57 protein-coding genes, 1 pseudogene and 1 riboswitch (2 of these 59 running past the window's edge) are annotated in these 55873 nt (G+C 72.4%); of the genes and pseudogenes, 32 read left to right on the top strand and 26 right to left on the bottom strand.

All coding sequences use genetic code 11. The features are described from left to right. Both AB0O36_RS16205 and AB0O36_RS16210 read right to left on the bottom strand, forming a co-directional pair. Positions 1–180 carry the beginning of a YhgE/Pip domain-containing protein gene (locus AB0O36_RS16205; RefSeq protein ID WP_365109957.1) on the bottom strand. Its footprint begins 1905 nt before the window's first position, so 180 of the gene's 2085 nt are visible here — the first part of the coding sequence; it begins with the start codon at positions 178–180; the stop codon falls past the left edge of the window. Positions 181–715: 535 nt separating this feature from the next. Then, positions 716–1405: pseudogene (locus AB0O36_RS16210) on the bottom strand (ATP-binding cassette domain-containing protein); the annotation flags it as partial. A gap of 211 nt (positions 1406–1616) precedes the next feature. On the opposite strand from AB0O36_RS16210, the gene AB0O36_RS16215 reads away from it, so the two are divergent. The 5 genes from AB0O36_RS16215 (at position 1617) to AB0O36_RS16235 (ending at position 6200) form a co-directional block, all read left to right on the top strand. Further along, entirely contained in the window at positions 1617–2081 is a 465-nt protein-coding gene (locus AB0O36_RS16215; protein WP_365109960.1) for an SAV_6107 family HEPN domain-containing protein, read from the top strand. A 75-nt stretch (positions 2082–2156) separates the two neighbouring features. Then, positions 2157–2915, top strand: a complete 759-nt coding sequence (locus tag AB0O36_RS16220; RefSeq protein ID WP_365109963.1) for a methyltransferase domain-containing protein — start codon at positions 2157–2159, stop codon at positions 2913–2915. A gap of 447 nt (positions 2916–3362) precedes the next feature. Continuing rightward, the gene (locus AB0O36_RS16225) at positions 3363–3770 is read left to right on the top strand and encodes a DUF3040 domain-containing protein (RefSeq protein ID WP_365109966.1); all 408 of its coding nucleotides are present in this window, start codon (positions 3363–3365) and stop codon (positions 3768–3770) included. Positions 3771–3943: 173 nt separating this feature from the next. Then, positions 3944–4618: a DUF4126 domain-containing protein gene (locus tag AB0O36_RS16230; RefSeq protein ID WP_365109969.1), complete on the top strand. Its 675-nt coding sequence runs from the start codon at positions 3944–3946 to the stop codon at positions 4616–4618. Positions 4619–4628: 10 nt separating this feature from the next. Then, a complete protein-coding gene (locus AB0O36_RS16235) occupies positions 4629–6200 on the top strand; it encodes an NAD(P)/FAD-dependent oxidoreductase (protein WP_365109972.1) in 1572 nt (523 codons plus the stop codon). A gap of 85 nt (positions 6201–6285) precedes the next feature. Here AB0O36_RS16235 and AB0O36_RS16240 read toward each other — a convergent pair whose 3' ends face one another. The 5 genes from AB0O36_RS16240 to AB0O36_RS16260 form a co-directional block, all read right to left on the bottom strand. Further along, positions 6286–7308 (bottom strand): hypothetical protein, encoded by a 1023-nt coding sequence (locus AB0O36_RS16240; protein ID WP_365109975.1) that lies wholly within the window; start codon positions 7306–7308, stop codon positions 6286–6288. Between the two features lie 42 nt (positions 7309–7350). Further along, complete coding sequence (gene metF, locus AB0O36_RS16245) at positions 7351–8268, bottom strand: methylenetetrahydrofolate reductase [NAD(P)H] (RefSeq protein ID WP_365109978.1); 918 nt, start codon at positions 8266–8268, stop codon at positions 7351–7353. A gap of 142 nt (positions 8269–8410) precedes the next feature. Further along, the gene (gene thiE / locus AB0O36_RS16250) at positions 8411–9046 is read right to left on the bottom strand and encodes a thiamine phosphate synthase (RefSeq protein WP_365109981.1); all 636 of its coding nucleotides are present in this window, start codon (positions 9044–9046) and stop codon (positions 8411–8413) included. A 91-nt stretch (positions 9047–9137) separates the two neighbouring features. Then, a complete protein-coding gene (locus tag AB0O36_RS16255) occupies positions 9138–9503 on the bottom strand; it encodes an Rv2175c family DNA-binding protein (protein WP_365109984.1) in 366 nt (121 codons plus the stop codon). Positions 9504–9580: 77 nt separating this feature from the next. Next, positions 9581–10741 carry an FAD-dependent oxidoreductase gene (locus AB0O36_RS16260; RefSeq protein ID WP_365110141.1) on the bottom strand — a complete coding sequence of 387 codons (1161 nt, stop codon included), beginning with the start codon at positions 10739–10741 and terminating at the stop codon, positions 9581–9583. Between the two features lie 176 nt (positions 10742–10917). Further along, a riboswitch (TPP riboswitch) is annotated at positions 10918–11030 on the top strand. On the opposite strand from AB0O36_RS16260, the gene thiO reads away from it, so the two are divergent. From thiO to AB0O36_RS16285, 5 genes are all read left to right on the top strand, one after another. Then, positions 11028–12239, top strand: coding sequence for a glycine oxidase ThiO (gene thiO / locus AB0O36_RS16265; RefSeq protein ID WP_365109986.1), 1212 nt, complete (start codon positions 11028–11030; stop codon positions 12237–12239). (Overlaps the previous riboswitch by 3 nt.) After that, positions 12236–12436 (top strand): sulfur carrier protein ThiS, encoded by a 201-nt coding sequence (gene thiS, locus AB0O36_RS16270; protein WP_365109989.1) that lies wholly within the window; start codon positions 12236–12238, stop codon positions 12434–12436. Before thiO ends, thiS begins: the two co-directional genes overlap by 4 nt. 7 nt (positions 12437–12443) lie before the next feature. Beyond that, positions 12444–13238 (top strand): thiazole synthase, encoded by a 795-nt coding sequence (locus AB0O36_RS16275; RefSeq protein WP_365109992.1) that lies wholly within the window; start codon positions 12444–12446, stop codon positions 13236–13238. A gap of 268 nt (positions 13239–13506) precedes the next feature. After that, complete coding sequence (gene pknB, locus AB0O36_RS16280; RefSeq protein WP_365109995.1) at positions 13507–15423, top strand: Stk1 family PASTA domain-containing Ser/Thr kinase; 1917 nt, start codon at positions 13507–13509, stop codon at positions 15421–15423. 18 nt (positions 15424–15441) lie between these two features. Next, a complete protein-coding gene (locus tag AB0O36_RS16285; protein WP_365110144.1) occupies positions 15442–16290 on the top strand; it encodes a deoxyribonuclease IV in 849 nt (282 codons plus the stop codon). A 71-nt stretch (positions 16291–16361) separates the two neighbouring features. Here AB0O36_RS16285 and AB0O36_RS16290 read toward each other — a convergent pair whose 3' ends face one another. After that, positions 16362–16607 carry a hypothetical protein gene (locus tag AB0O36_RS16290; RefSeq protein ID WP_365109998.1) on the bottom strand — a complete coding sequence of 82 codons (246 nt, stop codon included), beginning with the start codon at positions 16605–16607 and terminating at the stop codon, positions 16362–16364. 45 nt (positions 16608–16652) lie between these two features. Here AB0O36_RS16290 and AB0O36_RS16295 point away from each other — a divergent pair, with 45 nt between their 5' ends. Beyond that, positions 16653–17075 carry a DUF4396 domain-containing protein gene (locus AB0O36_RS16295; protein WP_365110000.1) on the top strand — a complete coding sequence of 141 codons (423 nt, stop codon included), beginning with the start codon at positions 16653–16655 and terminating at the stop codon, positions 17073–17075. A 5-nt stretch (positions 17076–17080) separates the two neighbouring features. Here AB0O36_RS16295 and AB0O36_RS16300 read toward each other — a convergent pair whose 3' ends face one another. Then, positions 17081–17713, bottom strand: a complete 633-nt coding sequence (locus AB0O36_RS16300) for a sulfite oxidase-like oxidoreductase (RefSeq protein WP_365110003.1) — start codon at positions 17711–17713, stop codon at positions 17081–17083. A 154-nt stretch (positions 17714–17867) separates the two neighbouring features. Between AB0O36_RS16300 and bfr the strand changes: the two genes are divergently transcribed. Further along, a complete protein-coding gene (bfr, locus tag AB0O36_RS16305; RefSeq protein WP_365110005.1) occupies positions 17868–18347 on the top strand; it encodes a bacterioferritin in 480 nt (159 codons plus the stop codon). A gap of 15 nt (positions 18348–18362) precedes the next feature. Here the strand turns inward: bfr and AB0O36_RS16310 are convergent, their stop codons facing one another. Together AB0O36_RS16310 and AB0O36_RS16315 are read right to left on the bottom strand one after the other, a co-directional pair. Then, a complete protein-coding gene (locus AB0O36_RS16310; RefSeq protein WP_365110008.1) occupies positions 18363–18614 on the bottom strand; it encodes a (2Fe-2S)-binding protein in 252 nt (83 codons plus the stop codon). Positions 18615–18774: 160 nt separating this feature from the next. Continuing rightward, the gene (locus AB0O36_RS16315; protein ID WP_365110011.1) at positions 18775–20130 is read right to left on the bottom strand and encodes a class II 3-deoxy-7-phosphoheptulonate synthase; all 1356 of its coding nucleotides are present in this window, start codon (positions 20128–20130) and stop codon (positions 18775–18777) included. Between the two features lie 101 nt (positions 20131–20231). On the opposite strand from AB0O36_RS16315, the gene AB0O36_RS16320 reads away from it, so the two are divergent. The 3 genes from AB0O36_RS16320 (at position 20232) to AB0O36_RS16330 (ending at position 23341) form a co-directional block, all read left to right on the top strand. Beyond that, positions 20232–20288, top strand: coding sequence for a trp operon leader peptide (locus AB0O36_RS16320; RefSeq protein ID WP_101392327.1), 57 nt, complete (start codon positions 20232–20234; stop codon positions 20286–20288). Positions 20289–20393: 105 nt separating this feature from the next. Then, positions 20394–22352 (top strand): anthranilate synthase family protein, encoded by a 1959-nt coding sequence (locus tag AB0O36_RS16325; protein ID WP_365110013.1) that lies wholly within the window; start codon positions 20394–20396, stop codon positions 22350–22352. Between the two features lie 92 nt (positions 22353–22444). Then, positions 22445–23341, top strand: coding sequence for a sigma-70 family RNA polymerase sigma factor (locus AB0O36_RS16330; RefSeq protein WP_365110016.1), 897 nt, complete (start codon positions 22445–22447; stop codon positions 23339–23341). Between the two features lie 69 nt (positions 23342–23410). Here the strand turns inward: AB0O36_RS16330 and AB0O36_RS16335 are convergent, their stop codons facing one another. Then, positions 23411–24439: a 6-phosphofructokinase gene (locus AB0O36_RS16335; protein ID WP_365110019.1), complete on the bottom strand. Its 1029-nt coding sequence runs from the start codon at positions 24437–24439 to the stop codon at positions 23411–23413. A gap of 445 nt (positions 24440–24884) precedes the next feature. Here AB0O36_RS16335 and AB0O36_RS16340 point away from each other — a divergent pair, with 445 nt between their 5' ends. Further along, complete coding sequence (locus tag AB0O36_RS16340) at positions 24885–26393, top strand: MFS transporter (protein WP_365110022.1); 1509 nt, start codon at positions 24885–24887, stop codon at positions 26391–26393. On the opposite strand, the gene AB0O36_RS16345 is transcribed toward AB0O36_RS16340, so the two are convergent. Genes AB0O36_RS16345 through AB0O36_RS16355 form a run of 3 tightly spaced genes read right to left on the bottom strand, consistent with a single transcriptional unit; the run spans position 26360 to position 29154 of the window. Further along, a complete protein-coding gene (locus tag AB0O36_RS16345; protein WP_365110147.1) occupies positions 26360–27055 on the bottom strand; it encodes a response regulator transcription factor in 696 nt (231 codons plus the stop codon). The genes AB0O36_RS16340 and AB0O36_RS16345 overlap by 34 nt on opposite strands. Positions 27056–27084: 29 nt before the next feature. Further along, positions 27085–28338 carry a DUF5931 domain-containing protein gene (locus tag AB0O36_RS16350; RefSeq protein ID WP_365110025.1) on the bottom strand — a complete coding sequence of 418 codons (1254 nt, stop codon included), beginning with the start codon at positions 28336–28338 and terminating at the stop codon, positions 27085–27087. A gap of 45 nt (positions 28339–28383) precedes the next feature. Then, positions 28384–29154 carry a lysophospholipid acyltransferase family protein gene (locus tag AB0O36_RS16355; RefSeq protein ID WP_365110149.1) on the bottom strand — a complete coding sequence of 257 codons (771 nt, stop codon included), beginning with the start codon at positions 29152–29154 and terminating at the stop codon, positions 28384–28386. A 317-nt stretch (positions 29155–29471) separates the two neighbouring features. Between AB0O36_RS16355 and AB0O36_RS16360 the strand changes: the two genes are divergently transcribed. From AB0O36_RS16360 to pstB, 8 genes are all read left to right on the top strand, one after another. Beyond that, a complete protein-coding gene (locus AB0O36_RS16360) occupies positions 29472–30251 on the top strand; it encodes an alpha/beta fold hydrolase (protein ID WP_365110028.1) in 780 nt (259 codons plus the stop codon). Continuing rightward, the gene (locus AB0O36_RS16365) at positions 30244–30873 is read left to right on the top strand and encodes a hypothetical protein (RefSeq protein WP_365110031.1); all 630 of its coding nucleotides are present in this window, start codon (positions 30244–30246) and stop codon (positions 30871–30873) included. Before AB0O36_RS16360 ends, AB0O36_RS16365 begins: the two co-directional genes overlap by 8 nt. A 1933-nt stretch (positions 30874–32806) precedes the next feature. Next, complete coding sequence (locus AB0O36_RS16370; protein WP_365110034.1) at positions 32807–35236, top strand: RNA degradosome polyphosphate kinase; 2430 nt, start codon at positions 32807–32809, stop codon at positions 35234–35236. Beyond that, a complete protein-coding gene (locus AB0O36_RS16375) occupies positions 35217–36314 on the top strand; it encodes a CHAD domain-containing protein (protein WP_365110037.1) in 1098 nt (365 codons plus the stop codon). The genes AB0O36_RS16370 and AB0O36_RS16375 overlap by 20 nt, the downstream gene beginning before the upstream one ends. 534 nt (positions 36315–36848) lie before the next feature. Next, on the top strand, positions 36849–37982 hold the full coding sequence (gene pstS, locus AB0O36_RS16380) for a phosphate ABC transporter substrate-binding protein PstS (RefSeq protein WP_365110039.1): 1134 nt from the start codon (positions 36849–36851) through the stop codon (positions 37980–37982). Between the two features lie 148 nt (positions 37983–38130). Next, a complete protein-coding gene (gene pstC / locus AB0O36_RS16385; RefSeq protein ID WP_365110042.1) occupies positions 38131–39123 on the top strand; it encodes a phosphate ABC transporter permease subunit PstC in 993 nt (330 codons plus the stop codon). Beyond that, positions 39123–40199: a phosphate ABC transporter permease PstA gene (gene pstA / locus AB0O36_RS16390; RefSeq protein ID WP_365110044.1), complete on the top strand. Its 1077-nt coding sequence runs from the start codon at positions 39123–39125 to the stop codon at positions 40197–40199. The genes pstC and pstA overlap by 1 nt, the downstream gene beginning before the upstream one ends. Positions 40200–40227: 28 nt before the next feature. Then, complete coding sequence (gene pstB, locus AB0O36_RS16395; protein WP_365110047.1) at positions 40228–41004, top strand: phosphate ABC transporter ATP-binding protein PstB; 777 nt, start codon at positions 40228–40230, stop codon at positions 41002–41004. Positions 41005–41132: 128 nt separating this feature from the next. Here the strand turns inward: pstB and AB0O36_RS16400 are convergent, their stop codons facing one another. After that, positions 41133–42131 carry an inorganic phosphate transporter gene (locus AB0O36_RS16400; protein ID WP_365110049.1) on the bottom strand — a complete coding sequence of 333 codons (999 nt, stop codon included), beginning with the start codon at positions 42129–42131 and terminating at the stop codon, positions 41133–41135. 5 nt (positions 42132–42136) lie between these two features. Further along, entirely contained in the window at positions 42137–42757 is a 621-nt protein-coding gene (locus AB0O36_RS16405; protein WP_046778610.1) for a DUF47 family protein, read from the bottom strand. A 213-nt stretch (positions 42758–42970) separates the two neighbouring features. Between AB0O36_RS16405 and AB0O36_RS16410 the strand changes: the two genes are divergently transcribed. Further along, positions 42971–43399 carry a metal-sensitive transcriptional regulator gene (locus AB0O36_RS16410; protein WP_365110052.1) on the top strand — a complete coding sequence of 143 codons (429 nt, stop codon included), beginning with the start codon at positions 42971–42973 and terminating at the stop codon, positions 43397–43399. A gap of 59 nt (positions 43400–43458) precedes the next feature. Here the strand turns inward: AB0O36_RS16410 and AB0O36_RS16415 are convergent, their stop codons facing one another. Together AB0O36_RS16415 and AB0O36_RS16420 are read right to left on the bottom strand one after the other, a co-directional pair. After that, complete coding sequence (locus AB0O36_RS16415) at positions 43459–43614, bottom strand: hypothetical protein (protein WP_365110157.1); 156 nt, start codon at positions 43612–43614, stop codon at positions 43459–43461. Between the two features lie 132 nt (positions 43615–43746). Continuing rightward, positions 43747–44580 carry a hypothetical protein gene (locus AB0O36_RS16420; protein WP_365110055.1) on the bottom strand — a complete coding sequence of 278 codons (834 nt, stop codon included), beginning with the start codon at positions 44578–44580 and terminating at the stop codon, positions 43747–43749. A gap of 145 nt (positions 44581–44725) precedes the next feature. Here AB0O36_RS16420 and AB0O36_RS16425 point away from each other — a divergent pair, with 145 nt between their 5' ends. Together AB0O36_RS16425 and AB0O36_RS16430 are read left to right on the top strand one after the other, a co-directional pair. Continuing rightward, entirely contained in the window at positions 44726–44917 is a 192-nt protein-coding gene (locus AB0O36_RS16425; RefSeq protein ID WP_365110152.1) for a hypothetical protein, read from the top strand. An 85-nt stretch (positions 44918–45002) separates the two neighbouring features. Continuing rightward, positions 45003–45428 (top strand): hypothetical protein, encoded by a 426-nt coding sequence (locus tag AB0O36_RS16430; RefSeq protein ID WP_365110058.1) that lies wholly within the window; start codon positions 45003–45005, stop codon positions 45426–45428. Between the two features lie 53 nt (positions 45429–45481). On the opposite strand, the gene AB0O36_RS16435 is transcribed toward AB0O36_RS16430, so the two are convergent. The 5 genes from AB0O36_RS16435 to AB0O36_RS16455 all read right to left on the bottom strand — a co-directional run bounded on the left by AB0O36_RS16435 (position 45482) and on the right by AB0O36_RS16455 (position 50487). Next, the gene (locus AB0O36_RS16435) at positions 45482–46177 is read right to left on the bottom strand and encodes a phosphatase PAP2 family protein (RefSeq protein ID WP_365110060.1); all 696 of its coding nucleotides are present in this window, start codon (positions 46175–46177) and stop codon (positions 45482–45484) included. A gap of 213 nt (positions 46178–46390) precedes the next feature. Then, the gene (locus AB0O36_RS16440; protein WP_365110063.1) at positions 46391–47416 is read right to left on the bottom strand and encodes a bifunctional lytic transglycosylase/C40 family peptidase; all 1026 of its coding nucleotides are present in this window, start codon (positions 47414–47416) and stop codon (positions 46391–46393) included. A 59-nt stretch (positions 47417–47475) separates the two neighbouring features. Next, on the bottom strand, positions 47476–49230 hold the full coding sequence (locus AB0O36_RS16445; RefSeq protein WP_365110066.1) for a serine/threonine-protein kinase: 1755 nt from the start codon (positions 49228–49230) through the stop codon (positions 47476–47478). 49 nt (positions 49231–49279) lie between these two features. Beyond that, positions 49280–49858, bottom strand: a complete 579-nt coding sequence (locus tag AB0O36_RS16450; protein WP_365110069.1) for a Uma2 family endonuclease — start codon at positions 49856–49858, stop codon at positions 49280–49282. Between the two features lie 191 nt (positions 49859–50049). Further along, positions 50050–50487, bottom strand: a complete 438-nt coding sequence (locus AB0O36_RS16455; protein WP_365110072.1) for an ATP-binding protein — start codon at positions 50485–50487, stop codon at positions 50050–50052. Positions 50488–50683: 196 nt separating this feature from the next. Here AB0O36_RS16455 and AB0O36_RS16460 point away from each other — a divergent pair, with 196 nt between their 5' ends. The 3 genes from AB0O36_RS16460 (at position 50684) to AB0O36_RS16470 (ending at position 52831) form a co-directional block, all read left to right on the top strand. Next, positions 50684–51535 (top strand): helix-turn-helix transcriptional regulator, encoded by an 852-nt coding sequence (locus AB0O36_RS16460; protein WP_365110074.1) that lies wholly within the window; start codon positions 50684–50686, stop codon positions 51533–51535. 14 nt (positions 51536–51549) lie between these two features. Next, positions 51550–51771, top strand: a complete 222-nt coding sequence (locus AB0O36_RS16465; protein ID WP_365110077.1) for a DUF397 domain-containing protein — start codon at positions 51550–51552, stop codon at positions 51769–51771. A 157-nt stretch (positions 51772–51928) separates the two neighbouring features. Then, positions 51929–52831, top strand: a complete 903-nt coding sequence (locus tag AB0O36_RS16470) for a DUF4190 domain-containing protein (protein ID WP_365110080.1) — start codon at positions 51929–51931, stop codon at positions 52829–52831. Between the two features lie 25 nt (positions 52832–52856). On the opposite strand, the gene AB0O36_RS16475 is transcribed toward AB0O36_RS16470, so the two are convergent. Beyond that, entirely contained in the window at positions 52857–53654 is a 798-nt protein-coding gene (locus AB0O36_RS16475; protein ID WP_365110083.1) for a thioesterase family protein, read from the bottom strand. A 39-nt stretch (positions 53655–53693) separates the two neighbouring features. Beyond that, positions 53694–54302, bottom strand: a complete 609-nt coding sequence (locus AB0O36_RS16480) for a LysE family transporter (protein ID WP_365110085.1) — start codon at positions 54300–54302, stop codon at positions 53694–53696. Between the two features lie 135 nt (positions 54303–54437). Here AB0O36_RS16480 and AB0O36_RS16485 point away from each other — a divergent pair, with 135 nt between their 5' ends. Next, on the top strand, positions 54438–55268 hold the full coding sequence (locus AB0O36_RS16485) for a pentapeptide repeat-containing protein (protein WP_365110154.1): 831 nt from the start codon (positions 54438–54440) through the stop codon (positions 55266–55268). A 471-nt stretch (positions 55269–55739) separates the two neighbouring features. Further along, positions 55740–55873, top strand: the beginning of a protein-coding gene (locus AB0O36_RS16490; RefSeq protein WP_008742356.1) for a hypothetical protein. 175 nt of this gene lie beyond the right edge of the window; 134 of the gene's 309 nt are visible here — the first part of the coding sequence; the start codon lies at positions 55740–55742; the stop codon falls past the right edge of the window.

Consider the following 55873-nt stretch of genomic DNA (forward strand, 5'->3'; position numbering starts at 1 on the left):
GTCGGCGTTGACCAGGGCGACCGGGACCTTGTCGAGCCTGCTGTACGGGTCCCAGAAGGAGCAGAGGTAGAGGGCGCCGTAGAGGAGCGGGAGCAGCAGCAGCGAGACCAGCGCGGCGATCGGCAGCTTGCCCCGGCCGAAGCGCTTGAGCTCAAGCGCGGCGAGCTTCGGCGTGCGCATCGGCTGCCTCCTTCGTGTCGTCGGTGCGGGTCGGGGTGGTGGGGGTGGTGGCGTCGGCGGGCGCGGTTCCTTCGGTGCGACTCGCGTCGGCCGGCGCGACGCCCGAGTCGGCGGTCTCGGCGGAGGCCTCTGCGGCCCCGGGGTCGGCGGCCGGGGTGACGGCTCCGGGGGCGACCTCCCCGGACGGTTCCGGGTGGGCCGGGGCGGTGGAGCCCCCCGGCTCCACCGCCCCGGCCGCGGGAGCGGGAGCCGGGGTGGACTGCTGCCGAGGCTCCGGTGCACCGCCCGCGGCCGGTACGGCGGCCGTGGCGCCCGCGGCAGGTGTGGCAGGTGTGGCGCCCGCGTCGGGCGCTCCGCCCCCGGCGGGCGGCAGGCCGGTGGTGTCCCCCGACTCCGCCGGCGCCTTCGGGTTCCCGCCGGCCGCCGGCCGGGGCCGGGAGCGCCGGCGGGAGCGGGCGGGCCCGGAACCGGCCGGGGCGAAGGCAGCCGAGGCGGGCTTGCCGGAGGCGGACCCGCCGGGTGCCCGGTCCGTGGTGCCCGTCCGGAGGACGAGCGCGTCGGCCGGGGCCTGGCTGCAGACCGCCAGGACGGTGGTGCCCGCCGCGGCCAGGCCGCGCAGCAGCGCCCACGCCTCGGCGCGTTCGGCGTCGGAGAGCTTGAGGTCGGCGTCGTCCACGGCGATCAGGCCGGGGTCGCCCAGCAGCGCGATGGCCAGGGAGAGGCGGAGCTCCTCCAGCCGCTCCAGGTCGCGCACCGAGGTGCGCATGCCCTTCGGCAGACCGTCGACGTCCAGCCCGGCGGCCGCGACCGCCGCGTCGATCCGGGCGGCGGTGGCGGCGGCGCGTGCCCGCGGCGAGCGGAGCAGTGCCCGGACCGGGCCGCCGTAGCGGCGCCGCAGCAGTGCGCCCTCGCGCAGCTGCTCGGCGACGGTCAGGGACGGGTCGAGCTCGTTGACGCCGGTCACCGGCCCGAGCGCGGTGGTTGCGCGGACCGCCGTCATCCGCTTGGGCAGGTCATGGCCGCCGACCCGGGCACGGCCCTCCGTCGCCTTCATCCGGCCGGTGAGTGCGAGCAGCAGACAGGTGCGGCCGCTGCCGGAGGGGCCCTCCACGGCGATGAGCGAACCGGGCGCGGCGTCGATGCCGATGCCGCGGAACACCCAGCCCCGTGGCCCCTTGAGTCCGAAGTCCTCGGCCTTGACGGCCGCGCCCCGCGGGCTGTCCACGCCCTCCCCCTTCATTTGAACTGACTGGTCAGTTCAAAAACTAGCATCCTTCGTAGTGGAGCTCCGACCAGGGGGCCGACCAAGGGGGGCGATCAAGGGACGAACACGGGAAAACCGCAGGTCAAGGCGATTGTCAGTGGGGGGCCTCACGATGGTCTGAGAAAGAGCCGGCAGTACCCGTTGAGCAGCACGCATTGACAGGAGGTTCGTCATGGCCACACCGTCCCCGTCCCCTGTCCACCCCGTCCTGCGAAGGTCGGCCGCCCCGCCGGCCGCCCTCGACCTGCTCGAAAAGGCCCGCCGCGGCCTGGACGAAGCCGCCCTGCTCCCCCGGGCCAACGAGCGCTACGCCACCGCCCACCTCGCCGCGCTGCGCACCGCCGCCGCCGTCCTGGCCGCCCGCGGCCGGCCGGAGCCGGTCAACCCGCGCCGCCGGCCCCGGATCCGCAGCGCCTGGGAGGTGCTGCCGGAAATAGCACCGGAGCTGACCGAGTGGAGCGCGCTGTTCGCCTCCGGCGCCGCCCGCCGGGCCCGGGCCGAGGCGGGCATACGGGACGCGGCCAGCAACCGGGACGCGGACGACCTGCTGCGCGCGGCAGGGATGTTCCTGCGCCTGGTCGAACGCATGCTGGCGCTCCACCCGACACTGCCCCAGCCACGCCCCGACGCGGGATGACCTGCGCGGCGACGGAAGGCAATAGGGTGTGGTGAAACCGCACACCGACCCTTCCGCGCCGAGGAGCAACACGTCGTGTCCGACAATTCCCGTCCCCGCGCCTCCCTCCGTACCGCCGTGGTGTGGGAGGTCCTCAAGGACGCCCTCGACCGCCGGGTCAAGGCGACCGGGCGGGACGTGCTGGACGTGCTCGACACCGGCGGCGGCACCGGGAAGTTCGCCGTCCCGGTGGCGCACCTCGGCCACCGGGTCACCGTGGTCGACCCCAGCCCGAACGCCCTGTTCGGGCTGGAGCGCCGGGTCGCCGAGGCCGGCGTCTCCGACCTGGTGCGCGGGGTCCAGGGCGACGCCCAGGGCCTGCTGGACGTCGTCGAGCAGGGCTCGTACGACGTGGTGCTGTGCCACGGCGTGCTGGAGTACGTGGACGACCCGGCCGAGGGCGTGGCCAACGCCGTCGCCGCGCTGCGCCCCGGCGGCACCCTGAGCCTGCTCGCCGCCGGGCTCGGCGGAGCGGTGCTCGCCCGGGCCCTGGCCGGGCACTTCACCGAGGCCCGGACCGCGCTCACCGACCCGGCCGGACGCTGGGGTGCCGGTGACCCCGTGCCGCGCCGGTTCACCACGGAGCAGCTCACCGAGCTGGTCGGCGGGGCCGGGCTGGAGGTCGGCGCGGTGCACGGCGTCCGCGTCTTCGCGGACCTGGTGCCCGGGGTCCTCGTCGACACCGAGCCGGGTGCCGTCGAAGCCCTGCTCAAGCTGGAGGAGGCCGCCGCCGAGCTGCCCGCCTTCCACGCCGTCGCCACCCAGCTGCACGTCCTGGGCGAGAAGCAGGGCTGAGCCCCGGCACCCCCGCCGCGCCGGCATGTCCGGCCCGCTCCGCACGACGGGCCCGCGGCCGGTGGCGCGGCAGGTCACGGGGCCGGTCACGCCGCTGGTCATGCGGTACGCCGCCCCCTGACCGGGCGGATGCGGGCGGAGGTGATGCAGTCCTGCGCAAGCCCTCCGATCCGGCCACCGGACCCGTATGATCGGGTGCAACGCCGTCCGGTGTGGTGGGGTTGCCGTTGGGGAACAATGGCCTCACCGGCCCTCCCGCCAGGCGGCACGGTTGGCCACATCGCCGATATCGGCAATGCTGGCCATGGAACTGTAGTTGTCTTGAAGCTGTACTTGTCTTGAAAGCGTGTGGCGTAGAGGGGCGGGTTTCACGGGGGCGATTCCCTGCCTATCCTGAAGGGGACCCCCGGTCGCTCCCCCCGCGACCGACGGATGAGGAGGACTCCCGTGCCGCTCTCGGAGCACGAGCAGCGAATGCTCGAGCAGATGGAGCGAGCGCTGTACGCCGAAGATCCCAAGTTCGCGACAGCGCTTGAGGGAAGCGGGCTGCGTACGTACACCCGGCGACGGGTCTACCAGGCGGTCGCAGGCTTCCTGGTGGGTATCGCGCTCCTCATGACCGGAATGGTCGCGCAGGGAAATCTGATCTGGATCAGCGTGGTGGGCTTCCTCGTCATGCTGGGCTGCGCGGTCCTCGCGGTCACCGGATGGCGCAAGGCACCCAAACCCGGCGAGCAGCCCGTCTCCGGCAGTGCCGGCGGCTCGGGCCGCGGCCACAACCGGCAGCGCCGGTCGATGATGAACCGCATCGAACAGCGGTGGCAGCGTCGCCGCGACGAACAGCAAGGACACTGAGACACCCGCGCACCTGCGCACCTGTGACGAGGGGGTGGCCGCCCGTGGCGGCCACCCCCTCGCGCACCGCCCACGGGCCGAGCCCGCCGTGCGGCCCCCGCCTGGCCTGAGCCCTCGGCTCGGCCTGAGCCCTCCGCCCGGCCGCACCCGCTCTCCTGGGGCATGCTGGGCGGATGAGTGTGCTCCCTCTGGTGTTCACCAGCGGCTGGGCCAGCGGGATCAACGCGTACGCCGTGGTCCTCCTGCTCGGCCTGTTCGGCCGGGCCGGGCTCACCGACGAGGTGCCCGCGTCCCTGCAGCGCACCGATGTCCTCGTCGCCGCCGGCGTGCTCTTCCTCTGCGAGGCCGTCGCCGACAAGATCCCCTACGTGGACTCCCTCTGGGACACCGTCCACACCGTGATCCGGCCCGCCGCGGGCGCGGCGATCGGCGCCCTGCTCGCCGGACAGAGCGGGTCGCTCCCCGAACTCGCGGCCGGAGCCCTCGGCGGGACCACCGCACTGGCCAGCCACGTGGTCAAGGCCGGCACCAGAATGGCGATCAACACCTCCCCCGAGCCCTTCAGCAACATCGCCATGAGCACCACCGAGGACCTCGGGGTCGCCGGGATCGTCACCTTCGCCATGTTCAACCCCGAGGCGGCCGCCGTGATCGCCGGCGTACTGCTGCTGGCCGGCCTGATCGTGCTGGTCTACCTGTGGACCCGGATCCGCCGCTTCCTGCGCCGCCGCGCCCAGCGCCGCGAGGAACGCCGGCTGGCCCGGCCGGAGCACCGGCAGCCGCCGGAGGGGCAAGGAGGGCAAGGGGGGCAGGACCCGCCGCGCCGCCCCGCCGAACAGGGCCGATAGGGTCGGCCGCATGGCACGAATTGCGGTGATCGGCGCCGGCATGGGCGCGATGGCGACGGCGGCCCGGCTGGCCGTGGCGGGCCACCGGGTGACGGTGTACGAGCGCTCTGCGACCTACGGCGGAGCGGTCGGGCAGTACACCCGCGACGGCTTCTCCTTCGACACCGGCCCGGGCCTGCTGCACCTGCCCGCCGTCTACCGCGACCTGTTCGTGAAGACCGGCAAGCGCAGCCTGGAACAGTGCGTGGACACCGTCCAGATCGACCCGCAGGTCTGCCACGTGCTGCCCGACGGCACCCGGGTCACCTTGCCCGGCGCCTCCCGCGGCGGCGTCGCCGCAGCCCTCGACGGGGCGTTCGGAGCGGGCGCCGGAGAACGCTGGAACGCCGTCCTCGGCCGTGCCCGGGACGCCTGGGACCGCACCCGCCGGCCCCTCCTGGAGGAACCCCTGCAGGCCGACCGGGAGGCACTCGCCCAGGACCCCTACCCCGCCCTCCGCAAGTCGGGCCTGCTCCGCCGCCGGCCGCCCACCCTCGCCGAAGCCGCCGAGCGGGAACTCGGCGGCGGCCTGGCCGCCCTGCCCGAGAGCGCGGTGCTCGCGCACGGCCTCCTCCCGCACACCGCCCCAGCGTCCGCGACGGTGATCCCGTACATGGAGCAGACCTTCGGCAGCTGGTACGTGCGCGGCGGCATGCGGGCCCTGGCCACCGCCGTGTACGAGCGCTGCCTGGAGCGGCAGGTGGAGTTCGTCTTCGGGACCGAGGTCCGGGAGGTACCGGCCCGGGACGGCCGGGCGTGCGGGCTGCTGCTCGCCGACGGCACCCGGACCGAGCACGACTCCGTGGTCAGCGGCGTCGACCCGCGCCGGTTCGCCGAGCCCGCCCCGCCGGGCGGCGGGAACGGCCCCGGTGGCGGGAACGGCCCCGGTGGCGGGAACGGCCCCGGTGGCGGGAACGGCCCCCGGGACGCGGACGGCGACGGCACGCCCGCGCCGCAGGCCGGGCTGCCCAGCCGCTTCACCCTGTTCCTGGCCCTGCGCGGGGGGCGTCCGGACGGCACCCCGCACCGGACCGTGGTCCACTCCCCCTCGGCCACCGCCGAGGGCCGCGCCGTGGCCGCCGGGGCCCACACCGAGCGGCCCACCGTCACGGTGCTGCGCCCCGGCGACCCGGCGCAGGTGCCCGACGACGGGCACGAGGCCGTCACGCTGACCGCCGTGTGCGCCCCGCAGGGCGTACTGGACTGGGCGGACGCAGCCCTGGTCGCCCGCTACACCGAGGAACTGCTGGAGGCCGCCGGGCGGGCCGTACCGGACCTCCGCGAGCGGCTGCTGTGGCACGAGGCCCGTACGCCGCTGGACGTCGAGGCCGCGACCGGGGCGTACGGCGGCTCGGTGCCGGCCCCGGCCCTCGCGGGTGCCGGCGGCCGGATGCTGTACCCCTCCAACACCACCGCCCTGCCCGGCCTCTACCGGGCGGGCGGGTGGGCGCACCCCGGGGGCGGACTGGCCCACGCCGGGATGACCGGCGCACTGGTGGCCGGGCTGATCGTGGAGGGCGCGGACTTCCGCGGCTCGCAGTGAGCCGCGGCGGGCACCGCCGGCCGGCCGCCGGTCTCCGGCGGCCGGGTGCGGTACCCGGGCCTGGGCCCGTGCCCGGGCCGGGGCGTCAGTAGCGGTACTGCTCGTACTCGCCGCTGCCCCGGTACGGGTACTGCTGCGGGTCGTACTGCTCCTGGCCGGGCCACTGCTGGGGGTGGGCGTCGGGCTGCGCGGCGTCCGTGGACCGCTGCTGCGGCACCCACACCCCGCCGGGCGGGGTGTCCATGGAGTACTGCCCGTACTGCTGGTAGGGGTCGCCGTAGCCGTACTGCTGCGACCCGTCGACGCCCGCGGTGCCGATGTACGGGTCCGAGTACGCCGCGTACACCTGCTGCTCGCCGCCGGTCTGGAAGCCGCCCGCGTAGTCGTAGCCGCCCTGGGTCTGCGGGTCGTAGTAGGCCGCGTACTGGTGGGCGTCCTGCTCGGCGGTGGTGAAGGGCGAGGCGAAGGGGGCCGTCTGCGCGGGGTCGGCAGCGGGCGCGAAGCCTCCGGAGTCCGGCGCGAAGCCACCGGAGTCAGGGGCGAAGCCACCGGAGTCAGGCGCGAAGCCGCCGGGGCCGGGGGCGAACCCGCCGGAGTCCGGTGTGTAGCCGGGACCGGGCGCGAAGCCCTGGCCGGGGCGCGGCGCCTCCCCCTGGTCCGCGCCCTGGGACAGCGGTTCCGGGCGGAGGAACGCCGGCTCGGACCGCTCGCCGGAGTCGTCCCCCCGGCCGCCGGGGCGGCCCGCCGGGTCCTGGTCGCCGTACGCGAGGTCGGATACACGGAGTCCGGCCGCGGGGGTGTCGGTCCCGCCGCGGCGGCGTTTGGCGGCGGGCGCCGGGGTCTTCCCGGCCGCGCCCCTGCGCAGTGCCCAGCCGGCCACGAACCCCTTGCGGAAGGAGAGCGTCACCAGGGTCTGGCCGACGGCGAAGGCGGTGGCACCGGCCCCGATGACGGGTACGGAGGGGAGTATCACGCCGGCGACCACGCCGAGGAAGCCCGAGAAGGCCAGCAGGCGCCAGCGCAGCCGGGCCTTGTACTGGAGGAGCACCTCGGCGAGCAGCCACAGTGCGACCAAGCCGAACGCGCCGTAGAGCACGTACATCCCCATGCCTGGCCCCTCTCGCTGCGGCCGCCCACGGGTGCGGCCGGTCTAGGCCCGCTGGTGCAGACCGAGGTTCTCGTAGATTTCGAGAGTCGCCGTGGAATTGTTCAGCGTGATGAAGTGCAGACCCGGGACACCCTCGGACAGCAGCCTCGCGCAGAACTCCGTGGCGAACTCGATGCCAATGGAGCGTACAGCGGCTGCGTCGTCCTTGACGGCGAGCATGCGCTCTTTCACGTCCGCAGGGAAGACCGCGTTGGTGAGCTGGGGCAGCCGGTCGAACTGCTTGATGCCCACAACAGGCATGACCTCGGGGATGATCGGGGTCTCGCAGCCCGCCTTTTCGACGCTGTCGCGCAGCCGCAGATAATTTTCCGGGTCGAAGAACATCTGCGTGATGGCGTAGTCGGCACCGGCGCGGCACTTGTCCACGAAGTGCCGGATGTCCGTGTCCCAGTCGCTGGACCGCGGGTGCATCTCGGGGAAGGCGGCGACGCCGACGCAGAAGTCGCCGGACTCCTTGAGCAGCCGGACCAGGTCGGCGGCGTAGTGGACGCCCTCCGGGTGCGCGACCCACCGGCCCATCGGGTCGCCCGGCGGGTCGCCGCGCAGGGCGAGCATGTTGCGGATCCCGGCGTCCGCGAACTGGCCGATGACGTGGCGCAGCTCGGCGATGGAGTGGTCGACGGCGGTGAGGTGCGCGACCGGGGTGAGGGTGGTGTCGGCCGCGATCTCCTGGGTGGCCTTGACCGTGCCGTCTCGGTTGGAGCCGCCGGCGCCGTAGGTCACGGACACGAAGCTCGGGGCCACGGCCTCGACCCGGCGGAGCGCGTTCCAGAGGTTCCGCTCGCCCTTCTCCGTCCGGGGGGCCCAGAACTCGAACGAATACGAGGGGGCACCGGACGAGAGCAGCTCATGGACCGTGCGTGCACGGTCCGTCCAGGTCGAAGCGGTTCCAAGGGCCATACCGGCAGGTTAGACGGGCAGCACTGCAGGCCGAAGCGATGTCCACGTATTGGACGCGTTTTTGGACACCTTGCCCGGGGTCCCGCGCGGGACCCGGCGATTCGGACAAGCTGATCCAGAGGGGACGTTTGAGGCGGGAGCCTCAGGAGAGGCGTTCGCGGACCCGCTTGGCCAGGTCCGCGGCGGCGGCGCCGGGGTCGGATGCCTCGGTGAGCGCGCGGACGACCACGATCCGGGTGGCGCCGGCGTCCAGCACCTCGTCCAGGTTCCCGGCGTCGATGCCGCCGATGGCGAACCAGGGGCGCGACGGGCCGAGGGAGGCGGCGTAGCGCACCAGGTCCAGGCCGGGCGCGTACCGGCCGGGCTTGGTCGGGGTGGGCCAGCAGGGGCCGGTGCAGAAGTAGTCGACGCCGGGCTCGGCCACGGCGGCGTCGACCTCCGCCTCGGCGTGGCAGGAGCGGCCGATCAGCACGGACTCGGGCAGGATCGCCCGGGCCGCCGGCACGGGGATGTCGCCCTGGCCGAGGTGCAGGACGTCGGAGCCGATGGCGTGGGCGACGTCGGCGCGGTCGTTGACCGCGAGGAGCTTGCCGTGGCGGCGGGCCGCCTCCGCGAAGACCCGGAGGTGCTCCAGCTCCTCGCCGGCTTCCATGCCCTTGTCGCGGAGCTGGACGATGTCCACGCCGCCCGCGAGGACCGCGTCGAGGAACTCGGGCAGGTCGCCCTGGCGCTTGCGGGCGTCGGTGCAGAGGTACAGCCGGGCATCGGCCAGGGACATGGGAAACCCCCCGGATGGGCGGGGTACGGGCCCGCGCGTCGCGCGGGCCCGTACGCCCGTCAGTGGATCGGTTGCGGTCGTGCGGAACGGATCAGACGGCGAGCGCCTGTGCGCGGCGCTTCACCTCCGTGCCGCGATTCTCGCTCAGGGCCTGTGCGGGGGTCCCGGGCAGGGTCGGGTCGGGAGTGAAGAGCCACTCCAGCATCTCTTCGTCGGTGAAGCCGTCGTCCCGGAGCAGGGTCAGGGTCCCGGCGAGGCCCTTGACCACCTTGTCGCCGTCGATGAAGGCGGCGGGCACCTGGAGCGCCCGGTTCTCGCCCCGCCGTACGGCGATGAGCTGGCCCTCCTTGACCAGCTGGCGGATCCGGGTCACCTCGACGTCGAGCATTTCGGCGATGTCGGGGAGGTAGAGCCACTCGGGGACGAGAGCGTCGGTTTTTGCGTCAATCTCGGTCACGCGGTCAAGCCTGCCATCCCCCGGCGGCGCCCGGTACCCGAGCCGCCCGTCCGGGGGCGCCGAGCCCCGTGGACGGGTCAGGCCGCGGCGGACTTGAGGGGGACCGCCGGGTCGGTGAGCTTCGCGGGGTCGACGGGGGTCGCGGACTCGATGAGGCGGCGGCCCTGGGCGATGTCCCGGGGGCGGCCGACCGACAGGAGGGCGACCAGGGCGCCGTCACGGAGCCAGCAGACCGACCAGGCGGCGTCCGCCGGGTTCCCGCGGAGCAGCTGCGTGTCGGCACCAGCGTGGTGGCCTGCGTACTGGACGAAGCGCCCGAACTGCTCCGACCAGAAGTACGGCACCGGGTCGTACGCCCGGTCCCCGCCCATGATGTTCAGGGCGACCGTGCGCGGCCCCTGCAGCGCGTTGTCCCAGTGGTGGACCAGCAGCCGCTTGCCGTAGCGCGCGGACGGGAAGGAGGCGCAGTCGCCGACCGCGTACACCCCGGGCACCGAGGTGCGCAGCCGGTCGTCGGTGGTGACCGAGCCGTCCGGGCCGAGTTCCACGCCGGTGCCGGCCAGCCAGCCGGTGGCGGGGCGGGCGCCGATGCCGACCACCACCGCGCCGGCCGGCAGCTCGCGGCCGTCCGCCAGCCGGACCAGGCCGGGCTCGACCGAGGCGACCTTGACGCCGGTGAGCAGGCGGACCCCGGCTTCGGCGTACCAGTCGGCCATGGGGCCGGTGACCTCGTCGGGCAGTGCCCCCGCCAGGACCCGGTCGGCGGCCTCGACGACGGTGACCGCGCAGCCGGCCGCGCGGGCGGCCGTGGCGAACTCGGCGCCGATCCAGCCCGCGCCGACGACCACCAGGTCACGGGCTGCGGCGAGTACGGGCCGGAGCCGTTCCGCGTCGTCCAGGGTGCGCAGCAGGTGCACTCCGGGTACGCCCTCGGAGCCCGGCAGGGTCAGGGGTTCGGCGCCGGTGGCGAGGACCAGGCTGCCGTACGGGACCGGGCCCGCGGCGGTGTCGAGCTCCCGCGCCTCCGGGCGCAGGCCGGTGACCTCCAGGCCGAGCCGGAGCTCGATGCCGAGGTCCTCGAAGTCCACGTCGAAGGCGGAGCCCTCCGACTCGCCGAGCAGGACCGCCTTGGAGAGCGGGGGCCGGTCGTAGGGCTGGTGCGGCTCGGCGCCGATCAGGGTGACGGGGCCGGTGTACCCCGCTTCGCGCAGGGCGACGGCCGTCTGGACCCCGGCCATTCCGGCTCCGACGATCACCGCTCCGCCCGCGGCGGGCGCGTCCGCGGGGGCCTTCTGGTCCGTCTGTTCGATCTGATTGCTCACGTCCGACACCCTAACTATCTGACGCCACGTCAGGAAGTGGCGACGGCCGGGCGACCTTACCCGGGCCTTGCGGCGGGGGTAGGGTGGCCACCGTATCCAACCGCGGGAGTCCGGGCGCACCGGACTGAGAGGGAGGCTGGCCGGCCTCCGACCGTACGAACCTGATCCGGGTCATGCCGGCGAAGGGAGGGGCTCGACGCCCATGCGTTCATTCACCCACGGATCCGGTGGCCCGGCCGCCGGCTCGGACGTCCTCGTCATCGGGGGCGGCATCATCGGCCTGGTCACCGCCTGGCGGGCGGCCCGGCGCGGCATGTCCGTCGCGCTCGCCGACCCGGCGCCCGGCGGCGGCGCCGCCCGCGTCGCGGCCGGCATGCTCGCCGCCGTCACCGAACTGCACTACGGCGAGGAGACCCTGCTGGGCCTCAACCTCGCCTCCGCCGCCCGGTACGAGGAGTTCGCCGCGGAACTCGGCGAGGCGAGCGGCGGACTGGACATCGGCTACCGCGCCTGCGGCACCCTCGCCGTGGCCCTGGACTCCGACGACCGCCTCCACCTGCGCGAACTGCACGCCCTGCAGCGGCGCTGCGGCCTCGCCTCGGAGTGGCTGACCGGACGCGAGTGCCGCCGCCTGGAGCCGATGCTGGCGCCCGGCGTACGCGGCGGGCTGCGCGTGGACGGCGACCACCAGGTCGACCCGCGCCGGCTGGCCGCCGCCCTGGTGGCCGCCTGCGAGCGGGCGGGCGTGGTCTTCCACCGGGCCGCCGCCCAGCGGCTGGCGGTCACCGCCGGCCGGGCGTCCGGCGCCCTCCTCGACGACGGCACGGAACCGGCCGCCGACCAGGTGGTGCTGGCCGCCGGCAGCCTCAGCGGCCGGCTCGACGGGGTCCCCGCCGAGGTCGTGCCGCCGGTGCGCCCGGTGAAGGGGCAGGTGCTCCGGCTCACGGTGCCGCCGGCGTACGCGCCGTTCCTGTCCCGGACGGTCCGCGCGGTGGTGCGCGGCAGCCACGTCTACCTGGTGCCCCGGGAGAACGGCGAACTCGTCGTCGGCGCGACCAGCGAGGAACTCGGCTGGGACACCACGGTCACCGCGGGCGGGGTCTACGAACTCCTGCGGGACGCCCACGAGCTGGTGCCCGGCATCACCGAACTCCCGCTGACCGAGACCCTGGCCGGGCTGCGGCCGGGCTCCCCGGACAACGCCCCGCTGCTGGGACCCACCGAACTGCCCGGACTGCACCTGGCCACCGGCCACTACCGCAACGGGGTGCTGCTCACCCCGGTCACCGGCGACGTCATGGCCGAGGTCCTGGCCACCGGGGAAGTCCCGGACGTGGCACGCCCGTTCACCCCCCGCCGGTTCTCCCCCGGCCCCGTCGGGGCGGCGGCCGCCCGAGAGGAGTCCTACGCATGACCATCTCCGTCAACGGCGAGCCCCGCGAGGTCGCCGCGGGCACCACGCTGGACCTGGTGGTGGCGACCCTCACCACGGCCCCGTCCGGGGTCGCGGCCGCGCTCAACGAGACCGTCGTACCGCGCGGGCAGTGGCCGGCCACGCCGGTGGGCGAGGGTGACCGGGTCGAGATCCTCACCGCGGTCCAGGGAGGCTGAGGCGATCATGGCTGATGACCTGTTCTCCCTCGGCGGGCGGACCTTCTCCTCCCGTCTGATCATGGGCACCGGCGGCGCGCCGAGCCTGGAGGTCCTGGAGCGGGCGCTGGTCGCCTCCGGGACGGAGCTGACCACCGTCGCCATGCGCCGCCTGGACCCCACGGTCCAGGGATCGGTGCTGTCGGTCCTGTCCAAGCTCGGCATCGGCGTGCTGCCGAATACCGCGGGCTGCTTCACCGCGGGCGAGGCGGTGCTGACCGCGCGGCTCGCGCGGGAGGCGCTGGGCACGGACTGGATCAAGCTGGAGGTCGTCGCGGACGAGCGGACGCTGCTGCCGGACGGGGAGGAACTCCTCGCCGCGGCCGAGACGCTGGTCGACGACGGCTTCACGGTACTGCCGTACACCAACGACGACCCGGTGCTGGCCCGGAAGCTGGAGGACGCGGGCTGCGCGGCGATCATGCCGCTGGGCTCGCCGATCGGGTCGGGGCTGGGGATCCGGAACCCGCACAACTTCGAGCTGATCGTGGAGCGGGCGGGGGTGCCGGTGATCCTCGACGCGGGGGCGGGCACCGCGTCGGACGTCACGCTGGCGATGGAGCTGGGTTGTGCGGCGGTGATGCTGGCCTCGGCGGTCACGCGGGCGCAGGAGCCGGTGCTCATGGCCGCGGCGATGCGGGACGCGGTCTCGGCCGGGCGCCTGGCGTACCGGGCCGGGCGGATCCCGGTCCGCCGCTTCGCCCACGCCTCGTCCCCGACCGAGGGCGTCGCCGCCCTCGACCCCGAACGCCCGGCGTTCTGACCCCGGTGCCGCTGCGCGGTGCCGGGGCTCCGGACCCGTCAGGGGCGCGGGGGAACCGCGCGCCCAGCCCCCACCGGCCGGCAGGTACAAGGGGGGCTGGGGCACCGCCCCAGTTTCGGGAAGGGGCGGGGAGGGGAGCGCCCCGCGCAGCGGCGACCCCGCAGACAGGCACCGCGCAGCGGGACGCGCAGCCATGGCCACGTCACAGCTCTGCCGCAAGCATGACCACCCCGGCCGGACGCAGCCGACGCGCTCGTAGAATCGCCGGGTGGATACGACCCTGGATGACCCCCTCGTCGGGCGCGTGCTCGACGGCCGCTACCGCATCGACGCCCGGATCGCGGCCGGCGGCATGGCCACGGTCTACCGCGCCCTCGACACCCGTCTCGACCGCATCCTCGCGCTGAAGGTCATGCACCCCGCCCTCGCGGCCGAGCCCGGCTTCGTCGAGCGGTTCATCCGGGAGGCCAAGTCGGTGGCCCGGCTCGCCCACCCCAACGTGGTGGCCGTCTTCGACCAGGGCACCGAGGGGCCGTACGTCTACCTCGCCATGGAGTACGTCTCCGGCTGCACCCTGCGCGACGTACTGCGCGAGCGCGGTGCGCTCCAGCCGCGGGCCGCGCTGGACATCCTGGAGCCGGTGCTCGCCGCGCTCGGGGCCGCGCACCGCGCCGGTTTCGTGCACCGGGACATGAAGCCCGAGAACGTGCTGATCGGCGACGACGGCCGGGTGAAGGTCGCCGACTTTGGGCTGGTCCGCAGTGTGGACACCGTCACCAGCACCACCGGAGCCGTCCTCGGCACCGTCTCCTACCTCGCCCCCGAGCAGATCGAGAACGGCACCGCCGACACGCGTGCCGACGTCTACGCCTGCGGCGTGGTGTTCTACGAGATGCTCACCGGAGCCAAGCCGCACACCGGCGGCACCCCCGCCCAGGTGCTCTACCGGCACCTCCACGAGGACGTGCCCGCCCCCTCCGCGGTCGTGCCCGGCCTGCCGGCCGCCCTGGACGGCCTGGTCGCCGCGGCCGCCGCCCGCGCACCCGAGGGCCGCCCGGAGGACGCGGTGGCCCTGCTCGCCCTGGCCCGCGACGCCCGCGCCGGACTGACCGACGCCGAGCTGGACGCCGTACCGCCGCAGGCGCAGGCCGCCGAGCGGTCCTCCGCGGAGGACCGTACCGGGGTGATCCCGCGCCCGATGGGCGTCCCCACGCACAATCCGCACCACACCTCGCGGCTGGAGGTGCCGCCGGTGCCGCCCGCCCCGGCCGCGCCCGCCGCCCCCCGGCTGCGGGCGCCCCGCCGCGGGGTGCTGCTCGCGCTGGCGGGGGTGCTGCTCGCGCTCGGCCTCGGCGCCGGCGTCTGGTACATCAGCTCCGGGCAGTTCACGCAGGTCCCGCACGTGCTCGGGAAGACCGAGCAGGAGGCGCGGGACCGGCTGAAGGAGGCCGGTCTCGGTGTGAAGGGCGTGGACCGCCGGTTCAGCGACACCTTCGAGCGGGGCACCGTCATGGACAGCGCCCCGGCCGCCGGGGAGCAGATCCGCGGCAACGGCTCCGTCACCCTCGTGGTCTCGCGCGGGCCGCAGATCGTGTCCGTGCCCGGCGTCAAGGGCAAGCCGCTCGACGCGGCCAGGGCCGAGCTCACCAAGGCCGGCCTGGCGCCCGGCATGGTCACCCAGGCCTTCAGCGAGGACGTCCCGCAGGGCGCGGTCATCGGCACCGACCCGGCCGCCGGCCAGAAGCGCGCCCCGGACACCGCGGTGGCCCTGGTGGTGAGCAAGGGCCGCCCGGTCCCGGTGCCCGCCACGGTCGGTCTGCCGGTGGACCAGGCCCGGGCGGCCCTGGAGGGCCTCGGGCTGAAGGTCGCGATGGCCCCCGAGCAGGTCAACTCGGCGCAGCCGGCCGGTCTGGTGGCGAACCAGTCGGTGGCCGCGGGCACCCAGGCCGCGGCCGGGGACACCGTGACGCTGACCGTGTCCAAGGGCCCGCGGCAGGTCCCGGTCCCGGACGTGCGCGGCCGGAACGTGGGCGACGCCCGGAAGGCGCTGGAGGCCGTCGGGTTCCAGGTGAAGGTGGACCGCCCGTTCCTGTCGTTCTCCGACACCGTGGACTCCCAGTCGGTGCCGGGCGGCTCGTCCGCCTCCGAGGGCAGCACGATCACCATCCGGACCAAGGGGCTGTAGCGGCACGTGAACGACACCATGCGCAATCCGGTGGGCGGGCACGTGCCCGTGGCGGGCGGTCTCGCCACGGTCGGCCTCTCCTACGCACGGGAGATGGGCGCCGAGGCGGTGCAGGTCTTCGTGGCCAATCCGCGCGGCTGGGCGACCCCGACCGGGAATCCGGCGCAGGACGAGCTGTTCCGCACGCAGTGCGCGGAGCAGGGCATCCCCGCGTACGTGCATGCGCCGTACCTGATCAACTTCGGCTCGCACACCGAGGCCACCGTGGAGAAGTCGGTGGAGTCGCTGCGGCATTCGCTGCGCCGGGGGCGGGAGATCGGCGCGCTGGGCGTGGTGGTGCACACCGGTTCGGCCACCGGAGGCCGGCCGCGGGAGGCCGCCCTGGCGCAGGTCAGGGAGCACATGCTGCCGCTGCTGGACGAGCTGACGCACGACGACGACCCCTTCCTGCTGCTGGAGTCGACGGCCGGGCAGGGCTTCTCGCTCTGCTCGCGGACGTGGGACTTCGGGCCGTACTTCGAGGCGCTGGACTCCCACCCCAAGCTCGGGATCTGCCTGGACACCTGCCACATCTTCGCGGCGGGCCACGACCTGGCCGGTCCGGGCGGGACCAAGGAGACCCTGGACCTGCTGGTGGAGACGGTGGGGGCGGGGCGGCTGAAGCTGATCCACGCCAACGACTCCAAGGAGGGCGTGGGCGCGCACAAGGACCGGCACGCCAACATCGGCGCCGGGCACATCGGCCGCGACGCCTTCGCGGAGCTGTTCACGCACGGGGAGACGGCCGGGGTGCCGCTGATCATCGAGACGCCGGGCGGCAAGGAGGGGCACGCGGCCGACGTGGCACTGCTGAAATCGCTGCGTTGATCGTTTTCCCGATCGTTCCCCGTTGAGGAATACCCCTTGGGGGTATACGGTTCTGTCTGTCGACAGGACCGTTACTCTGACGTTCCCTGGGGGATGCCATGGACCACGCGAAGCACGCACACGCTCACCACGAACAGCACGGGCAGCACGGGCACGACCGGCACGAGCAGCATGCACGGCACGAGCAGCATGCACGGCACGAGCAGCATGCACGGCACGAGCAGCACGGACAGCACGAGCAACACGGGCACGACCAGCACGCAGCGCACTCGCAGCACGGGCAGGATGCGCACGCCCAGCACGCCCAGCACGACCACCAAGCCCACCACGGCCATCACGGCGGCGGCCCGGTCAGCTGGGCGATGGCGGCGAAGGCCACCCTGCACTGCCTGACCGGCTGCGCCATCGGCGAGGTGCTGGGCATGATCATCGGCACCGCCCTGGGCTGGGGGAACATGCCGACCATGATCCTGGCGATCATCCTGGCGTTCTTCTTCGGCTACGCGCTCACCCTGCGCGGGATCCTGGGCGCCGGCGTTGACTTCCGTACCGCCGTCCGGGTGGCTCTGGCCGCCGACACCCTGTCCATCGCCGTCATGGAGCTGATCGACAACGGCGTGATCGCCCTGTGGCCGGGCGCCATGGACGCCCACCTGTCGGACCCGCTGTTCTGGATCGTGCTGGCGATCGCCCTGGCGGCCGCCTTCGTGATCACCACCCCGGTCAACAAGTGGATGATCGGCCGCGGCAAGGGCCACGCCGTGGTCCACCAGTACCACCACTGAGGGGCCTAGATCTCGGGGCCGTCCCCCGGCTCCTCCTGGTAGGAGTAGCGCTGTTCGCGCCAGGGGTCGCCGATGTTGTGGTAGCCGCGCTCCTCCCAGAAGCCGCGGCGGTCGGCGGTCATGTACTCCACGCCGCGGACCCACTTGGGGCCCTTCCACGCGTAGAGGTGCGGGACGACCAGCCGGAGCGGGAACCCGTGCTCGGCGGTGAGCAGTTCACCGCCCTCGTGGGTGGCGAAGACCGTGCGGCCGGAAGCGAAGTCCGACAGCCGCATGTTGGAGCTGAAGCCGTACTCGGCCCACACCATCACATGCGTGACCTGCGGCGACGGCGGCGCCAGTTCGAGCACGGTACGTGCGAGCACCCCGCCCCATTCGGCCCCCCGCATGCTGAACTTCGTCACGCAGTGCAGGTCCGCGACGACCGAGGTGAACGGCAGGGCCGCGAACTCCTCGTGGTTCCAGCAGTGCTTCTCGCCGTCGGCGGTGGCCCCGAAGACCCTGAACTCCCAGCGGTCCGGCTTGAACTTGGGGACGGGTCCGTAGTGCGTCACCGGCCAGCCCCGCTGCAGCCGCTGGCCGGGGGGAAGCTCCAGCTGCTCTGCTCCCGGAGATTCCCGGCTGTCCGGCTGACCCATGTCTCCATGGTGACAGACGGGCAAGGGTGGTCATGACCAGGTGACGTCGATTCGGGCAACTCCTACTAAGGAGGCACTTACTGGACGGTCTTCGGCGGCGGTGCAAGGATGCGCGCATTGCCACGTTCTCCTGCTCTGGAAGGAGCCTGAAGCCATGCAGGGCGACCCCGAGGTCCTCGAGTTTCTGAACGAACAGCTCACCGGCGAGCTCACGGCGATCAACCAGTACTGGCTGCACTACCGCATTCAGGACAACAAGGGCTGGACCAAGCTCGCCAAGTACACGCGTGAAGAGTCCATCGACGAGATGAAGCACGCGGACAAGCTCACCGAGCGAATCCTCATGCTCGACGGCCTGCCGAACTACCAGCGGCTGTTCCATGTCCGGGTGGGCCAGACCATCACCGAGATGTTCCAGGCGGACCGGCAGGTCGAGGTCGAGGCGATCGACCGCCTCAAGCGCGGCATCGAGGTCATGCGCGGCAAGGGGGACATCACCTCGGCACGGCTCTTCGAGGAGATCCTGGAGGACGAGGAGCACCACATCGACTACCTCGACACCCAGCTGGAGCTCATCGAGACCCTGGGTGAGCCGCTCTACATCGCGCAGCTCGTCGAGCAGCCGGAGAGCTAGCCCGCAGGTGGCCGGCTAGGCCGCTTCCACCAGCTCGGACTCCGGCGCCAGGACGGCGGTCGCCGCGCGTCCCTTCTCCAGCAGCTCGCGGCGGGGGCACGCGCCCCGGCCCAGCAGGCCCTGGATCGTACGGACGCAGGATCCGCAGTCGGTGCCGGCCTTGGTGGCCGAGGCGATCTGGCGGGGGGTGCAGGCCCCGGCAGCCGCGTGTTCCTTCACCTGCTTGTCGGTGATGCCGAAGCAAGAGCAGACGTACACGCGGTTCACCTCCCTGAGAGGAATGCTCGGACCAGCCATCCCCTATTCGGTGAGGCTTACCTAACCGTACCCAAACTTAGGGTTCCCTAAAAGGCCTGAAGACGACTGTGGGGCGCGGATCACAGATCCACGCCCCACAGCTCGTACGAAGCTACCTACTGATCACGACTCACTGGTCGCGGTACATCTCCGCCACCAGGAACGCCAGGTCCAGCGACTGACTGCGGTTGAGCCGCGGGTCGCAGGCCGTCTCGTAGCGCTGGTGCAGGTCGTCGACGAAGATCTCGTCGCCGCCGCCCACGCACTCGGTGACGTCGTCGCCGGTGAGCTCCACGTGGATGCCGCCCGGGTGGGTGCCCAGCTCCTTGTGGACCTCGAAGAAGCCCTTGACCTCGTCGAGCACGTCGTCGAAGCGGCGGGTCTTGTGGCCGGAGGCCGCCTCGAAGGTGTTGCCGTGCATCGGGTCGGTGACCCAGGCGACGACCGCACCGGAGGCGGTGACCTTCTCGACCAGCTCGGGGAGCTTGTCGCGGACCTTGTCGGCGCCCATGCGGACGACGAAGGTCAGCCGGCCCGGCTCGCGGTCCGGGTCGAGGCGGTCGACGTAGGTCAGGGCCTCGTCCACGGTGGTGGTCGGGCCGAGCTTGATGCCGACCGGGTTGGCGATCCGCGAGCAGAACTCGATGTGCGCGTGGTCCAGCTGGCGGGTGCGCTCGCCGATCCACACCATGTGGCCGGAGGTGTCGTACAGCTTCCCGGTGCGGGAGTCCGTACGGGTGAGGGCGCCCTCGTAGTCGAGGAGCAGCGCCTCGTGGGAGGCGTAGAACTCCACCGCCTTGAACTCGGCCGGGTCGGTGCCACAGGCCTTCATGAAGTTCAGGGCGTTGTCGATCTCCCGGGCGAGCGCCTCGTAGCGCTGGCCGGACGGGGAGGACTTCACGAAGTCCTGGTTCCAGGCGTGCACCTGGCGCAGGTCGGCGTAGCCACCGGTGGTGAAGGCGCGCACCAGGTTCAGCGTCGAGGCGGACGCGTGGTACATCCGCTTCAGGCGCTCCGGGTCCGGGACGCGGGCCTCTTCGGTGAAGGCGAAGCCGTTGACGGAGTCGCCGCGGTAGGTGGGCAGCGTGATCCCGTCGCGGGTCTCGGTGTCCTTGGAGCGCGGCTTGGAGTACTGTCCGGCGATGCGTCCGACCTTGACCACCGGCACGGAGGCCGCGTAGGTGAGGACGGCCGACATCTGGAGCAGCGTCTTGAGCTTGGCACGGATGTGGTCGGCGGACACGGCGTCGAATGCCTCGGCGCAGTCGCCGCCCTGGAGGAGGAACGCCTCACCCCGGGCGACGGCTCCCAGACGGGCGCGCAGCTGGTCGCATTCGCCCGCGAAAACGAGCGGGGGATACGACTCGAGGTCCGCGACGACAGCGCGCAGAGCCTCGGCATCGGGGTACGAAGGCTGCTGCGCCGCGGGCAGGTCTCGCCAGGTCGCCTTGGCGGCGGGGGCGTGGGTTTCAGCGTTCACGGTCACCTCGTAAACATTACGTCGTGAAGGCCGCTGTCCGGCCCGGTGCCCACAACGTGAGACGGGAATCTCCGGATTCACACGGTGGTGGGTGTAGGGTCACCGGCATGTTCGCGCACAGCAACCAGAACTGGTGGTGGACCGCTCATCCGGCGGCCCACTGACTTGCGCGTACCGTTACTGACGCGAAGGCCGCCCGAGGGGCGGCCTTTTCTGCTTTTCCGGGCCGTTCCCTCCCGCCTCCTGTGACGCCCCCGGAAGGAACCGCAATGAGTCAGGTCATCCCCCTCGACCGACTGCTCGACCGGCTGCTCGACCCCGCCGGCCCGCCCTTCGCCCTGCTGCGGCGGCGCACGCCCGGCCGCGACCACGAGACCGTCGAGGTGCTCACCGGCCCGGTCCGGGAGGTCGCGCGCCTGGCCGACCTGCCGGTCGGCCGGGTGCCCTCGCTGGCCCTGGTCCCGTTCCGGCAGATCCGCGAGCGCGGGTTCGACGTACGGGACGACGGCACTCCCCTGTGCGTCCTGGAGGCGGAGGAGGCGTACGAGGTCCCGCTCGCGGAGGCGCTGGCCGCCCTGCCGGACCGCCCGGTCACCGTCACGGACGGGGGCTTCGACGTCACCGACGAGGAGTACGCCCGGACCGTGCGCCGGGTGATCGAGGACGAGATCGGCCGGGGCGAGGGGGCGAACTTCGTCATCCGCCGCACCTACCGGGGCCGGATCGGCGGCTTCGGGCGGGCCGACGCCCTCGCGCTGTTCCGGCGGCTGCTGGCGGGCGAGCGCGGCGCGTACTGGACGTACGTCGTGCACACCGGCGACCGGACGCTGGTCGGGGCCAGTCCCGAGGTGCACGTCCGGATGACCGGCGGGACGGTCGTGATGAACCCGATCAGCGGCACCTACCGCCATCCGGAGGGCGGGCCCACCGTGGAGTCGCTGCTGTCCTTCCTCGACGACCGCAAGGAGCGCGAGGAGCTCTCCATGGTGGTCGACGAGGAGCTGAAGATGATGTGCACCGTCGGCGACCGCGGCGGGGTGGTGGTCGGGCCGCGCCTGAAGGAGATGGCCCACCTCGCACACACCGAGTACGAGCTGCGCGGCCGCTCCTCGCTGGACGTGCGCGAGGTGCTGCGGGAGACCATGTTCGCCGCCACCGTGACCGGCTCCCCGGTGCAGAACGCCTGCCGGGTGATCGAGCGGTACGAGACCGGCGGCCGGGGCTACTACGCGGGGGCGCTGGCCCTGCTGGGCGAGGACGCGAACGGGGTGCAGACCCTGGACTCCCCCATCCTGATCCGCACCGCCGACATCGCCCCCGACGGCACCGTGCGGGTGCCGGTCGGCGCCACCTTGGTCCGGCACTCCGACCCGGCTTCGGAGGTGGCCGAGACCCACGCGAAGGCGGCCGGGGTGCTGGCGGCACTGGGCGTACGGCCGCCGGCCGGGCCGCGCCCGCGGGGACCGGAGGGTCCCGCCGCGCCGCTGGCGGAGGACCCGCGGGTCCGGGCGGCACTGGCCTCCCGGCGGGCCGGCCTGGCCCCGTTCTGGCTGCGGATGCAGGACCGGCCCGCCGGGCCGGCCGGGCGCGCCCTGGTGGTGGACGGCGAGGACACCTTCACCGCGATGCTGGCGCACCTGCTGCGGGTGTCCGGCCTGGAGGTGTCCGTACGCCGCTACGACGATCCCGGGCTGCGGGCGGCGGCCCTGGCCTGGGAGGGGCCGGTGGTGCTCGGGCCCGGCCCCGGCAACCCGGACGACTCCGCGGACCCGAAGATGTGCATGCTGCGGGCGCTGACGGCGGACCTGCTGGCCGGACACCCGGACGGCGAGGGGTACGGGCAGGGGTACGGGCGGGGGCCCGGTCCGCGGCACGGCCTGCTCGGGGTGTGCCTGGGCCATGAGCTGCTCGCCTCGGAGCTCGGGCTGCCGCTGGTCCGCAAGGCGGAGCCGGCCCAGGGGGCACAGACCCGGATCTCCCTGTTCGGGGTGCCGGAGGTGGTCGGCTTCTACAACACCTACACGGCGGCGTGCGACGCGGAGCTCGCGGCCCGGCTGGCGGAGAGGGGCGTGGAGGTCTCCCGGGACCCCGCCACGGACGAGGTGCACGCACTGCGCGGTCCGGGGTTCGCCGGGGTCCAGTTCCACCCGGAGTCGGTGCTGACGCTGCGCGGGGCGGAGCTGGTGCGGGACCTGCTGGCCCGGATCACCGCACCGGCGCCGGCGTGACGGCGTCCGGGGGGCGTGCGGACGGCCCGGGACCGGCCTGGCATGCTCACGGCGTTGAGTCTTGTCCTGAGCAGGTCTAGGGGGAATCGGGGATGTTGGACGGGCAGTTGGTCCTGGCGGAGCGCTTCGAGGCGGACCGCTCGCACCTGCGGGCGGTGGCCTACCGGATGCTGGGCTCGGTCAGCGAGGCCGAGGACGCGGTACAGGACGCCTGGCTGCGGGCGAGCGCCGCCGACATCGGCGAGGTGCAGAACCTCACCGGGTGGCTGACCACGGTGGTGGGCCGGGTGTGCCTGAACATGCTGCGGACCCGGCGGACCCGCGGCGAGGAGCCGCTGGACGCCCCGGCACCCGGCACGCCCGCGCCCCGGGAGGGCACGGACCCGGAGCAGGAGGCGGTGATGGCCGACTCGGTCGGGGTGGCGCTGCTGGTGGTGCTGGACACGCTGGCGCCGTCCGAGCGGGTCGCGTTCGTCCTGCACGACATGTTCGCCGTGCCCTTCGAGGACATCGCCCGGATGATCGAGAAGACCCCGGCGGCGACCCGCCAGCTGGCCAGCCGGGCCCGGCGCCGGGTCAAGGGCGGCAGCCCGCTGCCCGAGGCCGACCTGAGCCGGCGGCGCCGGGTGGTGGACGCGTTCCTGTCCGCCACCCGCGGCGGCGACTTCGAGGCGCTGCTCGCCCTGCTCGACCCGGACGTGGTGCTGCGCGCCGACCGGTCGGTGATCCCGACCCCGGAGCCGATCCGGGTGGGCGGCGCGCTCGCGGTCGCGCAGGGCGCGATGGCGGCCATGTCCCGGGCCCGGCTCACCGGTCCGGCACTGGTCGACGGCTCGGTCGGACTGGCCATGGCCGTGAACGGGCGGCTGTTCCTCGTCCTGTCGTTCACCTTCGGGGCGGGCGAGGACGCCGACACCATCACGGGCATCGACATCATCGCCGACGAGGACCGGCTGGCCGGGCTGGAACTGGGCGTGCCGGCGGCCTAGACGGGGGTGCGGTGCCGCCGGGCGCGCTCGCGCTCCCGGCGGCACCCGGACCCGGAACGATCAGGGGAATCAGCCGAAGAACACGCCGACTTCCTCGTAGAGGGCCGGGTCCACGGTCTTCAGCTTGGACGTGGCCTCGGCGATGGGCACCCGCACCACGTCGGTGCCCTTCAGCGCCACCATCTTCCCGAAGTCCCCGTCCCGCACCGCCTCGATGGCGTGCAGCCCGAAGCGGGTGGCCAGCCAGCGGTCGTACGCGCTCGGGGTGCCGCCGCGCTGGACGTGCCCGAGAACGGTGGTCCGGGCCTCCTTGCCGGTGCGCGCCTCGATCTCCTTGGCCAGCCACTCGCCGACCCCGGACAGCCGCACGTGCCCGAAGGAGTCCTTGGTCGCGTCCTTCAGCACCATGTCGCCGTCCTTGGGCATGGCGCCCTCGGCGACCACCACGATCGGCGCGTAGCTGGCCTTGAACCGGGAGGTGACCCAGGCGCACACCTGGTCCAGGTCGAAGCGCTGCTCGGGGATGAGGATGACGTTGGCGCCGCCCGCCAGCCCGGAGTGCAGGGCGATCCAGCCGGCGTGACGGCCCATCACCTCGACCACCAGGACCCTCATGTGGGACTCGGCCGTGGTGTGGAGCCGGTCGATGGCCTCGGTGGCGATGCCCACGGCGGTGTCGAAACCGAAGGTGTAGTCGGTGGCCGACAGGTCGTTGTCGATGGTCTTCGGCACGCCCACGCACGGGACGCCGTACTCCCCGTGGAGCCGGGCGGCGACGCCCAGGGTGTCCTCGCCGCCGATCGCGATCAACGCGTCGACCTCGTGCTTGGCGAGGTTGTCCTTGATGTCGCGGACGCCGTTCTCGGTCTTGAAGGGGTTCGTGCGGGAGGAGCCGAGGATGGTTCCGCCGCGCGGCAGGATGCCGCGGACGGCCGGGATGTCCAGCGGGACGGTGGCCCCTTCCAGCGGACCCCGCCAGCCGTCGCGGTAGCCGACGAACTCGTACTGGTATTCCTGGACGCCCTTGCGGACGATGCCGCGGATGACCGCGTTGAGCCCGGGGCAGTCGCCGCCCCCGGTGAGCACTCCGACCTTCATGGAATCTCCTTTCGCCATGGCGGTCACGCTAGTGAGACGCGGTCCGTGCCGTTCCGGCGTACGCGGGCAACTCCGGCGGAACCACGAGGTGTTGCGCGCTCCGGATTCACCCTCATGAGGGATGCCCGAACGGCAGCGAGCGGCCGTTTTGCCATCTCCGCAAACTTCCTGGGCCGCCGGAGCCCTCCGGACGCAGGCTGGCCGGAAAGGTGCTTACGGACGCGAGGGGCGGACCATGGCGGACACGAGGATTCCGACGGAGACGGGACCGGGGAAAGGGACGGGGAAAAGGACAGGGACGGAGGAGGGAACGGAGAAGGGCACGGAGAAGGGCACGGAGAAGGGCACGGGAACGGCGAGCGGGACGGGGAGGACGACGGGTGCGGGACCGGGAACGGGTGGGGCGGACGGCCCGGCGGTCCTGAGCGCCCGACGGAGGTGGACGGTGCTGGCCGTCTGCGCCCTGAGCATGTTCCTGGTGGGCCTGGACACCACCATCGTCAACGTCGGTCTGCCCGCGATCGGGCACGGCCTGGGGGTCGGCACCCGCGGGCTGGAGTGGGCCGTGGACGCGTACACGCTCGTCCTGGCCGGCCTGCTGATCTCCGCCGGCGCACTGGCGGACCGGTACGGCCGCCGCCGGGTCTTCCGGTGCGGGCTGGCCGTGTTCGGCGCGGCCTCGCTGGTCTGCGCGGTCGCCCCGTCCCTGGAGGTGCTCGTCGCCGCCCGTGCCGCACAGGGGATCGGCGCCTCCATGCTCAGTCCCGTGGCCCTGGCGATCGTGGTCAACGCGATGCCGGACCCGAGGGAACGGGCCCAGGCGATCGGCGTCTGGGCGGCGGTCTTCGGACTCAGCATGGCCGCCGGGCCCGTCACGGGCGGCGCGCTGCTCGCCGCCTTCGGCTGGCGCTCGCTGTTCTGGGTCAACCTGCCGGTCGTCGTGGCCGCGCTGGTGCTCACCGCGGTGTTCGTACCCGAGTCCCGGGCCGAGCGGGCCCGGCGGCTCGACCTTCCCGGCCAGGTCCTGCTGACCGTGCTCGTCGCCGTCTCGGTCGGCGTGCTCATCGAAGGCCCGCACATCGGCTGGACCTCGCCGGCGGCGCTGGCCGGCTACGCACTGGCCGCCGCGGCCACGGCCGCGTTCGTACGGGTGGAGTCCCGCAGGCGGGAACCGCTGGTGGACCTGGGGCTGTTCCGGGGTGCGGCGTTCCGTGGGGCGTTCCTGGGTGCGGTGGCGGTGTTCGTCGCCCTGAGCACGGCCCTGCTGCTCAACACCCTCTACCTGCAGCACGTCCGGGGCTGGACGCCGCTCGCCTCGGGGCTGGCGACCCTGCCCATGGCCCTCGGGGCGACTGTGTGCGCGCCCTGGTCCGGGCGGCTGACCGGCCGGACCGGGCCGCGGCTGCCGCTGCTCCTGGCCGGCGGCTTCCTCACCGCGGGCGGACTGTGCCTGGCCCGGCTCGCCGACGACACCGGCGTGGCCCTGCTGCTGTTCGCGTACCTGCTCATCGGCATCGGGTTCGGCTTCGCCAACGCCCCGATCACCAACACCGCGGTCGGCGGGCTGCCGCCGGCCCGGGCCGGGGTGGCCGGGGCGATCACGTCCGCCGCCCGCCAGCTCGGCTCGGCGCTCGGCATCGCGATCGCGGGCGGCCTGGTCGCGGGCACCGGCCCGGACGGCCTCGCGCACGCCGCCCGGCCCGGCTGGATCGTGGTGGCCGCCTGCGGGGTGCTCCTGCTCGGGGTCGCCCGCACGGCCCGCACGGCGGGCGGGGGCACTGCGGCCGGAGGCGCTGCGGGCGGAGGCACTGCGGGCACGACGGATACGACGGATGCGACGGATGCGGGTCGACGGCGCCCGGGCCGGGAGCAGCCGGGCGGCGAGCAGCCGGGCCGGGCCGGCCGGGCGCGCCCGGAGGCTCAGACGTCGTCGAGCCCGCGCTCGATGGCGTAGCGGACGAGCTCCACCCGGTTGTGCAGCTGCAGCTTGCCCAGGGTGTTCTGGACGTGGTTCTGCACGGTGCGGTGCGAGATCACCAGGCGCTCCGCGATCTGCTTGTACGACAGCCCCTTGGCCACCAGCCGCAGCACCTCGGTCTCCCGGTCGGTCAGCTGCGGGGCCTTCGGCTCGTCGGCGGCCGCCGGCGCCGGCTCGGTGGCCAGCCTCCGGTACTCGCCGAGCACCAGCCCGGCCAGGCCCGGCGTGAACACCGGGTCCCCGACCGCGGTCCGGCGCACCGCGTCGATCAGCTCCTGGGCCCCCGCCGACTTCAGCAGGTAGCCGGTGGCCCCCGACTTCACGGCCTCCAGCACGTCGGCGTGCTCACCGCTCGCCGACAGCACCAGCACGCGCAGCGCCGGGTTGGCGCCGACCAGTTCCTTGCAGACCTGGACCCCGGGCATGCCCGGCAGGTTGAGGTCGAGGACCAGCACATCCGGGCCGACGGCCAGGGCGCGGCGGACCGCCTGCGGGCCGTCCCCGGCGGTGGCGACCACGTCGAACCCGGCCGCGCCGAGGTCGCGGGCGACCGCGTCCCGCCACATCGGGTGGTCGTCCACGACCATCACCCTGATACCGCTCACATCGGCACCGCCCGTCACACCGGCACCGCCCATCGCGTCGGCACCGCCACTCACATCTGCCGTCATCGCTTGTCCGTCCTCCCCCTGGGTACCTTCAGTTCCACTTCGGTGCCCTGTCCCGGCACGGACACCAGCTCGGCGGTGCCGCCGAGGTCGCGCAGCCGCCCGCGGATGGACAGGGCCACGCCCATCCGGCCCTCGCCGGCCGCCTGGTCGAGCCGGCCCGGCGGGATCCCGGGCCCGTCGTCCCGGACCGTGACGATCACCTCGTCCCCCCAGTCCTCCAGCAGGATCCAGGCCCTGGCCCCGTCCCCGGCGTGCTTGCGCACGTTGTCGAGGGCGGCGCCGACGGCTGCGGCCAGCTCCCTGGCCGCCGGACCCGGCAGCGGCACCGGGGTGCCCGGCTCCGCGAAGCTCACCTTGGACCCGGCGTGCGGGGCCAGCAGGGTGCGCACGTCGATCCCGGCACCGCCGTCCCCGTCCGCGTATCCGTCCCCGTCCGCGTATCCGTCGGTCCGGGGACCGGACACGTCGACGGTGTCGACCAGGGCGCCGTGCGCGGCGTCCCGGGAGACCCGGGAGGGCGGCACCAGCCCGCCCGCCACCAGGGTGCGCAGGGCGACCTCCTGCTCCCCCGCCATCCGGCCGAGCTCCGCCGCCTCGCCGCCGATCTCGTTGCCGCGCCGCTGGACCATGGCGAGCACCTGCAGCACCCCGTCGTGGATGTCCCGGGCCAGCCGCTCCCGCTCCCGGGTGGCGGCCTCGATCTCCAGGGCCCGGGCCAGCGTGGCCTCACTGGCCCGCGCGACCTCGACGACGTACCCGATGGCGATCGACGCGACCCACACCAGCAGGACGTTGTGCAGGGTGTCCCGGGTGGGCTCGCCGCGCTGGACGATGTTGGCCACGGCCACGAAGGAGGACGCGAAGCCCGCCCAGCGCCAGCCGCCCTTGATGGCGAAGGCGAGGACGGAGCCCGCGGTCCAGATGCCGGGGAGGGTGGGACCGCCGTCCGCTATCCGCGCGGGGTCGTCGGCGAGCGGGGTGAGGAGGATGCCGGTGAGGGCCAGCGCCAGGTCTGCGCCGAGGAACCGCTTGGTGCAGCTGGCGGCGTTGGCCACCTTCGGCGTGGTGGCGAGGGTCCACACGGCGAGCACGCCGAGGTAGCCGACGGCCACCCAGGGCCGGACGAAGTCCCGCTGCGCGGAGAGGAACAGCAACACCGCGTAGACGACCGTGAGCAGACGGTAGACGGTCAGGGCCCGCCACAACGGCTGCTCCACCGACATACGCACCACGCGCTCGCGCTTGACCATCTCCCCCACCCTTCGCGGGCCCCCGTCACGGGCGGCCCCGACGGGTCACTCCCCGCCCTGGTCCTTCTCTCCGGCAGCCTTCTCGGCATCCTTGGCGGCCTTCTCGGCTTCCTTCTCCGCCTTGCCGGCTTCCTTGGCGGCCTTCTCGGCGTCCGCGATCTGCCGCTTGGCGGCCGTCGCGTAGATGTCGACGTACTCCTGGCCGGACAGCTTCATGATCTCGTACATGACCTCGTCGGTCACCGAGCGGAGGATGAAGCGGTCGCCGTCCATCCCCATGTAACGGCTGAAGTCCAGCGGCTTGCCGATCCGGATGCCCGGACGCATCAGCTTCGGGACGACCTTGCCGGGCGGCTGGATCTTCTCCGTGTCGATCATCGCCACGGGGATCACGGGCGCGCCGGTCGCCAGCGCCACCCGGGCCAGACCGCCGGGCTTGCCGCGGTAGAGGCGGCCGTCGGGGGAACGCGTGCCCTCCGGGTAGATACCGAACAGCTCACCGCGCTCGATGACCTCGATGCCGCTCTTGATGGCCGCCTCTCCGGCACCGCGGGCGCCGGAGCGGTCCACCGGGAGCTGGCCCACGCCCTTGAAGAACGCGGCGGTCAGCTTCCCCTTCACACCGGGCGAGGTGAAGTACTCGGCCTTGGCGATGAAGGTGACCTTGCGGTCCAGCACCGCGGGGAGGAAGAAGGAGTCCGAGAACGACAGGTGGTTGCTCGCGAGGATCGCAGGCCCCTCGGCGGGAATGTTCTCCAGGCCTTCCACCCACGGCCTGAAGGCGAGCTTCAGGGAACCCCCGATGGAGAACTTCATGGCGCCGTAGATCAACTGATGAGCCTTCCTGTGTCTGTCGAACAGACCTTAACCCCTGCCTGTGCCCGGAGAGCCCTACGACCCTGGTCGGTGCCTGCGCCGTCGCGTACGGTGAAGTCACACGGCGCACCCGTGCGCCGAGCGCCGCCCCCTCGTCGTCGTTCCCGTCGTCGTTCCCGCGGTTGTTCCCTGGTTTTGTGCCCGTCTGTCCGGCCCGTCTGTCTGCCCGCCGGTCTGCCCGTCCTCCCGGACGCGCAAGCCGTCCCCGTCCACGCCGTCCCCCTTCCGTCGTCCTTCACCCTCCCAAGGAGATCCAGGTGCCCGTCCTCCCCGGTGCCGAGCCGTTCCGCCACGAGGGCGGAGACGTAGGCGTCCTTCTCTGCCACGGCTTCACCGGCTCCCCGCAGTCCATGCGGCCGTGGGCCGAGTACCTGGCCGAGCGCGGTCTGACGGTCTCCCTCCCGCTGCTCCCCGGTCACGGCACCCGCTGGCAGGACATGCAGCTGACCGGCTGGGAGGACTGGTACGCCGAGGTCGACCGCGCCCTGCGCGAGCTGCTCGGCCGGTGCACCAAGGTGTTCGTGTTCGGGCTGTCGATGGGCGGGGCGCTGTCCCTGCGGCTGGCGGCCCGGCACGGTGACGCGATCACGGGCGTGGTCGTCGTCAACCCGGCGAACAAGGTGCACGACCCGCTGGCCGTGACCCTGCCGGTGGTCAAGCACTTCGTACGGTCGACACCCGGCATCGCGAGCGACATCGCCAAGCCGGGCTCCGCGGAGGTCGGCTACGACCGGGTGCCGACCCGGGCCGCGGATTCGCTGCGGAGGTTCCTGCAGCTGGTGGACGGGGAACTGCCGCAGGTGACGCAGCCGCTGCTGGTGCTGCACAGCCCGCAGGACCACGTGGTCCCGCCGGTCGACTCGGCCCGGGTGCTGGCGCGGGTGTCGTCAACCGACGTGACGGAGACCCTCCTGGAACAGAGCTACCACGTCGCGACGTTGGACCATGATGCGGAGCGGATCTTCGAGGACAGCTACGCGTTCATCGGAAGGCTCGCGGGAACGAGCGACAGGGAGGGGGCGGCAACCGGTGGGTGAGCAGGAGGAGCCGTCCGGCGGCGTCCCGCCGCTGGACGAGGAAGCGGCATGGGCGGCGATCGTCGCCGGGTACGGCGAGGAACCGCCGGACCCGCCGGGCGCACGCCCGTTCAAGCCGATCGAGGACCTGCTGCTGCCGGAGGAGGACGTCCTGCCGGAGTCGCCGGCCGCGTCCCCGAAGAAGGACGCGGGAGCGAGCACGGACAAGGACCCGGGGAAGAAGGATCCGGGGAAGGACCAGGGGAAGAAGGACCAGGACACCGGCGGCCCGCTGGGCAGCTCGGTCGTCTTCGCCCCCGGCGTGGGCGGGGCCGGCCCCCGCGACCACTCCCTGGCGACGCCGTCCGACGGCGACCTCGACGCCTCCGACGAGGGCCACTTCGTCCCGCCGGAGCCGCCCCCGCTCCCGGAGGCGGACACCACGGCCAAGTTCGCCTGGCTCGCCGTCATCGGCGGCCCGGTGCTGCTGCTGCTCGCGGTGGTGCTCCAGTGGGACATGACCTGGTGGCTGACCACCCTGGGCGTAGGCGGCTTCCTGGGCGGCTTCGCCACCCTGATCGCCCGCATGTCGCACGACGACGACGAGGACAACGACGACCCGGGCCGCGGCGCGGTGGTCTGAGGCGCGGGGAGGTCTGGGAGGCGGGGGCTACGGCCCCGCCGCCTCCCCGGGGGCCCGGTCCAGCGGGTTCGGGGGTACGCCGCGACTCCGCGGCCCGCTCCACCCCCCGAGCCCGGCCGGGCTCGGGCAGGGGTTGCCCACCCACCCCCCGGCACCGTGTCGCCGGGCCGAACGACGCAGTCGGGCGGGTCGGGGGCAGCAACCGGACTCCGGCCGGGCGGGACCGGTCGGCGGGTGGGCTCGGGGGTGTGCCGGTGCTTCGCCTGGACGGAATCGGGGAGGTGCCCGGGGGCTGCCCGTCAGTCCTCACTGTCCTTCCGTGCCGGCCGTCGGTGTCAAGGGCGCTCCTTCGTCGCGTCGGCAAGCCGATGGCCCGTTGGGCCACCCTTGACCCCGACGACCGTCACGGAACGACAAGGACTGTCGGGCGGCCCCCGGGGGAACGGCATGGAGGGACCCAAGGCCACACCTGCTCTGGCGTTGGCGGGCACGAGCAGCGGCTGCCGCTCGGCCAGCCGCCCTCCGGGCGGAAGCAGGATCACGGTCGTCGGGATGACTGCACGAAAGGGCGGCCTGGGCGCGTCAGATCGCTACGTGCTCCTGCCGGAAGGCGAATTCGGCCGTCAGGGGCCGGACACAGGCCGCCATCGATCGCTACGTGATCCGGGCCGTCTCGGCGGCCGACGGGCTGGTGGGGCTGGTGCCTGCGGATGGCGGCAGGCGCCCTCGTACGCTACGTACTCCCGCTGTCTCGGCGGCCGACAGGCCGTCGTGGCTGGTGTGTGCGGATGGCAGACGGCGCGCCACCGCTACTCGCTTCGGTCCGTCGGTAGTGGGGCACCCGGCGGGCTGGGCAGATGACACACGGGACCGCTGTGTGCTGCTGTCCGGATGGCGGCAGACAAACCGACCCGCGTCCGGTCCTCTGAGGACCGATGCGCGAGGCCCGCACGCAGTGCGGGATACCGGGCAGCCACTTGACCGCCCGTGGCGACGAACAGGCCGTCGTTTCATGCCACCTGCTGCCTCCGGCAGCCGTGGCAGGCGGCCGACGGCGGGTGGCTGCCGACCGGTGGATCAGGCGGCCCGCGTTCGCCGTCCGGCGGAAGCGCGTAGCGATCGATGGCGGCCTGTGTCCGGCCCCTGACGGGCCGAATCCGCTGATCAGCAGGAGCACGTAGCGATCTGACGCGCCCTGGACGCGCTGGCGTGCAGTCATCTGATCCACTTCACCGCTGCATCCGCCCGGAGGGCGGCTGGCCGAGCGCAAGCCGCGGCCCGTGCCCGCCAACGCCAAAGTCGACGGATCCTCGGTCCCTCCATGCCATTCCCCCGGGGGCCGCCCGACAGTCCTTGTCGTTCCGGGGCCGTCAGTCCTGTCAAGGGTGGCCCAACGGGCCATCGCCCTCCGGGCGACGCGACGAAGGAGCGCCCTTGACAGGACTGACGGACCCGGAAGGACAGTGAGGACTGACGGGCAGCCCCCGGGCACCTCCCTGATTCCGTCCAGGCGAAGCACCGGCACACCCCCGACCCCACCCGCCGACCGGTCCCGACCGACAAGAGTCCGGTCCCTGCCCCGGCCCCGCCCGCCATCCGATCGGCCTCCGGCGGAGTCCGCTCGCTGCCCCCGACCCGCCCCACCGCGTCGTCCGGCCCGGCGGCACGGTGCCGGGAAGGTGGGTGGGCAACCCCCGACCGGGCCCGGCAGGGCTCAGGGGGTGGAGCCGGCCGCAACAGCAGCGCCGTACCTCCCACCCCACCTGGAGAATCGCACCGCGTCCGCGCTATGGGCTGGCATCCAGGAAGCCATTAGTTATTAACCGGGCATTCAGACGCGCTTGCGACGCTCCCCCCTATGCAGCCGGAACTTCGACTGATCGCCGATGCCTCCGACGCGCCTGTCCTCCCGCGTGCGCGGAAGAATGGAGTCATGAGCCACCAGCCCAGCGCCCGCCCCACCGAGGTCCCCGCACAGCTCCCCCAGGCCGAGCTCAACGCTGCGCGCAGCGCCGGGACCGGCGATGCCAAGCGGGGCCGTGCCACCCAGCGGCAGCAGAAGCGGGAAAAGTCCCAGGACACCAGCCCCTCCCACGCCGAGCCCCAGACCGATCCCCGGGCCCGGTCCCAGGAGCAGTCCCAGGAGCAGCACGCCCACGCCCACGGCCTGGACACCGCCGCACGCCTCGCTCACCTGGGCTCTATATCCGCGCACCGCCCCGACGTCGAGCGCGCCGACATCGAGCACGAGCTCGACGCCGATCTCGACGCCTACGAGGACAAGGACGCGGGCGAGCTGCCCGCCAACCGGTTCCTCGACCGGGAGCGCAGCTGGCTCGCCTTCAACGAGCGGGTGCTGGAGCTCGCCGAGGATCCGGCCACCCCGCTCCTCGAACGGGCTAACTTCCTCGCGATTTTCGCCAGCAACCTCGACGAGTTCTTCATGGTCCGGGTCGCCGGGCTCAAGCGCCGTATCGCCACGGGTGTGGCCACCCGTTCGGCGTCCGGGCTGCAGCCCCGTGAGGTGCTGGATCTGATCTGGACCCGCTCCCGTGAGCTCATGGCCCGGCACGCGGCGTGCTTCCAGCACGACGTCTCCCCGGCGCTCGCCGACGAGGGCGTGCACCTCATCCGGTGGCCCGACCTCACCGAGAAGGAACAGGCTCGGCTGTTCACGCTCTTCCGGAACCAGATCTTCCCGGTTCTGACCCCCCTGGCCGTCGACCCCGCGCACCCGTTCCCGTACATCTCCGGCCTGTCGCTGAACCTCGCCGTCGTCGTGCGGAACCCGGTCAGCGGGCACCGGCACTTCGCCCGCGTCAAGGTCCCGCCGCTGCTGTCCCGGTTCCTGGAGGCCTCCCCGCAGCGCTACGTCCCGCTGGAGGACGTCATAGCCGCGCACCTGGAGGAGCTCTTCCCCGGCATGGAGGTGCTGGCGCACCACATGTTCCGGGTGACCCGGAACGAGGACCTGGAGGTCGAGGAGGACGACGCCGAGAACCTGCTCCAGGCGCTGGAGAAGGAGCTCATGCGGCGCCGCTTCGGCCCGCCGGTGCGGCTGGAGGTCGAGGAGTCCATCGACCCGGGCGTGCTGGACCTGCTGGTGCAGGAGCTGAAGATCTCCGCGGCCGAGGTGTACCCGCTGCCCGGGCCGCTGGACCTCACCGGGCTCTTCGGGATCGCGTCGCTGGACCGGCCGGAGCTGAAGTACCCCAAGTACATCGCGGGTACGCACCGGGACCTGGCCGAGGTCGAGTCCGCGTCGGCGCCCGACATCTTCGCCGCGCTGCGCGAGCGGGACGTGCTGCTGCACCACCCGTACGACAGCTTCTCCACCTCGGTGCAGGCGTTCCTGGAGCAGGCCGCGGCCGACCCGGACGTCCTCGCCATCAAGCAGACCCTGTACCGGACCTCCGGTGACTCGCCGATCGTCGACGCCCTGATCGACGCCGCCGAGTCGGGCAAGCAGGTGCTGGTGCTGGTCGAGATCAAGGCCCGGTTCGACGAGCAGGCCAACATCAAGTGGGCGCGGAAGCTGGAAGAGTCCGGCTGCCACGTGGTGTACGGGCTCGTCGGGCTGAAGACACACTGCAAGCTGTCGCTGGTGGTGCGGCAGGAGGGCGAGACGCTGCGGCGTTACAGCCACGTGGGTACGGGCAACTACCACCCGAAGACCGCCCGGCTGTACGAGGACCTGGGCCTGCTGACCGCCGATCCGCAGGTCGGTGCCGACCTGTCGGACCTGTTCAACCGGCTGTCCGGGTACTCGCGCCGCGAGACCTACCGCCGGCTGCTGGTCGCCCCGCGCTCGCTGCGCGACGGGCTGGTCGCGCGGATCAACAAGGAGGTGGCCCACCACCGGGCGGGCCGCCCCGCCTACGTCCGCATCAAGGTCAACTCGATCGTGGACGAGGCACTGATCGACGCGCTGTACCGGGCCTCCCAGGCCGGGGTGCCGGTGGAGGTCTGGGTGCGCGGCATCTGCGCCATCCGGCCCGGGGTCACCGGCCTCTCGGAGAACATCCGGGTCAGGTCCGTACTCGGCCGCTTCCTGGAGCACTCCCGGATCTTCGCCTTCGGCAACGGCGGCGAACCCGAGGTGTGGATCGGCAGCGCCGACATGATGCACCGCAACCTCGACCGCCGCATCGAGGCGCTGGTCCGGGTCGCCGACCCGGCCCACCGGGCCGCCCTGGACCGGATGCTGGAGACCGGGATGTCCGACACCACATCCTCCTGGCACCTGGGGCCGGACGGCGAGTGGACCCGGCACAGCACCGACGCCGAGGGCCAGCCGCTGCGGCACGTACAGGAGATGCTCATAGACGCCCGGAGGCGCCGGCGTGGCTCAGCAAAACCATGACCTGACCGCGACGACCGCCGGGGAGGTGCTCGGGGCGTACCTCCGCTCCCAGGCCACCGCGTTCCTGCGCGGCCTGCGCCTGCACGAGGAGCGGGCGCAGGACGCCACGGACGGGACGGAGGCGGCGCGCACCCTGCGGGGTGCGGCCCGCCGGATCAGCGGGTCGCTGGGCACGTTCCGGACGGTCTGCGAGTCGGCGTGGGCGGACGGCCTGCGCACGGAGCTGGTCTGGCTGTCGTCCACGCTGGCGGACGAACACGCCTACGCCGACCGGCTCGCCCGGCTGCTCGGCGCCCTGCACCGGCTCTCGGGTTCCCCGGGAGCCGGCCAGGGCCCGGGCTTCCCGGCGCCGCGCGGTGCGGCGGCCGGCCGTGGCCAGGCCGGCCAGTCGGGCCGGGGCGGGCCGGGGGCCCTCGGGGGCAGGTCGGGAGCTGCCGGTACGGCCGGTGCGGCGGGTACGACCGGCTCGGCCGGGTCGCTCACCGTCGGGTCGGCACGCGCCGGCGCCCTGCTGGAACGCCAGCTGACGCTGGCCCGGACCCGGGCGCATTCGGCGACGCTGCAGGCGCTGGGTTCGTCCCGGTTCCACGCGGTGGCCGACGCGGTGGCGGTGCTGGCCTCGGAGGTGCCGCTGGACCAGATCGCCGCGGCGGGCCGGACGGAGGACGTACTGGTGCCGCTGGCCGCACTGGCGGAGTCCCGGCTGGACACCGCCGTGTCCGCGCTGCCCCTGGTGAGGGCGTCCCGCCCGTACAACGCGGACGCCCTGATCGACGACGGCCACCAGGACGCGCCCTGGCACGACGTACGCCGACTGCTGCGCACGCACCGCTACGCGCAGGAGGCGCTGGGCGCGGACGTGGCCCGGCCGACGGCGGCCGGCGAGGCCCTGGACCGGCACCGTGACGCGGCGGAGGCGGCCGCCGCCTCGGCGACGGCTGCCCGGACCCCGCGGATCGCGCCGGCGACGGCGTACGCGCTGGGCGTGCTGCACGCCGACCAGCGGCACGAGGTGGAGGCGGCCCGCTTCGACTTCCAGCAGATATGGGCGCACGCGGCGAGACCGGCCGGAGTCTGACCCTCCCCCGGGGCGCGTCCGCCCCCGTGGCCCGCTCCCCCGGGGGCGTCCGCCCGTGTAGGCCGATCGGGTGGCCCCCGGCAGCGCCCGGTGGGAGGGTGGACTCGGGGAGGGTCCGGTGAGGAGCCCGTCCCCGAGATCTGTCGGCCCGCGTCCCGGTGGCCGGGCCCGTCGGTGGTCTCGGTGCGCTCGGACACAGGGGGGCGCGGGGGTCCCGACCGACGAGATCCGGCCACTCAAGGGCCCTGGACGGCCTGGCCACCCAGGCCACATCACGAACAGGTAACGGCCAGGGAAACGGGTGCCGACGTCCGCGCATACCGGGGCCGATACGCACCATGCCGTTCGCCACGGTTCACCGTTCGTTCATTTGCGACCGTCGGCCGCTTCACCTGTTCTGCCTAATTTCGGCTGTGCACGGTGAGAGCCGCCCGCGATTCGCGGACCTCTCCGAGCCCAACCGAAGTAGTCCTCTCGCACGCCGCCCCGATACAGAAAGCGGCCGGCGGCTCCTGGAAGGAACACCCCAAAACAGTGAAGCTTCAGCGCAAGAACATGCTTCGTGCCTCTGCCCTCGGCGCGCTGGTCGTGTCCGGCGCCCTGGTCCTCACGGCGTGCGGCTCGGACGACAACACCAAGGCGAACGGCTCGGGCAGCTCCGCCCCGGCCGCCACCGGCGACATCAAGTGCGACGGCGCCACCGGCAAGCTCCTCGCGTCGGGCTCCTCCGCGCAGAAGAACGCCGTGGACGTCTGGATCAAGAACTACATGGCGGCCTGCAAGGGCGTCGAGGTCAACTACAAGTCCTCCTCCTCCGGTGAGGGCATCGTGGCCTTCAACCAGGGCACCGTCGGCTTCGCCGGCTCCGACTCCGCGCTGAAGCCGGAGGCCGTCGAGGAGTCCAAGAAGATCTGCAAGGGCGGCCAGGGCATCAACCTGCCGATGGTCGGCGGCCCGATCGCGCTCGGCTTCAACGTCCCCGGCGTGGACAAGCTGAACCTGGACGCGGCCACCATCGCGAACATCTTCAACGACAAGATCAAGAAGTGGAACGACGAGGCCATCAAGAAGCTCAACCCCGGCGTTGAGCTCCCCGACCTCGCCATCCAGGCCTTCCACCGCTCCGAGGACTCCGGCACCACCGAGAACCTCGGCAAGTACCTGAAGGCCACCGCCGGCGACGCCTGGCCGTACGAGGCCGCGAAGAAGTGGCCGGCCCCGGGTGGCCAGGCCGCCTCCGGCTCCGCCGGTGTCGCCTCCATGGTCAAGCAGAACGCGGGTGCGGTCGGCTACTTCGAGCTGTCCTACGCTTCCGCCCAGGGCATCAAGACGATCGACGTGAACACCGGTGCCGCCGCCCCGGTCGCCGCGACCGCCGACAACGCCTCCAAGGCCATCGCCGCCGCCAAGGTCGCCGGCACCGGCTCCGACCTGGCCCTGAAGCTCGACTACGCCACCAAGGCCGAGGGCGCGTACCCGATCGTCCTGGTGACGTACGAGATCGTCTGCGACAAGGGCAACAAGGCCGAGACCCTGCCCACCGTGAAGTCCTTCCTCACCTACACCTCCTCCGAGGCGGGCCAGAAGGTCCTCTCCGAGAAGGGCTACGCGCCGATCCCGGCCGAGATCAACGCCAAGGTCCGCGAGGTCGTCGCCTCGCTCGGCTAGTCGATACGACCCTGCTGCCGGTCCGTCCTCCGTCCTCCCCCGTCCGGGGGGACCCGGGCGGGCCGGCATCCGGGCCCTCCCCCTCCACCCAGGGGGCTCCGGTGCACCGCCGCCAGGGGGCTCGCCCCCCACACAGACCGGAAAGAACATGGCTTCCACCACACCCACCCAGATAGACACGGCTCCGCCGTCCGTCGGCAAGCGGGGAAGGTCCACCGGCAAGGCCGGTGACCGGATCTTCTCGGGGCTCTCCAAGGGCTCCGGCATCCTGCTGCTGGTGATCATGGCGTCGATCGCCGTCTTCCTCACCTACCGTGCCTCGATCGCGCTGTCGGAGAACGAGGGCAACTTCCTCACCACCTCCGACTGGAACGCCTCGGCCACGCCCCCTGTCTTCGGCATCGCCGTCCTGCTCTTCGGCACCGTCGTCAGCTCGATCGTCGCGATGGCCATCGCCGTCCCGATCGCCGTCGGCATCGCCCTCTTCATCTCGCACTACGCGCCGCGCAAGCTGGCCGCCCCCCTCGCCTACGTGGTCGACCTGCTGGCCGCCGTGCCGTCGATCATCTACGGCATCTGGGGCGCGCTCTTCCTGGTGCCGCAGCTCAACGGCCTGAACCTCTGGCTGGACGAGTTCTTCGGCTGGACCTACGTCTTCGACAAGACCCAGGTCGGCGTCGCCCGCTCGCTGTTCACCGTCGGCATCCTGCTCGCGATCATGATCCTGCCGATCGTGACCAGCGTCAGCCGCGAGGTCTTCCTCCAGGTCCCGCGCATGAACGAGGAGGCCGCCCTGGCCCTCGGCGCGACCCGCTGGGAGGTCATCCGGCTCTCGGTGCTGCCCTTCGGCCGCTCCGGCGTCATCTCCGCCTCCATGCTCGGCCTCGGCCGCGCCCTCGGCGAGACCATGGCCGTGGCCACCGTCCTCTCCCCGAGCTTCCTGATCTCCGGCCACATCCTGGACCCGGGCGGCGGCACCTTCGCGCAGAACATCGCCGCGAAGTTCGACGAGGCCAACGAGTTCGGCCGGGACGCGCTGATCGCGTCCGGTCTGGTCCTCTTCCTGCTCACCCTGCTGGTCAACGGTGCGGCCCGCCTGATCATCGCGCGCCGCAAGGAGTTCTCGGGGGCGAACGCCTGATGAGCCACACGCTTCAGGACCCGCGCCCCGTCCGGGCCCGCAAGTCCTCCGACAGCCTCACCCGCGGCGGCCTGCCCCGCTGGGCCCCGGCCGGCATCGCCCTCGGCTCGGTCGCCCTCGGCATCGGCATCGGCCTCGCCGCCGGTCTCGGCAGCAAGGTCCAGTGGGGCCTGATCGCCGCCCTCCTGTTCGTGGTCATCACGTACACGGTCAGCTCGGTGGTCGAGAACCGCCGCCAGGCCACGGACCGCGTCGCGACCTCGCTCGTCTGGGTCTGCTTCGTCCTCGCCGTCATCCCGCTGCTCTCGCTGATCTGGACCACCGTCAGCCGCGGCATCAAGGTCCTCGACGCCTACTTCCTCAGCCACTCGATGGCCGGCGTCACCGCCTTCGACGAGGGCGGCGGCGTCTACCACGCGCTGCTCGGCACGATCGAGCAGGTCGCCCTGGCGGCGCTGATCGCCGCCCCGATCGGCCTGCTGACCGCCGTCTACCTGGTCGAGTACGGCAAGGGCACCCTGGCCAAGGCCGTGACCTTCTTCGTCGACGTCATGACCGGCATCCCGTCCATCGTCGCGGGCCTGTTCATCCTGTCGACGTGGAACCTGATGCTCGGCTTCGGCCCGTCCGGCTTCGCCGGCTCGATGGCCCTGTCGATCCTGATGATGCCCGTGGTCGTCCGCTCCACCGAGGAGATGCTCAAGCTCGTCCCGAACGAGCTGCGCGAGGCGTCCCTCGCCCTCGGCGTGCCGAAGTGGCGCACGATCCTCAAGGTCGTCCTGCCCACCGCGATCGGCGGCATTTCCACCGGCCTCATGCTGGCCGTGGCCCGTATCGCCGGTGAGACCGCGCCGATCATGCTGCTGGTCTTCGGTGCCCAGCTGATCAACGGCAACCCCTTCGAAGGCGCCCAGTCGTCGCTCCCCCTCTACATCTGGGAGCAGTACAAGGTCGGTAGTGAAGCCTCCTACGACCGTGCCTGGGCCGCGGCGCTCGTCCTGATCGCCTTCGTCATGATCCTCAACCTGGTGGCCCGCGGCATCGCCCGCTGGAAGGCCCCAAAGACCGGCCGCTGACCGCGGCGACGAAAGAAGTAGTGATCCCATGGCCAAGCGCATCGACGTCTCCGGTCTCTCCGCCTTCTACGGCAACCACAAGGCCATCGACGACATCTCCATGACCGTCGAGCCCCGCTCCGTGACCGCCTTCATCGGCCCGTCCGGCTGCGGCAAGTCCACCTTCCTCCGCACCCTCAACCGCATGCACGAGGTCACCCCGGGCGGCCGCGTCGAGGGCAAGGTCCTCCTGGACGACGAGAACCTCTACGGCGTCGGCGTCGACCCGGTCGCGGTCCGCCGCACGGTCGGCATGGTCTTCCAGCGCCCGAACCCCTTCCCCACCATGTCGATCTTCGACAACGTGGCGGCGGGCCTCCGGCTGAACGGCAAGTACAAGAAGTCCGAGCTGGAGGTCGTCGTCGAGCGCTCGCTCAAGGGCGCGAACCTCTGGAACGAGGTCAAGGACCGCCTGGGCAAGCCGGGCTCCGGCCTCTCCGGCGGCCAGCAGCAGCGCCTGTGCATCGCCCGCGCGATCGCGGTCGAGCCGCAGGTCCTGCTGATGGACGAGCCCTGCTCGGCGCTCGACCCGATCTCGACCCTGGCCATCGAGGACCTGATCGGCGAGCTGAAGGAGCGCTTCACGATCGTCATCGTGACGCACAACATGCAGCAGGCCGCCCGCGTCTCGGACCGCACGGCGTTCTTCAACCTCGCGGCGGTCGGCCAGCCCGGCAAGCTGATCGAGATCGACGACACCGAGCGCATCTTCTCCAACCCGTCCATGCAGGCCACCGAGGACTACATCTCGGGCCGCTTCGGATAACCCATGGATCATGCGGCTCGTCCGCGTGGCGTCCTGCGGTGCTGCATGGCGGTGCCACCGCAAGGCGAATGAAAATGGCCGGCTCCCCCTGGGTGGGGGGAGCCGGCCGTCTTCGTTGCCCCGCAGGGTCAGGCGAAGGCCAGATCGACGAGCCAGAAGCTGACCGCAGCGACGACCGCCGCCGCCGGCATCGTGATGAACCACCCCAGGACGATGTTCTTCGCGACACCCCAGCGCACCGCATTGATCCGCTTCGTCGCCCCCACACCCATGATCGCCGAAGTGATCACGTGCGTGGTCGAGATCGGCGCGTGGAACAGGAACGCCGACCCGAACATGATCGACGCGCCGGTCGTCTCCGCGGCGAACCCCTGCGGCGGGTCCAGCTCGATGATCTTCCGCCCCAGCGTCCGCATGATCCGCCAGCCACCCGCGTACGTCCCCAGCGAGAGCATCACCGCACACACGATCTTGACCCAGACCGGGATCGGCGCACCCGCGTCCTGGACGTCCGCGATGACCAGGGCCATCACCACGATGCCCATCGTCTTCTGCGCGTCCTGGAGGCCGTGTCCGAGCGCCATGCCCGCCGCCGACACCGTCTGGGCGATACGGAAGCCCCGCTTCGCCTTGTGCGGGTTGCTACGGCGGAACATCCACATGATGAGGACCATCACCAGGTAGCCGACCACCAGGCCGACGACCGGCGAGACGAACATCGGGATGACGACCTTGTCGAGCACGCCGCCCCACAGCACCTCCGTGCCGCCGGCCAGCGCCGCGCCGACCATGCCGCCGAACAGCGCGTGCGACGAGGACGACGGCAGCCCGAAGTACCAGGTGATCATGTTCCAGACGATCGCACCGACCAGCGCGGCGAACAGGATCCACATGCCCCGGTCGCCCTGCGGGGTCTCGATCAGGCCCTCACTGACGGTCTTGGCGACCCCGCTGCCCAGGAAGGCTCCGGCGAGGTTCATCACCGCGGCCATCGCCAGCGCCGCCCGCGGGGTCAGCGCCCGCGTCGAGACCGAGGTCGCGATCGCGTTCGCCGAGTCGTGGAAGCCGTTCGTATACGTGAAGCCGAGCGCGACACCGATGGTCACGACCAGCGCAAAGGTGTCCACGGTGGTCAGGACTCCTTGACCGCGATGGTCTCCACCGTGTTCGCGACGTGCTCGAAGGCGTCGGCCGCCTCTTCGAGCACGTCCACGATCTGCTTGAGCTTGAGAACCTCGATGGCGTCGTACTTGCCGTTGAAGAGGTGTGCGAGCAGCTTGCGGTGGATCTGGTCGGCCTGGTTCTCGAGGCGGTTGACCTCGATCCAGTACTCGGTGAGGTTGTCCATCGTCCGCAGGTGCGGCATCGCCTCGGCGGTCAGCTCGGCGGCCCGCGCCAGCACCTCGATCTGCTGCTCGACACCCTTGGGCAGCTCTTCGATGTTGTAGAGGACGACCAGGTCGACGGCCTCCTCCATGAAGTCCATGATGTCGTCGAGCGAGGACGCGAGGGAGTAGATGTCCTCACGGTCGAACGGCGTGATGAAGGAGGAGTTCAGCTGGTGGAAGATCGCGTGGGTGGCGTCGTCCCCCGCGTGCTCGGCCGCGCGCATCCGTTCCGCGATCTCGGCCCGTGCGGACGAGTCCGCCCCGAGCAGTTCCATCAGGAGCTTGGAGCCGGTGACGATGTTGTCCGCGGATGCGGCGAACATGTCGTAGAAGCTCGTCTCCCTGGGGGTCAGACGAAATCGCACGTGGGGTCCTCGGGCTGCATCGGATTCGGTCAGGCTGATGCTAGGCGCATCGTCCGGCCACGGCTAACCGGCCAACCGGCGGTTCCCCAGTCTCCTCCATCGGGCAGAGTGGGGCGATGGGCCCCTGCCACGCAGGGTGAAGCCCGGTACCATATACCCATGAGGGGTATACCCACACGGTATGCCTCCCCGCTCCGGAACACGGGAGGACGCATGACGACCACCGAGACCGCGACCACGTCCGCGACCACGTCCGCGACGACGACGGAGGCCACGGACCGGTCCCCGGCCGAGTCCACCGTCGAAGGCACGGAAGGCACCGCAGCCGCCGAGGCCGCGGGCACCGCCCCCGCCCCCGCCCACCACGGGTACCACCACCAGAAGGCCGAGCACCTCAAGCGGCTCCGCCGCATCGAGGGCCAGATCCGCGGCCTGCAGCGGCTCGTGGACGAGGACGTGTACTGCATCGACATACTCACGCAGGTGTCGGCCAGCACGAAGGCCCTGCAGTCCTTCGCGCTGCAGCTGCTGGAGGAGCACCTGCGGCACTGCGTCGCGGACGCCGCGGTGAAGGGCGGAGACGAGATCGACGCCAAGGTCGAGGAAGCCACCAAGGCCATCGCCCGGCTCCTGCGCACCTGACCGCACCCGGTCCCGACACATCCGAACCCCCACCCGCCGGCCCTGGCGGCGCCGCGCCGCTACGCGGCGCCCAGGCCGAGCAGCACCTCGTCGATCCGGTCCTGACTGAGCCGGTCCTCCAGTGCGGCCGACGCTGCGATGATCAGCTCACCGCACAGTTCGATCTCGGCGAGCGCCACGTGGTCCTGCACCGTCATACCGACCGCGGGAGTCACTCGTGTCACCTCTCTCTACCGGAATCGCCTTCCCAGCGTAGGGAGGCGCCGCCCCGGCGCGCATGACACGGATGGACCATTTCAGGTACCACCCGTGGCTAGAACCCGTCTGGCCGCCGGGCCCGCCATCGGCTACTCCGCGATCTTCCCGGCGTAGATGTCCGCGCTGTCCGGCAGCACCACGGTCACCGGTGTACCGAACCCGTAGAGCAAGGTCGTGGAGGACACGTCGACCGTCCCGCTGTTCAGCCCGTCGTTGACGTAGCTGAACCGGTGCCGGACCTTGCGCAGCCGCCCTTCCTCGTCCAGGTACACGTCGAACGGGACCGCGTCCTTGCTGAACCCTTTCGCCGCCGCCTCCAGCGCGCCCCGTACGTGGGGCGAGGCGCTCCGCGCCGCCCGGCCGATGTCCGTGACCCCGCGGTAGTGCCGCACCTTGGTGCCGGACAGGTCGGTCTCCCCCACGTACGTCACCTGCTCCGCCGCGCGCAGCAGCTCGGCCGCGGCCAGCGGGTCCGTCGCGCCGCCGGTGACCAGGTTCCCGTCCGCGAGGGTGGTGGTGTCCACCCGGACCCACTTGTCGTCCGGCACGCCGGCGCCGCGGTTCTTCATGTAGAGGGCCCCGGGGGTCAGCAGTTCGGTGATCGGCCGGTGTCCCGGCTTCCCCGTGACGTCCGCCGGCAGCATCACCAGCAGCTGTCCCATCTGCTTGCGGAAGTCGACCCCGCCCTCGCCGCGGATCGTGACCCGGGTTCCGCCGGTGGCCATTTCCATCGCCGTACGCGCCCGCGCACTGCCCTCGCGCGCCAGGACGTCCGCGGCTCCGCGCACGGCCGCCGTACCGTCGGTCTGGACGGAGGCCTCCGCCTTCGTCTCCGCCCCGCACCCGGTCGCCGTCAGGGCCGCCACGGCCACCCCTGCCGCCGCCGTCAGGAGGGGACCACGCCTGTGCCGGTGCACCACCATCGCCTGCCAACCCCCAACGCATGAACGCTGTTCGCCCGGGCCCCCACCCGTTCCGCTTAACGAGATCCAGGGGGACCCGTCACGGCCGCGGGCCACCCGATTGCCGTACCGTGGGAGCGTGGAATCGCAGAGCCGAGCGCACCCGATCACTCCGCTTGCCGACGCCGTACCCCACCAGCGGCCAACCCATCTGACCGACACCCAGGAACGCGGCGCGTTCGCCCTCGCCGAATGCAGCTGCGGCTGGCGCGGCCCGGCCCGCCGCTCCCGCGACAAGGCCCGTACGGACGCGGCCGAGCACGCGGCCGCCGAGGACCGGCCCGGCCCGACTCCCTGACACCGTGTCCGCCCGCCGGTCCACCGGTTCACCGGTTCGGCCCACCCGGCTGGCCGGCGGGGCCGGGACCGGATCCGCTGTACGCATGCAGGCCCGAAGACACCCGTCCCGACGACGAACGCCCCGGGAACGGACGCCCGGACGACGGACGCCCCGACGACGGACGCTCAGACAGCGAGCGCTCCGACAGCGGGCACCCCGGGGACGGACACCCCGCGAACCGGCACCCCGCGAACGGGCGCCCCGACGCTCGGGCCGTACGACGGCGACGACCCCGTTCGCCCTCGCCCTCGCGCTCGTCCTCGCCCTGCTCCTCACCCCGGCCATCGCCCTGGCCGTCGCCCCCGGCACGGCCCGGGCGAAGCCCGTCGGCACCGCCGACGGGCCGGCCGACGTGGCCCTGGCCATCGGCACCACGACCGCGGCCGCATTGGCGACCGGCCTGTGGCTGCGCTCCCGTTACCGCCGCGACCCGTCCGAGGACCACGAACAGAAACAGGACGACACCTGACCCGACCCGGAGAGGTCGACGGGCGTCAGGTGTCGTCGTGTACCGAAGGAACCTCAGGCGGCCAGGTCGTTCTCCCGGTTGGCCGGCGTACGCGGCAGGTCCACCGGCCGGGCCGGCTCGTACGCCCCCTTGGCCCGGACCAGCCATCCCGCCCGCCGGGATCCGGCGACGGCCCGCGCCAGCGGGGTCAGCAGGGCCATGGCGAGCGGCGCGAACAGCAGCACCACCGCGGTGCCGAGGGCGAGCCCGCCGATCACGTCGGTCGGGTAGTGGACCCCCATGTAGACGCGGAGGAAGCCCTCCAGCAGGGCCATCCCGATGCCGAAGAAGCCCAGCTTGCGGTTGACCATGAACAGCCCGACGCCGAGGGCCATGGCGAGGGTCGCGTGGTCGCTCACGAAGGAGTAGTCGGTCTTCCCGCCGACGAGCACCTCCAGCCCGTCGTGCTGCCGGAAGGGCCGGGGCCGGCTGACGAACTCCCGGAGGGGGATGTTGACCAGGAGCGCGATGCCGGCTGCGAGCGGTGCCCAGACGAGTGCGGCGAACCCTTCGACGGCCACGGCGCCGCCGGACCGCCTGACGCCCCGCCAGCACCACAGCATCAGCAGGACTATGGCCAGCAGCAGTCCGTACTCACCGACGAAGCCGATCGTCCGGTCGACCCAGCCGGGGGCGCGCATGGACCATCCGTTGACTTCGTACAGCAGGCTTACATCCACGTTCGGCCCACCGGCCGTGAGTCCAGCCATGCTGATGCGGCCCCTTGCCTTTGCTCGGTCCCCGGGCGAACGCGCCGCCGCGTGCGCCCCTTAGACCCCCCCAGGTGATCAACCGGCGATCAGTTGGTGATCAACCCCCCGCACATGGAACGCCCGTTCTGGCACCTACGTTCCACTCTCCACCGAATGATCACCCCAACGTTATCCAAGAGTGATTCATCGTCGCAGCTCAGGGCCTTCGCCTCACGGAGCGTCGCCGGCCTGCCGGTTGCCGGGCAACGCCTCCGCGCCGTCCTTCGTCACGCGGGTGGCACCGAAGTAGTCGGGCGTGTCGATCTTGTCGAAGCGGATCACCGCGCCGGTGTAGGGCGCGTTGATCATATAGCCGCCACCAACATAGAGGCCGACGTGCCGGATGGCGCGCGAATTGTTCAGGTCATCGGAGAAGAACACCAGGTCCCCGGGCAGCAGTTCGTCCCGCTTCGGGTGCGGTCCGGCGTTGTACTGGTCGTTGGCCACGCGCGGCAGCTTGATGCCGACGGTGTCGTACGCGGCCTGCGTCAGCCCGGAGCAGTCGAACCGCCCACCGTCCTCGACCCCGCCCTCGCCACCCCACAGGTAGGGCTTGCCGAGCTGCTTCTGCGCGAAGTAGATGGCCCCGGCGGCCTGCTGAGAGGGCGCCACCCGCCCAACGGGAGCGGCAAAGCTCTTCTCCAGGCTGCGGATGGTCTTGACGTAGTTCTGTGTCTCGCTGATGGGCGGCACGCCGTTGGCGGTGATGACCCGGTAGGGCCCTGCGTTGTACGCGGCGAGCATGTTGTCCGCCAAGTCGCCGGACACGTTCTTCACGTCTTTGGAGAGCGCGCAGTCATAGGTCGCCGCGGACGGGATCGCGTCATTGGGGTCCCAGATGTCCCGGTCGCCGTCCCCGTCCCCGTCCACCCCGTACATGGCCCAGGTGCCGGGGATGAACTGGGCGATACCCCGTGCGTCGGCGTGACTCACCGCGTGGGGCTTCCAGCGGCTCTCCTGATACAACTGCGCCGCCAGCAGCGCAGGGTTCAGGGCCGGGCAGAGGTTGCCCCACTTCTGCACCAGCGACTGGTACTGCGCAGGCACCGCACCCGGAGCGAGCGCGACCGGACGGCCGGCCCCGCCGAGGTTGTTCGCCATGCCGGCGGCGGCCGAGTACGTGCCGACGACGAGCAGCGCGACGAAGCCGAGGCACAGCCCGACCGCGATCCCACCCGCCATCCAGAACTTACGCACGCTTCAACACTGCCTTATCCACCGGGCACTGACACCTGATTCGACATTCCCGGCCGTGGCTACTTCACCGGAAAGCCGGTGCAGTGGATGGACCGGTACTCCTTCAGACCGGTGACGTGGTAGATCACCACGGTCCAGCTGCCGGGGTCGTTGGTGACCGGGATGGCCTTGTCGGTGTGGGCGGTGCCGGCGTTGTCCGTGTACCGCTCGCTGAAGTCGTCGGGGTAGGTCAGCGTGACGACGTTCTCGCTGCCACCCTTCGTGCTCGCCTCGGCCACGGCCGCCAGGTCGACCGGCTTGCTGGTGTATCCGATCCCCCTGTTGATGTCGGCGAAGCCGTCGTGGGGCCGTCCGGTGGACTCGTCGATCTCATGAGGACTCTTGATCCCCACCGAAACCCAGTAGGGGGTTTTCTCCTGGTGATACGGCTTCAGGCGCACCTTGACCTGCACCCTCCCGGTGACCGACTGGGCAGACGGAGCGTCGACGTTGTCCAGCCCCGTCGTCAGCCACTCCGATCGCTCCTCGGGAGCAAGATTGCACGTGCCGCCGTTCGGGGCGGTGCCCGTCCAGAAGTCCCGGGACACCGTGCTCTGCTCGATGTGGTCCGGCATGCTTCCGCCCCCACCCGATCCGCCGGCGGCAGGGGGCGACGAGGCCCCGCCCGGGGTCCGGGGCGCCTGGGAAACGCCCCCCTTGGCCTGCGAGCCACCCTTCCCCTCGTCCCCGCCCTGCATCGCCAGGTAGCCGCCCACCGCACCAGGGACCACGAGCAGCAGGGCGATGCCGAGGATCGCCCCGCGGGACAGGCGCGGCTTCGCCGCGGCCGGCGGCGCGACCGGGATCGGGGGCACGTACGTCGGCGCGTTCGGGTGCGGGGCCGCGGGCCCGTACGTCGGCACGTACGTGGGGGTGTACGCGGGCGGCGCGCCCGCGGTGGTCGGCAGGGCCGGGAGCTGCGGGGCCTCGCCGGTCGCCACCAGCCCCGCGTAGACGGGGTCGTCCACCAGCGCGGAGTCGACCGCGCACCGGCGGATGACCTCCGCCGGCGTGGGCCGGTCCGCCGGCTCCTTCGCCACGCACGCCTCGATCAGCGCGGCGAGCGTCGGCTCCACTCCCGTCACGTCGATCTCGCCGTGCACGGCCCGGAAGCTGACCGTCGACGCGTCGCCGCTGCCGTACGGGGCGCGGCCGGTCGCCGCGTAGGCGATCGTCGCCCCGAGCGCGAACACGTCGGCGGCGTCGGCTACCTCGTTGCGGAGCAGCACCTCGGGCGCGGTGTAGCCGGGGGTGCCGGGCGCCAGCCCGTCCTGGGTCAGCGCGGTCTGGGCGGTGTCCTTGGCAATGCCGAAGTCGATCAGCTGGGGGCCCTGCGTGCCGAGGATGACGTTCTGCGGCTTGAGGTCCCGGTGCGTCACCCCGTACGCGTGCACGCTCGCCAGGCCCTCCGCCAGCGCGGCGAACAGGCGGCGGCAGGTGTCAGCCGGCAGGGCGCCCTGCCGGGCCACGGCGTGGCTGAGCGTCGGGCCGGCCACGTACTCCGTCGCCAGCCAGTACGGCGGCGCCGCGAGCGAGGCGTCGATCAGGTTCGCCGTGTAGGCCGAGCGGACCGCCCGGACCGTCTCCGCCTCGCGGCGGAACCGGGCCAGCGCGTCCGGGTGCCCGGTGATCTCGTCGCGGATCACCTTCACCGCGACCAGCCGGCCGCCGGGCGAACGCGCCAGATACACCTGCCCCATCCCGCCGGCTCCCAGCCGCGCGAGCAGCGCGTGCGCACCTATGTGGGTCGGGTCGGTGTCTTTCAGGGCCTCCATTCCCCCGAGCTTGCCACACGGACTCGCCCCAGTTCAGCGGGGGTTGGGATCAGCCACCCATGTCATACCGCGGCAAGTCGCCCGTCCGCAGCGGCCCCCCGAACGGCTTCCCCAGCGGCACCTCATCCCCGTATTTCCCGCGCACCACGTCGGCGTACTCGCCTCCGTCGCCCTTGGGCCGACCGTGCAGCGACCACACGCCGTACCGGGGATCGAGGACGAGCAGCAACCGGACCCCCGCGAGGGCGTACCACCCGTTCTTGTCCGCGATCTCCCGGACCTTCTCCGATTTCGAGATCACCTCGACGGCCAGTTCGACATCGGCCGGCTCCGCCAACCAGTCGTCGTCCTCGTCCCAGTCCACCGGCAGGACGACCAGGTGGGGCGTCACGTAGTCATCAGGTTCGCCGGGCATGGCGACGGATGACACCTCGTACAGCCCGAGGCCCTCGGCGAGCCCACTTTCCAGTTGCCTCCGCACCCGCCGGATCGTGCCCGCGTGCTTCCCTCGCGGAGTCGGTGACATCACGAGGCTTCCTCCCATGATCTCGACCCGCAGGCCGGTTGACTCCTCGATGTGTTCGGCAACCCGTCGCAGGCTGCCCGGACGTGGACGCAGGTTCGGCATGTCCGGCCTCCATCTCTGCGGCTCCGTCGCTGCACGCTTCGAGGCACGGGTGAGAGGACCCGCGGCGCGCACTGAGCCGCTTCCACCGTACTGACCCGCCGCCCTGGGCGTATGGGCGCGAGCCCCCGCGACCACGCTTCTCACGTCATCCACGACACCATCCAATCACTCACCGCGTACACACGACCACGCTAAGGCAGGGGACTGACAACGTCCGTCGCCGCGCACTCCGCCCACAGCAGCCTTCCGGCACTGACCCCACCCGCGCCCAGCCGGTAGCCGCCGTACCGGTCGGCGCACATCCGGACGAGGTCCAGACCGCCGGGGCCGCCGTACACGGCCGGGGCCGGGTCGGCGAAGGCTGCGGGGACGTCCGGGCTGGTGTCCCAGACGCCCACCCGCAGGCGTCGGCCGTCCATCGCACGCAATCGGAGGGCGCTCGGGCCGTCGGAGTGGCGGTAGGCGTGGGTGACGAGCTCGCTCGTGATCAGCTCGGCGGTGTCCGCCGGCACCGCCATGCCGTGGCGGTGGAGCACCGCCCGCAGGGTGGCCCGGGCGATCCCCGGGGAGCGTGGATCGTGCGGAAGCTGAAGGGTGTACACCCAGGTGGGGGTTACGGTGTCTGCCACGGAAGTCTCCGATCGCGGAGGTCAGTTGAACCATGCGTGTACGAGTGCCCGGTGACGAGACCGCTCCGTCGAGCGGGGTGCTTCCGGGCGAGTGGCCTGAGTCACACGCTAGCCCCGCCCGTGGAATGAATTCCATGGACGGGCAGGAATTCAGACCAGGACCCTTCCTGTGGGTGACGCGCGCACGGAGTGTTCGATGACATCCGCCCCTCCTCCGACCGGACGCCGCCAACGCCTCGGCAGCGAGCTGCGCAAACTGCGCGAACAGGCGGGGCTCACCGCAACCGAGGCCGCCACCTGCATCGGCGGCAACCAAGCCCGGATCAGCAACATCGAGGCCGGCCGTTACGGCGTCAGCGCCGACCGGGTCCGCGTTCTCGCTTCCCATTACGACTGCGCCGACGAGGGACTGGTCGAGGCGCTCGCCGCCATGACCGGGGAACGCAAGCGCCGCTGGTGGGAGGAGTACCGGGAGCTGCTCCCGGCGTCCTGGCTCGACCTGGCCGAACTGGAACACCACGCGCACCGGTTGCGGGGAGCGAGCACCGCGCACATCCCGGGCCTGCTCCAGACCCCCGAGCACGCCCGGGAGATCTTCCGGCAGGCCGTCCCCTCCCTGTCCCCTCCGGACATCGAGCACCGGGTGTCGTTCCGCGTGAAGCGGCAGCAGGTCATCCACCGCGCCGGCCCCACGCCGTACCTCGCGATCGTGCACGAAGCCGCCCTGCGGATGGCAGTCGGCGGCCCGGACATCGCCCGCGCCCAGCTGGCGCACCTCCTCGCCGTTTCCGAGTACCCGCACGTGACCGTCCGCGCCATCCCGTTCTCCGCCGGCGCCGTGCCCGGCTCGGGCCAGTCGGTGTACTTCGCGCACGGTCCGGTTCCCCAGCTCGACACCGTTCACCTCGACCAGTCGCACGGACTCGTCTTCCTGAACGTCGACACCCAACTGGACGAGTACCGCGAACTCTTCGCACGCCTCGAAGCCACGGCGCTCCCGCCGGAGGAATCGCGCAGCCTGATCGACGCCGTCAGACGGAACCTGTGAAGGAGCGGTCGCCCATGCACCCGCACGACTGGCAGAAGTCGTCCTACTGCGCCCAGGGCGACTCGTGCGTCGGGGTCGCCATCGGCCCGGGCGCGGGCGTCCGCGTCACCCAGACCGGCGCCGCCGCCCGCGCCGTCATCACCGTCGGACCTGCCGCCTGGACGGCGTTCCTCCGCTCGGCCGGGAGCCGAAGGGGGCCGGCCGTCCCGCAGGCGGCCGTCCGGGGGCGCGAGTAGCGTGGAAGTGGGACCAGGCCCCGGCCCTGGCAGTGCAGCGAGGGATCCGGGGCTCGCGCGGTCCGGGTGACCCTGCGCCCGCCAGGCTCCTCAGCCTCCTTCCCCTGCTTGGCGGTTGAGCTGCGTCCCGCCCTCCGTGCAAGGAAGCGGCACACGCATGTCCACACCACCCCCGCCCCCACCACCGCCGCCCCCCGAGGAGCCCCCGCGGTGGGGGCCGCCGTACGGACAGCCGGGCAAGCCCGGCGGACAGCCCCAGCCGGACTGGTCCGGACAGCCCGGGCAGCCGGGCCGGTCCGCTCCGCCCGGTCAGCCCGGGCAGCCCCCTCCGTCCGGCCCCTACGGCGGCCCGCAGGGGCAGGGCTGGTCGCCGCCGCCGGGGGCGGCGCAGAAGACCAACACCCTCGCCATCGTCGCGTTCGTCATGGCGATCGTCTGCGCGATCCCGTTCGTGCCCCTGGTCCTCGGCATCGTCGCCCTCTCCCAGATCGCCAAGCGCGGCGAGAAGGGCAGGGGCTTCGCCATCGCGGCCATCGTCATCCACAGCCTGACCCTCGTGTTCCTCGCCCTGGGGCTGGCCTTCGGATTCAACGGGCTGCTCAACGGCGGTCCGCCGCCCGAGCGCGGCACCAGCGGCGAGGTCACCGGCGCCGGCTCCGGCAACTGGACGGAGCTCCGCCCGGGGGACTGCTTCAACACGGACGAGGACCTGTCGGAGTCCCGCGAGGGAACGACCCAGGAGGTCACCAGCTGGACGGTGGACATCGTGCCCTGCGACCGCGCCCACGAAGGGGAGACCTACGCCGTCGTCGACCTGGAGGACGGCCCGTACCCGGGGTCGGACGAGATCAAGTCGATCGCCGCACAGAAGTGCTCCGACGCGGTCCTCACCGCCTACGTGGGCGACCCCGCGAAGCTCCCGGAGACGCTGGTGACGTACCACCAGTACCCGACGTCCACCGGATGGGACGAGACCCACAAGGTGCTCTGCTACCTCGCCGACCGCGACGGCGCCCCGACCACGGGATCGGTCCGCGCCACCACCGGCTCCGCTTCCTGAGGCGACCGGCGAACCGGCGAACCGGCTAGCGCGGAGCCACGTACAGGCTCTGCGCGCCGCGGCCGATCGGGCCCTTCTCGTCGTGCAGGCGCGAGTCCGCGAGGCCGATGCCGGCCGGGTCCACGCTCGTCCGCGCCTGGACGCAGACCCATTCGCCCACCGGGTGGCGGTGCAGGTGGACGGTGAGGTCGCTGTTGACGAAGAGGTACTTCCGGATGTCCAGGACCGCACTGACCCCGTTCCCGGAGTCCGCCGCCACCAGCACCCGGTCCGCGGGCCTCGGCTCCTCGCCGGCGACCAGCGGCACCTTCATCCGCATCCAGCAGGAGCCCGGACCGGGTTCCAGGAACGCCCCCTCGGTGAACCGGGTCTCCATCGCCGTGTGGTAGCCGATGTCCCACGGCACCGGGAAGAACGGCGTCTCGGCGACCTCCCCCGGCGACTCCAGCTCCGGGCCGGGCAGCACCGCCGGGACCGTCCCCTCCGCCACCCGGACGCGCAGGGCGCGCGCCAGCATCACCGGGGCACCGGCGCCGTCGGGAGTGAGCGCGGCCTCCACCAGCTCGGTGCTGCGGCCCGAGCGCAGGACGGTGGTGGTCACGGTCAGGCCGGCGATCGGGACCGGGCGCAGGATCTCGTACGTGATGCGCGCCAGCCGCATGTCCGTACGGCCGCCCGGCCGCTCCTCGACGGCGCGGCCGAGCAGGGCCGCGGGCGGGCCGGCGTGCTGCGCGCCCGGGTCCCAGGGGCCCCGGGTGTACTCGGTGGCGGCGAACCGCCCGGCGTCGTCGATCCGCTCGTAAAACGCTTCGGCAGCACCCATGACCCGCACGCTACCCATTGGTAACCCGTGGCGGAAGGCTCAGCGGGCGAAGCCCAGGCTCACCCCGAGCCCCACGAGCACCGACCCGATGGCCCGGTTGAGCGCCTTCTGGGCCTTGAGCATCCGCTCGCGGAGCCGGGAATTGGAGAAGAACAGCGCCACCGCGCCGAACCAGCCCAGGTGCGCCACCGACATGAACAGCCCGTACCCGGCCTGCTGCCAGACCGGCGTGCCCGGGTCCACGACCTGGGTGAAGGTGGAGACCACGAAGAGCGTGGTCTTGGGGTTGAGGACGTTCGTGAGGAAGCCGGAGCGCATGGCCCCGAACGGGGTCAGGGCCTGCTTGGACTCCAGGTCGACGGTGACCTCGGAGCGCGTCCGGAAGGTGCGGATGCCGATGTAGACGAGGTACGCGGCCCCGGCGAGCTTGATGGCGGTGAACAGCTCGGTGGAGGAGGCGATCAGCAGGCCGACGCCGAGCATCGTGTACGAGACGTGCACCAGCACGCCGGCGGCGACGCCGGCCGCGGCGAGGAGGCCGGTCCGGCGGCCGTAGAGGTAGCTGTTGCGTACGACCATGGCGAAGTCGGCGCCGGGACTGATCACGGCGAGGACGGTAATGACTGCTACTGCGATCACTTCTGTCATGCCGCGATGCTGACCCGCACCCCGGTCGCGATCAAGACCCCGGCCCCGCCCGACCCCGGACCGGGGACAATGGGGCACGTGAGTCCTGCGTCCCGCCCTGCCGAGCCCGCCGAAGCGGCCGAGCCCGCCAAGCCCGTGAAGTCCGCCAAGCCCGCGAAGCCCGCCCTGCCCCAGCTCATCGCCGACTGCGGCAACTGCTTCGCTCTCTGCTGCGTCGCCCTCCCCTTCGCCCGGTCCGCCGACTTCGCCTTCGACAAGGCGGCCGGCACCCCCTGCCGCAACCTCCGGCAGGACTTCCGCTGCGGAACCCACACCACCCTCCGCGACAAGGGCCTCCAGGGCTGCACCGTCTTCGACTGCTTCGGCGCCGGCCAGCAGGTCTCCCAGGTCACCTTCGGCGGCCGCGACTGGCGCACCGACCGCGGCACGGCCGCCGCCATGTTCGAGGTCTTCCCCGTGATGCGGCAGCTCCACGAGCTGCTCTTCTACGTCGACCAGGCCCTCGGCCTCCCCGCCGCCCGCCCCGTCCACGGCGCACTCCGCACGGCCCTCGCCGAGACCGAGGAGCTGACCCGCGCGGACGCCGCCGCCCTGGCCGCCGCCGACGTGCCCGCCCTCCGCGCCGGCATCAACACGCTCCTCCTCAAGACGAGCGAGCTGGTCCGCGCCAAGGCGCCCGGCAAGAAGAAGAACCACCGGGGCGCCGACCTGATGGGCGCCCGCCTCTCCGGCGCCGACCTCCGCGGCGCCAACCTGCGCGGCGCCTACCTCATCGCCGCCGACCTCAGCCGGGCCGACCTGCGCACCGCCGACCTGATCGGTGCGGACCTGCGCGACGCCGACCTCCGCGGCGCCGACCTCACCGACACCCTCTTCTGCACCCAGGCCCAGCTCAACGCCGCCCGCGGCTCCGCCACCACCCGCATCCCGGCCGGCCTCACCCGCCCCGCCCACTGGACGGCTTAGGCGCCGCACACCGGACGGCGTAGGGCCCACGCACCGGAGCTCGTAGGCCCCACGCACCGGACGGCACGGGCTCCACGCCCCCGGAGCGCCCCGATCCCACCGCGCCGACGCCGGGCGCACGCGGCGTTCCGCGTGCGCCCCTTCGCGCATCCGCGCGCCGCAACGCCGCCGTGACCACGAGGCGTGTCACCCATACGTTGGCCAGGCGACCGGAAGCCGGACCTCCTCTCCGGCCCACCGGACCGGATCAGCGACACGCCGCCGCACTGCGCCGAACGGAGCCCTGCCCGCGCTCACCCACCGTGACGAATCCGCTCACGGATCGTGGTGTGCTGCGCCCGGTCGGTGAGAAGAGGTAAAGGAAGCCGCCAAGTCGACATACGACTGCGGTTTCATCAGCGAAGATAGAGCGTGACCCCTGCCCGCCGGGTACGGGGGGACGGAACTACCCATACAGGGGCGGTGAGTTACATGATCCTGGCAGCCGAAAAGGGCGATATCACCACCATCATCGGCGGAATCGCCCCGAACTGGGGCCCGTTCGGCAGTCTCGGCAATGAAGCGAAGGTCATGATCGAGGTCGTGATGGCCGTGGCCATCCTGCT

It is taken from the genome of Streptomyces sp. NPDC089799, from assembly GCF_040684755.1.
In the GTDB taxonomy this organism is placed as follows: Bacteria; Actinomycetota; Actinomycetes; order Streptomycetales; family Streptomycetaceae; genus Streptomyces.

Bases quoted from the DNA above. Each gene is read 5' to 3' on its own strand.
- AB0O36_RS16215 (WP_365109960.1), top strand. From the start codon at position 1,617: ATGGCCACACCGTCCCCGTCCCCTGTCCACCCCGTCCTGCGAAGGTCG.
- AB0O36_RS16230 (WP_365109969.1), top strand. From the start codon at position 3,944: ATGAGTGTGCTCCCTCTGGTGTTCACCAGCGGCTGGGCCAGCGGGATC.
- AB0O36_RS16235 (WP_365109972.1), top strand. From the start codon at position 4,629: ATGGCACGAATTGCGGTGATCGGCGCCGGCATGGGCGCGATGGCGACG.
- AB0O36_RS16240 (WP_365109975.1), bottom strand. From the start codon at position 7,308: ATGGGGATGTACGTGCTCTACGGCGCGTTCGGCTTGGTCGCACTGTGG.
- metF (WP_365109978.1), bottom strand. From the start codon at position 8,268: ATGGCCCTTGGAACCGCTTCGACCTGGACGGACCGTGCACGCACGGTC.
- thiE (WP_365109981.1), bottom strand. From the start codon at position 9,046: ATGTCCCTGGCCGATGCCCGGCTGTACCTCTGCACCGACGCCCGCAAG.
- AB0O36_RS16260 (WP_365110141.1), bottom strand. From the start codon at position 10,741: ATGGCCGGGGTCCAGACGGCCGTCGCCCTGCGCGAAGCGGGGTACACC.
- thiO (WP_365109986.1), top strand. From the start codon at position 11,028: ATGCGTTCATTCACCCACGGATCCGGTGGCCCGGCCGCCGGCTCGGAC.
- thiS (WP_365109989.1), top strand. From the start codon at position 12,236: ATGACCATCTCCGTCAACGGCGAGCCCCGCGAGGTCGCCGCGGGCACC.
- AB0O36_RS16275 (WP_365109992.1), top strand. From the start codon at position 12,444: ATGGCTGATGACCTGTTCTCCCTCGGCGGGCGGACCTTCTCCTCCCGT.
- AB0O36_RS16285 (WP_365110144.1), top strand. From the start codon at position 15,442: ATGCGCAATCCGGTGGGCGGGCACGTGCCCGTGGCGGGCGGTCTCGCC.
- AB0O36_RS16295 (WP_365110000.1), top strand. From the start codon at position 16,653: ATGGCGGCGAAGGCCACCCTGCACTGCCTGACCGGCTGCGCCATCGGC.
- AB0O36_RS16300 (WP_365110003.1), bottom strand. From the start codon at position 17,713: ATGGGTCAGCCGGACAGCCGGGAATCTCCGGGAGCAGAGCAGCTGGAG.
- bfr (WP_365110005.1), top strand. From the start codon at position 17,868: ATGCAGGGCGACCCCGAGGTCCTCGAGTTTCTGAACGAACAGCTCACC.
- AB0O36_RS16325 (WP_365110013.1), top strand. From the start codon at position 20,394: ATGAGTCAGGTCATCCCCCTCGACCGACTGCTCGACCGGCTGCTCGAC.
- AB0O36_RS16330 (WP_365110016.1), top strand. From the start codon at position 22,445: ATGTTGGACGGGCAGTTGGTCCTGGCGGAGCGCTTCGAGGCGGACCGC.
- AB0O36_RS16335 (WP_365110019.1), bottom strand. From the start codon at position 24,439: ATGAAGGTCGGAGTGCTCACCGGGGGCGGCGACTGCCCCGGGCTCAAC.
- AB0O36_RS16345 (WP_365110147.1), bottom strand. From the start codon at position 27,055: ATGGGCGGTGCCGGTGTGACGGGCGGTGCCGATGTGAGCGGTATCAGG.
- AB0O36_RS16350 (WP_365110025.1), bottom strand. From the start codon at position 28,338: ATGGTCAAGCGCGAGCGCGTGGTGCGTATGTCGGTGGAGCAGCCGTTG.
- AB0O36_RS16355 (WP_365110149.1), bottom strand. From the start codon at position 29,154: ATGAAGTTCTCCATCGGGGGTTCCCTGAAGCTCGCCTTCAGGCCGTGG.
- AB0O36_RS16370 (WP_365110034.1), top strand. From the start codon at position 32,807: ATGAGCCACCAGCCCAGCGCCCGCCCCACCGAGGTCCCCGCACAGCTC.
- pstC (WP_365110042.1), top strand. From the start codon at position 38,131: ATGGCTTCCACCACACCCACCCAGATAGACACGGCTCCGCCGTCCGTC.
- pstA (WP_365110044.1), top strand. From the start codon at position 39,123: ATGAGCCACACGCTTCAGGACCCGCGCCCCGTCCGGGCCCGCAAGTCC.
- pstB (WP_365110047.1), top strand. From the start codon at position 40,228: ATGGCCAAGCGCATCGACGTCTCCGGTCTCTCCGCCTTCTACGGCAAC.
- AB0O36_RS16410 (WP_365110052.1), top strand. From the start codon at position 42,971: ATGACGACCACCGAGACCGCGACCACGTCCGCGACCACGTCCGCGACG.
- AB0O36_RS16420 (WP_365110055.1), bottom strand. From the start codon at position 44,580: ATGGTGGTGCACCGGCACAGGCGTGGTCCCCTCCTGACGGCGGCGGCA.
- AB0O36_RS16430 (WP_365110058.1), top strand. From the start codon at position 45,003: ATGCAGGCCCGAAGACACCCGTCCCGACGACGAACGCCCCGGGAACGG.
- AB0O36_RS16435 (WP_365110060.1), bottom strand. From the start codon at position 46,177: ATGGCTGGACTCACGGCCGGTGGGCCGAACGTGGATGTAAGCCTGCTG.
- AB0O36_RS16445 (WP_365110066.1), bottom strand. From the start codon at position 49,230: ATGGAGGCCCTGAAAGACACCGACCCGACCCACATAGGTGCGCACGCG.
- AB0O36_RS16450 (WP_365110069.1), bottom strand. From the start codon at position 49,858: ATGCCGAACCTGCGTCCACGTCCGGGCAGCCTGCGACGGGTTGCCGAA.
- AB0O36_RS16460 (WP_365110074.1), top strand. From the start codon at position 50,684: ATGACATCCGCCCCTCCTCCGACCGGACGCCGCCAACGCCTCGGCAGC.
- AB0O36_RS16465 (WP_365110077.1), top strand. From the start codon at position 51,550: ATGCACCCGCACGACTGGCAGAAGTCGTCCTACTGCGCCCAGGGCGAC.
- AB0O36_RS16470 (WP_365110080.1), top strand. From the start codon at position 51,929: ATGTCCACACCACCCCCGCCCCCACCACCGCCGCCCCCCGAGGAGCCC.
- AB0O36_RS16475 (WP_365110083.1), bottom strand. From the start codon at position 53,654: ATGGGTGCTGCCGAAGCGTTTTACGAGCGGATCGACGACGCCGGGCGG.
- AB0O36_RS16480 (WP_365110085.1), bottom strand. From the start codon at position 54,302: ATGACAGAAGTGATCGCAGTAGCAGTCATTACCGTCCTCGCCGTGATC.